Annotated in this window: 58 protein-coding genes (1 of these 58 running past the window's edge); 20 read left to right on the top strand and 38 right to left on the bottom strand. The window is 40.2% G+C overall.

Annotated elements, in window-relative coordinates; all coding sequences use genetic code 11:
- Positions 1 to 326, bottom strand: partial view of a hypothetical protein gene (locus MHO82_RS22980; protein ID WP_239188364.1) — the 5' portion only. The gene continues 280 nt to the left of window position 1, outside the view; the window shows 326 of its 606 coding nt (coding positions 1-326); the start codon lies at positions 324 to 326; the stop codon falls past the left edge of the window.
- A gap of 365 nt (positions 327 to 691) precedes the next feature.
- A complete protein-coding gene (locus MHO82_RS22975) occupies positions 692 to 1,204 on the bottom strand; it encodes a DUF2799 domain-containing protein (protein ID WP_239188361.1) in 513 nt (170 codons plus the stop codon).
- A gap of 701 nt (positions 1,205 to 1,905) precedes the next feature.
- Here MHO82_RS22975 and MHO82_RS22970 point away from each other — a divergent pair.
- Positions 1,906 to 4,368, top strand: coding sequence for a collagenase (locus MHO82_RS22970; RefSeq protein ID WP_239188357.1), 2,463 nt, complete (start codon positions 1,906 to 1,908; stop codon positions 4,366 to 4,368).
- A gap of 412 nt (positions 4,369 to 4,780) precedes the next feature.
- Positions 4,781 to 5,389 (top strand): protein phosphatase 2C domain-containing protein, encoded by a 609-nt coding sequence (locus MHO82_RS22965; RefSeq protein ID WP_239188354.1) that lies wholly within the window; start codon positions 4,781 to 4,783, stop codon positions 5,387 to 5,389.
- Between the two features lie 29 nt (positions 5,390 to 5,418).
- Here the strand turns inward: MHO82_RS22965 and MHO82_RS22960 are convergent, their stop codons facing one another.
- Positions 5,419 to 5,562 (bottom strand): hypothetical protein, encoded by a 144-nt coding sequence (locus MHO82_RS22960; RefSeq protein WP_239188351.1) that lies wholly within the window; start codon positions 5,560 to 5,562, stop codon positions 5,419 to 5,421.
- Between the two features lie 185 nt (positions 5,563 to 5,747).
- On the opposite strand from MHO82_RS22960, the gene MHO82_RS22955 reads away from it, so the two are divergent.
- Positions 5,748 to 6,245 carry a toxin-antitoxin system YwqK family antitoxin gene (locus MHO82_RS22955; protein WP_239188348.1) on the top strand — a complete coding sequence of 166 codons (498 nt, stop codon included), beginning with the start codon at positions 5,748 to 5,750 and terminating at the stop codon, positions 6,243 to 6,245.
- A gap of 563 nt (positions 6,246 to 6,808) precedes the next feature.
- Positions 6,809 to 8,182, top strand: a complete 1,374-nt coding sequence (locus MHO82_RS22950) for a YjiH family protein (RefSeq protein WP_239188345.1) — start codon at positions 6,809 to 6,811, stop codon at positions 8,180 to 8,182.
- A gap of 109 nt (positions 8,183 to 8,291) precedes the next feature.
- On the opposite strand, the gene MHO82_RS22945 is transcribed toward MHO82_RS22950, so the two are convergent.
- The 8 genes from MHO82_RS22945 to MHO82_RS22910 form a co-directional block, all read right to left on the bottom strand.
- Positions 8,292 to 9,932, bottom strand: coding sequence for a methyl-accepting chemotaxis protein (locus MHO82_RS22945; protein WP_239188343.1), 1,641 nt, complete (start codon positions 9,930 to 9,932; stop codon positions 8,292 to 8,294).
- A gap of 271 nt (positions 9,933 to 10,203) precedes the next feature.
- Positions 10,204 to 11,133, bottom strand: a complete 930-nt coding sequence (locus MHO82_RS22940) for a glycosyltransferase (protein WP_239188341.1) — start codon at positions 11,131 to 11,133, stop codon at positions 10,204 to 10,206.
- 581 nt (positions 11,134 to 11,714) lie between these two features.
- A complete protein-coding gene (locus MHO82_RS22935; RefSeq protein ID WP_239188339.1) occupies positions 11,715 to 11,981 on the bottom strand; it encodes a SemiSWEET transporter in 267 nt (88 codons plus the stop codon).
- A gap of 9 nt (positions 11,982 to 11,990) precedes the next feature.
- On the bottom strand, positions 11,991 to 13,007 hold the full coding sequence (locus tag MHO82_RS22930; protein WP_239188338.1) for a Gfo/Idh/MocA family oxidoreductase: 1,017 nt from the start codon (positions 13,005 to 13,007) through the stop codon (positions 11,991 to 11,993).
- Positions 13,007 to 13,834 (bottom strand): HAD family hydrolase, encoded by an 828-nt coding sequence (locus tag MHO82_RS22925; RefSeq protein ID WP_239188337.1) that lies wholly within the window; start codon positions 13,832 to 13,834, stop codon positions 13,007 to 13,009. Before MHO82_RS22925 ends, MHO82_RS22930 begins: the two co-directional genes overlap by 1 nt.
- The gene (locus tag MHO82_RS22920; RefSeq protein WP_239188335.1) at positions 13,818 to 15,011 is read right to left on the bottom strand and encodes an aminotransferase class V-fold PLP-dependent enzyme; all 1,194 of its coding nucleotides are present in this window, start codon (positions 15,009 to 15,011) and stop codon (positions 13,818 to 13,820) included. The genes MHO82_RS22925 and MHO82_RS22920 overlap by 17 nt, the downstream gene beginning before the upstream one ends.
- Positions 15,012 to 15,601: 590 nt before the next feature.
- On the bottom strand, positions 15,602 to 15,952 hold the full coding sequence (locus MHO82_RS22915) for a DUF1971 domain-containing protein (protein WP_239188333.1): 351 nt from the start codon (positions 15,950 to 15,952) through the stop codon (positions 15,602 to 15,604).
- 39 nt (positions 15,953 to 15,991) lie between these two features.
- Complete coding sequence (locus tag MHO82_RS22910; RefSeq protein ID WP_239188408.1) at positions 15,992 to 16,627, bottom strand: alternative oxidase; 636 nt, start codon at positions 16,625 to 16,627, stop codon at positions 15,992 to 15,994.
- Positions 16,628 to 17,014: 387 nt separating this feature from the next.
- Between MHO82_RS22910 and MHO82_RS22905 the strand changes: the two genes are divergently transcribed.
- From MHO82_RS22905 to MHO82_RS22870, 8 genes are all read left to right on the top strand, one after another.
- The gene (locus MHO82_RS22905) at positions 17,015 to 17,911 is read left to right on the top strand and encodes a LysR family transcriptional regulator (protein WP_239188331.1); all 897 of its coding nucleotides are present in this window, start codon (positions 17,015 to 17,017) and stop codon (positions 17,909 to 17,911) included.
- A gap of 362 nt (positions 17,912 to 18,273) precedes the next feature.
- A complete protein-coding gene (locus MHO82_RS22900; RefSeq protein WP_239188329.1) occupies positions 18,274 to 19,575 on the top strand; it encodes a hypothetical protein in 1,302 nt (433 codons plus the stop codon).
- Positions 19,576 to 19,593: 18 nt separating this feature from the next.
- Positions 19,594 to 20,055, top strand: coding sequence for a hypothetical protein (locus tag MHO82_RS22895; protein ID WP_239188327.1), 462 nt, complete (start codon positions 19,594 to 19,596; stop codon positions 20,053 to 20,055).
- A gap of 269 nt (positions 20,056 to 20,324) precedes the next feature.
- A complete protein-coding gene (locus MHO82_RS22890) occupies positions 20,325 to 22,196 on the top strand; it encodes a S8 family serine peptidase (RefSeq protein WP_239188324.1) in 1,872 nt (623 codons plus the stop codon).
- 17 nt (positions 22,197 to 22,213) lie between these two features.
- Positions 22,214 to 22,651: a hypothetical protein gene (locus tag MHO82_RS22885; RefSeq protein WP_239188321.1), complete on the top strand. Its 438-nt coding sequence runs from the start codon at positions 22,214 to 22,216 to the stop codon at positions 22,649 to 22,651.
- Positions 22,652 to 23,036: 385 nt separating this feature from the next.
- Complete coding sequence (locus tag MHO82_RS22880; RefSeq protein WP_239188318.1) at positions 23,037 to 23,462, top strand: hypothetical protein; 426 nt, start codon at positions 23,037 to 23,039, stop codon at positions 23,460 to 23,462.
- A gap of 225 nt (positions 23,463 to 23,687) precedes the next feature.
- Entirely contained in the window at positions 23,688 to 24,641 is a 954-nt protein-coding gene (locus MHO82_RS22875) for an aminoglycoside phosphotransferase family protein (RefSeq protein ID WP_239188315.1), read from the top strand.
- A gap of 583 nt (positions 24,642 to 25,224) precedes the next feature.
- On the top strand, positions 25,225 to 25,896 hold the full coding sequence (locus MHO82_RS22870; protein WP_239188312.1) for a penicillin-insensitive murein endopeptidase: 672 nt from the start codon (positions 25,225 to 25,227) through the stop codon (positions 25,894 to 25,896).
- Positions 25,897 to 25,998: 102 nt separating this feature from the next.
- Here MHO82_RS22870 and MHO82_RS22865 read toward each other — a convergent pair whose 3' ends face one another.
- The 13 genes from MHO82_RS22865 to MHO82_RS22805 form a co-directional block, all read right to left on the bottom strand.
- Positions 25,999 to 26,409, bottom strand: coding sequence for a hypothetical protein (locus tag MHO82_RS22865; protein WP_239188309.1), 411 nt, complete (start codon positions 26,407 to 26,409; stop codon positions 25,999 to 26,001).
- 90 nt (positions 26,410 to 26,499) lie between these two features.
- Positions 26,500 to 27,039, bottom strand: coding sequence for a DUF2628 domain-containing protein (locus MHO82_RS22860; protein WP_239188306.1), 540 nt, complete (start codon positions 27,037 to 27,039; stop codon positions 26,500 to 26,502).
- A 347-nt stretch (positions 27,040 to 27,386) separates the two neighbouring features.
- Positions 27,387 to 27,974, bottom strand: a complete 588-nt coding sequence (locus MHO82_RS22855; protein ID WP_239188303.1) for a phospholipid scramblase-related protein — start codon at positions 27,972 to 27,974, stop codon at positions 27,387 to 27,389.
- A 379-nt stretch (positions 27,975 to 28,353) separates the two neighbouring features.
- Positions 28,354 to 28,911, bottom strand: coding sequence for a YdcF family protein (locus MHO82_RS22850; RefSeq protein WP_239188300.1), 558 nt, complete (start codon positions 28,909 to 28,911; stop codon positions 28,354 to 28,356).
- Positions 28,912 to 29,201: 290 nt separating this feature from the next.
- Positions 29,202 to 29,714 carry a hypothetical protein gene (locus MHO82_RS22845; protein WP_239188297.1) on the bottom strand — a complete coding sequence of 171 codons (513 nt, stop codon included), beginning with the start codon at positions 29,712 to 29,714 and terminating at the stop codon, positions 29,202 to 29,204.
- A 415-nt stretch (positions 29,715 to 30,129) separates the two neighbouring features.
- Positions 30,130 to 30,345, bottom strand: a complete 216-nt coding sequence (locus MHO82_RS22840) for a TIGR02450 family Trp-rich protein (protein ID WP_239188295.1) — start codon at positions 30,343 to 30,345, stop codon at positions 30,130 to 30,132.
- Between the two features lie 106 nt (positions 30,346 to 30,451).
- Positions 30,452 to 30,790: a response regulator gene (locus MHO82_RS22835; protein ID WP_239188293.1), complete on the bottom strand. Its 339-nt coding sequence runs from the start codon at positions 30,788 to 30,790 to the stop codon at positions 30,452 to 30,454.
- 91 nt (positions 30,791 to 30,881) lie between these two features.
- Positions 30,882 to 31,631, bottom strand: coding sequence for an SDR family oxidoreductase (locus MHO82_RS22830; RefSeq protein WP_239188291.1), 750 nt, complete (start codon positions 31,629 to 31,631; stop codon positions 30,882 to 30,884).
- A 53-nt stretch (positions 31,632 to 31,684) separates the two neighbouring features.
- Positions 31,685 to 32,194 carry a GNAT family N-acetyltransferase gene (locus MHO82_RS22825; protein ID WP_239188289.1) on the bottom strand — a complete coding sequence of 170 codons (510 nt, stop codon included), beginning with the start codon at positions 32,192 to 32,194 and terminating at the stop codon, positions 31,685 to 31,687.
- Between the two features lie 328 nt (positions 32,195 to 32,522).
- A complete protein-coding gene (locus tag MHO82_RS22820; RefSeq protein ID WP_239188287.1) occupies positions 32,523 to 32,843 on the bottom strand; it encodes a hypothetical protein in 321 nt (106 codons plus the stop codon).
- 83 nt (positions 32,844 to 32,926) lie between these two features.
- Complete coding sequence (locus MHO82_RS22815) at positions 32,927 to 33,268, bottom strand: hypothetical protein (RefSeq protein ID WP_239188285.1); 342 nt, start codon at positions 33,266 to 33,268, stop codon at positions 32,927 to 32,929.
- 132 nt (positions 33,269 to 33,400) lie between these two features.
- Positions 33,401 to 33,769, bottom strand: a complete 369-nt coding sequence (locus MHO82_RS22810) for a hypothetical protein (protein ID WP_239188283.1) — start codon at positions 33,767 to 33,769, stop codon at positions 33,401 to 33,403.
- 271 nt (positions 33,770 to 34,040) lie between these two features.
- The gene (locus tag MHO82_RS22805) at positions 34,041 to 34,850 is read right to left on the bottom strand and encodes a sulfite exporter TauE/SafE family protein (RefSeq protein ID WP_239188281.1); all 810 of its coding nucleotides are present in this window, start codon (positions 34,848 to 34,850) and stop codon (positions 34,041 to 34,043) included.
- A gap of 324 nt (positions 34,851 to 35,174) precedes the next feature.
- On the opposite strand from MHO82_RS22805, the gene MHO82_RS22800 reads away from it, so the two are divergent.
- Together MHO82_RS22800 and MHO82_RS22795 are read left to right on the top strand one after the other, a co-directional pair.
- On the top strand, positions 35,175 to 36,149 hold the full coding sequence (locus MHO82_RS22800; RefSeq protein WP_239188279.1) for a DUF1852 domain-containing protein: 975 nt from the start codon (positions 35,175 to 35,177) through the stop codon (positions 36,147 to 36,149).
- Between the two features lie 31 nt (positions 36,150 to 36,180).
- Positions 36,181 to 37,251: a methionine synthase gene (locus tag MHO82_RS22795; protein WP_239188277.1), complete on the top strand. Its 1,071-nt coding sequence runs from the start codon at positions 36,181 to 36,183 to the stop codon at positions 37,249 to 37,251.
- 152 nt (positions 37,252 to 37,403) lie between these two features.
- Here MHO82_RS22795 and MHO82_RS22790 read toward each other — a convergent pair whose 3' ends face one another.
- The 11 genes from MHO82_RS22790 to MHO82_RS22740 all read right to left on the bottom strand — a co-directional run bounded on the left by MHO82_RS22790 (position 37,404) and on the right by MHO82_RS22740 (position 45,009).
- Positions 37,404 to 37,778, bottom strand: coding sequence for a hypothetical protein (locus MHO82_RS22790; RefSeq protein ID WP_239188274.1), 375 nt, complete (start codon positions 37,776 to 37,778; stop codon positions 37,404 to 37,406).
- A 91-nt stretch (positions 37,779 to 37,869) separates the two neighbouring features.
- On the bottom strand, positions 37,870 to 38,304 hold the full coding sequence (locus MHO82_RS22785; RefSeq protein ID WP_239188271.1) for a hypothetical protein: 435 nt from the start codon (positions 38,302 to 38,304) through the stop codon (positions 37,870 to 37,872).
- A gap of 50 nt (positions 38,305 to 38,354) precedes the next feature.
- The gene (locus MHO82_RS22780) at positions 38,355 to 38,903 is read right to left on the bottom strand and encodes a leucine-rich repeat domain-containing protein (RefSeq protein ID WP_239188269.1); all 549 of its coding nucleotides are present in this window, start codon (positions 38,901 to 38,903) and stop codon (positions 38,355 to 38,357) included.
- A gap of 375 nt (positions 38,904 to 39,278) precedes the next feature.
- Complete coding sequence (locus tag MHO82_RS22775; protein ID WP_239188267.1) at positions 39,279 to 39,959, bottom strand: DUF1826 domain-containing protein; 681 nt, start codon at positions 39,957 to 39,959, stop codon at positions 39,279 to 39,281.
- Between the two features lie 321 nt (positions 39,960 to 40,280).
- Entirely contained in the window at positions 40,281 to 40,691 is a 411-nt protein-coding gene (locus MHO82_RS22770; protein WP_239188265.1) for a cytidine deaminase, read from the bottom strand.
- A gap of 208 nt (positions 40,692 to 40,899) precedes the next feature.
- Positions 40,900 to 41,292 carry a DUF6678 family protein gene (locus tag MHO82_RS22765; RefSeq protein ID WP_239188263.1) on the bottom strand — a complete coding sequence of 131 codons (393 nt, stop codon included), beginning with the start codon at positions 41,290 to 41,292 and terminating at the stop codon, positions 40,900 to 40,902.
- A gap of 114 nt (positions 41,293 to 41,406) precedes the next feature.
- A complete protein-coding gene (locus MHO82_RS22760) occupies positions 41,407 to 42,234 on the bottom strand; it encodes a DUF1963 domain-containing protein (RefSeq protein WP_239188261.1) in 828 nt (275 codons plus the stop codon).
- A gap of 335 nt (positions 42,235 to 42,569) precedes the next feature.
- Positions 42,570 to 43,493: an EamA family transporter gene (locus MHO82_RS22755; RefSeq protein WP_239188259.1), complete on the bottom strand. Its 924-nt coding sequence runs from the start codon at positions 43,491 to 43,493 to the stop codon at positions 42,570 to 42,572.
- Between the two features lie 418 nt (positions 43,494 to 43,911).
- The gene (locus MHO82_RS22750; protein ID WP_239188257.1) at positions 43,912 to 44,313 is read right to left on the bottom strand and encodes a hypothetical protein; all 402 of its coding nucleotides are present in this window, start codon (positions 44,311 to 44,313) and stop codon (positions 43,912 to 43,914) included.
- 125 nt (positions 44,314 to 44,438) lie between these two features.
- Positions 44,439 to 44,663, bottom strand: coding sequence for a hypothetical protein (locus tag MHO82_RS22745; RefSeq protein ID WP_239188255.1), 225 nt, complete (start codon positions 44,661 to 44,663; stop codon positions 44,439 to 44,441).
- Between the two features lie 7 nt (positions 44,664 to 44,670).
- Entirely contained in the window at positions 44,671 to 45,009 is a 339-nt protein-coding gene (locus MHO82_RS22740; RefSeq protein ID WP_239188253.1) for a hypothetical protein, read from the bottom strand.
- A 415-nt stretch (positions 45,010 to 45,424) separates the two neighbouring features.
- Between MHO82_RS22740 and MHO82_RS22735 the strand changes: the two genes are divergently transcribed.
- Together MHO82_RS22735 and MHO82_RS22730 are read left to right on the top strand one after the other, a co-directional pair.
- Positions 45,425 to 46,381 (top strand): acyltransferase, encoded by a 957-nt coding sequence (locus MHO82_RS22735; protein WP_239188250.1) that lies wholly within the window; start codon positions 45,425 to 45,427, stop codon positions 46,379 to 46,381.
- 337 nt (positions 46,382 to 46,718) lie between these two features.
- Positions 46,719 to 46,898, top strand: coding sequence for a DUF3565 domain-containing protein (locus MHO82_RS22730; protein WP_239188248.1), 180 nt, complete (start codon positions 46,719 to 46,721; stop codon positions 46,896 to 46,898).
- Positions 46,899 to 46,951: 53 nt separating this feature from the next.
- Here MHO82_RS22730 and MHO82_RS22725 read toward each other — a convergent pair whose 3' ends face one another.
- Positions 46,952 to 47,482: a chorismate mutase gene (locus tag MHO82_RS22725; RefSeq protein ID WP_239188246.1), complete on the bottom strand. Its 531-nt coding sequence runs from the start codon at positions 47,480 to 47,482 to the stop codon at positions 46,952 to 46,954.
- A gap of 131 nt (positions 47,483 to 47,613) precedes the next feature.
- On the opposite strand from MHO82_RS22725, the gene MHO82_RS22720 reads away from it, so the two are divergent.
- The gene (locus MHO82_RS22720) at positions 47,614 to 48,375 is read left to right on the top strand and encodes a TSUP family transporter (RefSeq protein WP_239188244.1); all 762 of its coding nucleotides are present in this window, start codon (positions 47,614 to 47,616) and stop codon (positions 48,373 to 48,375) included.
- A 180-nt stretch (positions 48,376 to 48,555) separates the two neighbouring features.
- Positions 48,556 to 49,782, top strand: coding sequence for a sugar efflux transporter (locus MHO82_RS22715; protein WP_343299984.1), 1,227 nt, complete (start codon positions 48,556 to 48,558; stop codon positions 49,780 to 49,782).
- A 173-nt stretch (positions 49,783 to 49,955) separates the two neighbouring features.
- Here MHO82_RS22715 and MHO82_RS22710 read toward each other — a convergent pair whose 3' ends face one another.
- A complete protein-coding gene (locus MHO82_RS22710) occupies positions 49,956 to 51,104 on the bottom strand; it encodes a sirohydrochlorin chelatase (protein WP_239188240.1) in 1,149 nt (382 codons plus the stop codon).
- A 234-nt stretch (positions 51,105 to 51,338) separates the two neighbouring features.
- On the opposite strand from MHO82_RS22710, the gene cobW reads away from it, so the two are divergent.
- Both cobW and cobN read left to right on the top strand, forming a co-directional pair.
- The gene (gene cobW / locus MHO82_RS22705) at positions 51,339 to 52,418 is read left to right on the top strand and encodes a cobalamin biosynthesis protein CobW (RefSeq protein WP_239188238.1); all 1,080 of its coding nucleotides are present in this window, start codon (positions 51,339 to 51,341) and stop codon (positions 52,416 to 52,418) included.
- Positions 52,418 to 56,296 (top strand): cobaltochelatase subunit CobN, encoded by a 3,879-nt coding sequence (gene cobN, locus MHO82_RS22700; RefSeq protein WP_239188236.1) that lies wholly within the window; start codon positions 52,418 to 52,420, stop codon positions 56,294 to 56,296. Before cobW ends, cobN begins: the two co-directional genes overlap by 1 nt.
- A gap of 6 nt (positions 56,297 to 56,302) precedes the next feature.
- Here cobN and MHO82_RS22695 read toward each other — a convergent pair whose 3' ends face one another.
- Positions 56,303 to 57,286, bottom strand: coding sequence for an integron integrase (locus MHO82_RS22695; protein WP_239188234.1), 984 nt, complete (start codon positions 57,284 to 57,286; stop codon positions 56,303 to 56,305).
- Positions 57,287 to 57,671: the final 385 nt, after the last annotated feature.

Genomic DNA, 57,671 nt, shown 5'->3' with positions numbered 1-57,671 from the left:
GGTCGGCCCATTGTGCGCAGTATGTTCGTCGATTCTGCTTCCGTTAGAGTGAGGGCGGACGCAGGTCCGGTTTCAAGTTTACCGGACGTTTGCGTAAATAATTCAAATTCATTTGGGAGCTCACCTTTGAGGGAAAGTTCCGTGCCTGATGCAGACAGTATCTCATCGCTTGGCACCAGATCGCGGCTGAATGCCGCGTAGTTTTCTTGTTGTAAAGCGCGATAGTCTGTCTCATTTAAGAGTGTGATTTCATCATCGATACGACACAGCTCTGCGGCGTGTGTCAGCGATGTCATTACCGCCAGAGAGAGAATTGAAAGTCTCATTCTGATTCCTTAATTATTGTTTTTAGTGTGAAAATTCCATCCGGACCTGCCAATATGTGTTTTGATTTATAGTGGCAGTGCAAGAAGCGCGGCAGTGTATCAGCTGTTAGGTGATTTTTTTTGGGTAGCAGTTAGCGAGGGTAAATATCTTGAACAAGTGTCATAGCGCATTGGTTTTTATTGAGATATTGATTCCATGAATGACTTTAGGGCGTAGCGGTAATGACTTAGCCACTATTGAAAAAGACACACAAACAAAAGATGAAATACAATATGAGCAGCCGAATACAAGCTATCTATGAAAAGTAAGCGCCGCGATGAAGACGACACTTACGATGCTTATTTATGGTTCGGGGGCGCGAAGCTTAAAATCTGAGGTTAAAGTTGTAGGTTGGTGTTAATAAATCTGAGCGTTCCCTTACCAGCATTCTTCTTTTCTCTTCTAAATATTTCTTCGTATCTTTATCGGGTTTGTTATTTAATTGAAAGTCGATGTCAGCAATTTGCCTATCAAGCTCTTCGATTCTTTGTTTTCTTTCATATTCTTGACGTCCTAGCTGGTAGTTCTCCAAAAATAAGTTACTGCTGCATACGCCGTAATACTCTCTTCCTTCGGCACCGACTGAGTAACCATTGTCTGGTGAGCAGTAGATAATGGTTCCATGGTCAAAGCCTTGTTGCCACTCTGCTCTATCCGCAGAAATCCCCGCCTCTACGCAATCTTCAGCGTAGTTATTGATGATATTTGGATTATGCCCATTAAGGCCATCTTGGTACCCGACTTGATACCAGTTTGCTGTTTTGCACTCTTCTGGCGACATACTGGTGCAACCTGCCAATGCAGTGAGTAGCGTTAATGGGATAATTGTTCTTTTCATCAGTTCTTTCCTTACAGCAAAATAGGATTCATTATTTGAAGCAAACGTGGATTAAGATTCATACTCAATCTATAAATTTAGGTGACAATCCTATGGCTAAGCCTTCATTCATGCAAGGCATCGATGATTGATGTCATGATAGTTTGTTAACGCGAGCCCACAAGTACACCCTCTTTAGTAAACCCGGACGTATTCTTTTACGGCTATATCTAATAGGCCGTATTTGGTCATGTAAGTTTTTTGATGCTGTTGTAGGTTTTGATTTCATTGTTCGTTTTCCTGATCTGGTGTAAGTAATGTAAATCAGCAACTTGGAGAACAAATGGAGTTTATGTGGAGTTTTTATAGAGTTGATAAGATCAATGTGGTGATGGCTTGAATGCTGTATTCGTATATTCGATTTCTTCATCAATAATCTTTAACGCCTAAATATAGAGCATGTTATTTTGTATTTCGATTCAAAGGTTTATAGTTCAAGTATGCCGGACTGGCAAATGACTTTTATGCTGAAATTAGCATTAATACCGCTGGTATTAAATAGTGCTACCTGATGATAAGAATGTTAACAATTTGTTTCATCTTGCGTTTTTACGCCATAGAGTGAATTTAGCTATCACGGAGCGTGATGAGCGGTGGTGATGCCAGAGTCGTGATACGCATTGTATCGGTATCTAATACAAATCTGACATAGAAGAATTAAGATGGAATTTAAAAAAATCTCAGTTGCAGTGGCAAGTATTTTACTCAGTGCTCAGGTGCAAGCGGCAAGTCAACCAACCCCGCAGGTTATTGAGCACTCATTGCATGTTGATCATCATCTAGAGCATGGTGTGGAACATCAAACACCAGAATACTCACCAACCAAACAAACCGTTCGACAACCTCAGCCTACTGTGCGTGCATTATCGTCAACCGTGGCGGAAGAGGCTGTGGTGTGTGATGTAGAGGCATTTGCTACCTCTTCAAGTAATGCGTTGATCACAGCAATAACCACTCAGGGGGCAAGTTGCGTTAATGAACTGTTTTCAGCTGAGAGTCGAATTCAGGAAGCGGCGTTTGAGTCTGGGAACATGTTTAACGTGGCGAAGCGGGTAACCACATTAGCCAAGAGTTATGCGGGTGGCGGTAATGATGATTTAGAAGCTCTGTTTTTGTATTTACGTGCTGGTTATTACGCTGAATTTTATAATTCGAACATCGACTTTACGGCTTGGGTACAGCCTGCGGTGAAAGAAGCAGTTGATGCGTTTGTAAACAATAGCCATTTCTATGACAATAATGACAGCCACGGCACAGTATTAAATGAAGTGATCATCACTATGGACAGTGCCGGATTGCAGCATGCTTACTTTAATGAAATCACCCAGTGGCTCACTCGTTGGAATGCGGATTATGCCAAGAGCTGGAATATGCGTGGGGCTGTGAATGGGGTCTTTACGGTACTGTTTGGTGGCCAGTGGAACAGCGAATTTGTGGCCACTATTGCTAACCACCCTGAGCTTGCTAGGGCGTTAGGTAAGTTTGCACTGAATCAAACCGCGATTGGGGCGGACGATGAATTTATGGCGGCCAATGCGGGCCGTGAGTTAGGGCGATTAACCAAATACCCAAACGCCGCTTTCCAGAAAGTGGTTAAAGAAAATCTCACAAAAATCTTTAGTCAGTATGAAATGTACGGGTTTGGCGATAGCGTGTGGCTTGGCACAGCCGATACCACAGGCTATTACAGTGAATGTTCTGATTACGGCATTTGTAATTTCGAGGCTGAACTTAAAACCTTAGTGCTAGCGCAAAGCTATACCTGCAGTCCGACCATTCGTATTCTGTCTCAGAACATGACGGCCGCTCAGCACCAAGCAGCATGTGACAAAATGGGCTATGAAGAAATTCATTTTCATGGCGAGCTAGAAACAGGAAATCAGCCAGTAGCCGATGATCATAACACTCAATTACAAGTGAATATTTTTAATTCCAGCGATGATTATGGTAAATATGCGGGGCCGATTTTTGATATTAGCACCAATAATGGCGGGATGTATCTAGAAGGGGATCCTTCAACACCGGGCAATATTCCTAACTTTGTCGCTTATGAAGCCTCTTACGCAAATGCCGATCATTTTGTATGGAACCTAGAACACGAATACGTTCATTATCTGGATGGTCGATTTGATATGTATGGCGACTTTAATCACCCCACCGAAAAAGTCGTATGGTGGAGCGAAGGCGTCGCAGAATATATAGCCAATGAAAACGACAATCAAAAGGCGTTAGATACCATACTTGATGGCTCCACATACACATTGAGCGAAATCTTTGAAACGACATACGATGGTTTTGATGTCGATCGGATTTATCGCTGGGGGTATCTAGCTGTCCGATTCATGTTTGAACGCCATCAAGATGATGTGAACCTGATGCTGGTGGAAACACGAAGTGGTAATTGGGCGAACTATAAAACAATTGTGACCCAGTGGGCGGTTCAATATCAAAGTGAATTTGAACAATGGCAACAAGAGCTGGTGAGTGGTGGTTCAAACCTAAACCCAAATGCAAAAATTAGTGTCGCCAGTGAAGGGAAAGTCGATGAAAACATCTCATTTAGCAGTGCAGGAAGCCAAGACAAAGACGGACAAATCACCAGCTACTTATGGGATTTCGGTGATGGCACGACAAGTACACAAGCCAACCCGACGCATAAATTCAGCAGTGCGGGCAGCTACACGATCAGCCTAACAGTGACAGATAACGATGGCGCAACGGGCAGTACCACTACATCCATTAATATTAGCCAACCTGGTGGTAATACTGGCTTACCGACGGATTGTGCCGTAAGAAATAAAGTGGATGGTGGCAGATTAGAAGCAGGCGTTCCTGAGTGCTTGGCGACGCAATCTGAAGTTTGGTTAAGCATTCCTGCGGTTAATGAGCATCAGTCTATGTCTATTACGACAGCCAATGGGTCAGGGGATCTGAAATTGGAGTACAGTAATTTTGGTTGGCCAAATGCTGAAGGCTCAAACTTACACGGTTGGTCCGACAATACAGGTAATGGCGAATGCATTACATTGAATTATCAAAGCCAATATTGGGGCTATGTGAAAGTGTCTGGCACGTTTGAAAATGCCGCAATTGTTGTGGATTTCGATGCCCCAGGGTGCCGATAAACTAAACATCAAAAGCTGACACGTTAAGAAATAAAGCCCAGCATAAGTTGGGCTTTGTTTACTTCTCGCGTCAATTTACTTTGAAATTGCTGATAGAAAGATGGAAAAAGCTTATGTTATAAGCTCAATATCTCAGCCTACGGGTTTCATAAAGTAATATTCATATTTCACATTAGTGTTTTGGGTCGCATTTTTTCTGTAAATAAGAGATTGGTTCCATCTTTTATTTGACAGTACCCGCCTTAATAAAAATAGAAAAGGTTTTATTGGTTAATGAGCTGGGTACGTAAATGGTTTATTTGATTGTGTTGTAGCTAAATGAGTTGTAATTCCTTGGGTAGAAGCCGTATCGGATATCGAAAGCGATGAATGGATAGCTGCTGCAAAAGAGAAACTGAAGGAGTAAGTTTTAATGCTAGATTTTGCTGAAATACAAATAGGTCGAGAAGATAGAACCTTAGTTACCCATTGTGGTGATTTTCAATTATTCTTGGTGGCGGACGGCGCTGGGGGAATTGGTGGCGGTGCAGAGGCTGCTGATGATTTGCTTATTCTTGCTGCACGCTATTTTAATAATCAACCTGAAAAATTATCTCCTGACCTTCTTTGTGATTTTTTAATGTTCGCTGATAACCACATTTATAAGTCTCCTCAATCGGGTGAGACGACTGCGGTGATAGTCGCTGTTCAAGGCGACTCCGTTTTTAGTGCCAGTGTTGGGGATAGTGAAGCTTGGGTAATAGAAAGTAATGATCTATGTGAGTTGACAGAGGGGCAGGTTCGAAAACCTCTTTTAGGATCTGCTTCTTCAGTGCCGAAATCTCTAGGTTTAATGAAAACGACAGGGAAGTTAATCCTTGGTTCTGACGGATTGTTTAAGTATGCAAAAATGGCGGATATTGCATCCATTGTGCGTACCTATACACCGAAAGAATGCATTCCCCGTTTATTAGATTTGGTACAGTTTCCCTCTGGGCGTTATCCTGATGATGTAGCAATAATCGTGTGTGATATTAATTAGAATAATAGCCCCTTTAGTACGGGGCTAATTCACCTTAGATCGGCTTTAGCCATTATCATTAATCCTGCTTTTTCAACAGACGCAATATTTACTAACTTACGCATAGCTGGTTCCTTTGTGATAAATCCTTCTTGGTCGAAAGATCTGATCGCAGAACCAGCTTTTAGTTCCATTCAGTTTTTATCCCGAATTCAGGTTATCTAGTTTAAAAGTATAAAACGGAGCGATGAGCCGGTTAATATATAGATGATAATTCGATTTAGTCTCGATCGTTTTAAAGTGAGCACTGTCTGGTACTCGCAATTGATACTTAAAAAGACAGAGAATTCTAATAGTAAAGAACGAAAAGGAGAGGGGAATGCGTAAAGGTACTTTGGTTCTGGGTATGTTAGGCGCTTTATTGACAGGCTATAGTTCCGCTGGAGAGACTGTACTCTATGATGATCTTGAGCCAAGGGGAAATGTGATTTATCACAATGAAGAGCCGTATACGGGAATTTTTCTTGATAAAGATAGTCAGGGAAGAGTGAGAGCTCAAGGCCATCTTGAGGCAGGGTTGCTTCAAGGAGAAGTCATTACCTATGATATTCATGGCAAGGTGATGAAGAGTGTCAGCTATGTGAACGGTAAACCAGACGGAACCAGTACGACCTTTTATGAAGATGGCAGTATAGAAGAGAAAGGCCGTTACGAGGCGGGTGAGCCAGAAGGAAAATGGGTGAGCTATTATCCAGGCGGTGCCATAGAACGGATTTCATATTTAAAAAATGGTCATCCAGAAGGTGAGTGGACATATTTTAATGAAGATGGAAGCGTTAAAGAAAAAAGAACGTATAAAAACGGTCAAAGACAATAATCTGCACTAATTTAGGTGTACTAGTCCAGACTGGATCTGACAGTTACCCATTTTTGACATGGCGCTTGTCAGATCAATTTCACATCTTTTAATGTTTCCATTGGCGTTCTTTGACGGCGTATTAAATCAACATATTCAGCCGTTGGCTATAGTGTCATCATTGAATTTTTATTCTTTTTTGTCATACATGGAAGTTTTCCATCAATGAAGATGGCTTTTTGGTTGAAGTGCTCAGGCATATCGAGCTTTCTTCAACAGGCGGTATGACATTTTTCTTCCAAATTCCCATCATTAAGTCACTTAAATAGTTATCTAATCAGCCTTTTAATGTCAGTGTTAAAGGCTCTTTTTTCCTAAACATAAGCAGAGTAGATATTTGTTTCCTTATATTTATAAACTGTGGTTATCCTTTGTTTAAGTAGTGACTGATTTTGTTTTCTTATTTGAAAGTAGTGAATAAAATTGCAAATTGATCTTGCGTTGGATTTTTTTGTCGATATAATCGCTTTTATTGAAAAGTTATTCATAAATAGTGATGTTATAGTCATCTAGGGAGTCGTCAGATGAGCGATACACTTCTCACACAAGAGAGCCATAAAACCAATCGGAATCTGCTGATGTTTGCGATTCCTTCTTTATTAGGTCTGTTTTTTTTCCTTGCGCCATTGACTTACAATGGTAACTTTACTTTCCCACTTGCATTGATGGCGAAAGGGGTAAAAGCGGTATTGGGTGAGGCGATTTTGCCAACCGTAACCGCAGTGATCTGTTTTTCGGCGCTCGCATCCGTTGCAGCCAGTCTTATTAAGCCCTCTTTTGTCACACAATCTCCATTGCTGACCAGACTGTTTGTATTGACTCCAACCTGGCTTGTGATTCGTTCATTAGGTGCCGTATTTACATTGCTTGCGCTCCATCAAGTCGGTCCTGAGGTGATTTGGAACGGTAACACAGGCGGCTTGGTACTGAACGATTTACTGCCTTCGTTATTGGTGACTTTTTTCCTTGCGGGTTTGTTGCTGCCGTTGCTACTGAATTTCGGTTTTCTTGAGCTACTGGGGACTATGATGAGTAAGTTCATGCGCCCTGTATTTCGTCTGCCAGGCAGAGCAGCGATTGATTGCATGTCTTCATGGTTAGGTGATGGTACGGTGGGTGTTATTCTGACCAGCAAACAATACGAAGATAAAAAATACACGGCACGTGAAGCGGCGGTTGTTGCAACCATGTTCTCACCTGTGGGTATTTCGTTCTCGCTGGTGGTCTTAACTCAAGTTGGTCTTCAGAACTTCTTTGTCCCTTTTTACTTTGCTATTTGTTTGTCGGGTGTCGTGGCGGCAATGGTGATCCAGTTCTTGCCACCTCTGTCTTACAAAAAAGACCTTTATATTGATGGCACTGAGCCAAACAGAGACGATGAGTTAGTTCCAGAAGGGAAATCGACCGTTGGGTTTGGTCTTGAACTTGCGCTGCAAAGAGCGAACAAAGTAAAAAGCTTAGGCTCGGTGGCAAAAGAAGGTGTTCATAACGCACTGGATATGGTGTTTGGTGTTCTGCCTGTGGTGATGGCCATCGGTACACTGGGTCTTGTGGTTGCCGAAACAACACCGCTGTTTTCTCTGTTAGGTGCTCCGTTTGTGCCTTTGTTAGAAATGCTCAATGTAGCTGAAGCGCCAGCTGCGGCACAAACCATGTTAGTTGGTTTTACCGATATGTATGTACCGTCTATTATTGCGGCATCCACCATCGACGCTGACTTAACCAAATTCGTGGTTGCTGCACTTTCTGTGACTCAGCTGATTTTCATGTCTGAAACCGGTTCGGTGATTTTAAGCAGCAAGGTGCCAATCAACTTTTTCGAGTTAGTGGCTATCTTCTTACTAAGAACGCTGGTGACTTTACCAATTATTGTTTTAGTGGCTCACGCGATATTCTAAACACGCAAGAATCGAGTAAGAAAAAAGAACCCGATAGGCGAGTGCTTATCGGGTTCTTTTTATTGTCATGAAAGTAGTGGTTTATGCCGTTTTTAGGGCTTTATTTATCTTAGACTTTGAAATAAGAGACTTCTTGTTTTAACTGTGCAACTAACTCATTTAACGTATCGGTAGCTTGATCATTTTGCTGCATTCGAGTAATGGATTGACCGGACATCTCAGAAATATTGGTCATTGCCTGAGACACATCCCCAATAACCAGTACTTGGTTCGAGGCTGCCAAAGCGACTTCTTTCACTTTTTCTAATGAATCCCCCGCTTGCTTTTCAATGTTTTGCAGTAGCTCAGACGCGCTCTCCGTTTGGGCTTTACCGCTTTCTACTTGAGGCTGGGTTGTGTTCATTGCCACCACAGAGGCGGCGGTTTCCGTTTGGATTTCAGTGATCATGGTGCCGATTTGAGAAGTCGCGTCACTGGTGCGCTGCGCTAGGCTTCGGACTTCATCAGCAACAACAGCAAAGCCTCGGCCAGACTCGCCAGCTCGTGCTGCTTCTATCGCGGCATTCAGTGCTAGCAGATTGGTTTGATCTGAAATCTCACTGATCACATTTACGATGCTACCGATCTCTTTTGTTTTGCTTTCTAATTGTTCTATTTGTTGAACGGTAGAGTTAACGGTAATCGAGATTTTTTCCATCTCTTGCGCCGCTTCATTGACAATTTTGCGGCCTTCTTTGGCAAAATCGACGGTCATTTCTGAGTTCTCTTCAGTATGAGTCGCGATAGAGGCCACTTGATCTATGCTGTGGCGCATCTCATCCAGTTTTACCGCTGTTGTTTGGGTTAAGTTGGCCTGATGTGTTGCCGATTCTAATACGTGGGAGGAGCCTTGTGAGACTTCTTCAATTTGAACCGCAAGGCTGTTAGAGGCACCAACAATATTGCTGACGATGCTAGTTATTTTTTCACCCATGTCGGATAAGGAATCTAAAATACTGCCTTTGTAGGGGTTAGACATTCTTTCTGTTAGGTCCCCTTGTGCCATTTGTTTGATTTTAGATTGAGCGACATAAGGCTCACCACCCAGTGAATTTCGGAAGCTTTTCTCTATCAATAGGCCAACGATCACAGAGATAAGTAAAGAAGATGCACTCAGAATCATCATCAGGTTTTGGAAACCACCAGCAACCGCTATTGCTTCTGGCGTTAACGTTTGGTTTTGGGCTTCTTGGTAATCAATAAATTCATTAATGGTGTCTAACCAGGTAATGAAGGCTGGCCTGACTTGATCCAGAATGATGTCCGTGGCTGGCTCCATATTTTTCTTGGCAGCAAGTACTTCATCAATCAGAGGGAGCGTATGGCGTTGAATATCATCAATCTTTCTTAAAATATCTCGCTCTTTAGCCGAAAAGTTAACGCCACTATTGAGCATATCATTCATTTTCTGCTCTGATTCTCGATAAAAAGCTTCAAGCTCATGAATGGTTTTTTCAAAAGAGTTCACTTCTTGTAGATTTCTAGCGGCAGAAACATCTCGAATTGCAATGGCTCTGTCGTGAACACTGCCTCGGTAGTTGATGGCATATCTTTGTTTTACTGAATTAACATCGGTGATTTCAGCTAATGTTCGGTCGATAAAATTAACTTTTTGAATACCTATTATGGTGAGTAAAATCATTAGGGCCAGTATGACCCCAAAACCAAAAGTCAATCGGCTGCGAACCGTCATTGTTGATAAATAATTCAAATTATACCTCTATGCTGCTCGGCTATTGCAAGGAAACCGTTATGTTACCTAGGATGACGGCGATATAAAAGAGATGTGGGTTAACATAAACGCAACATTGATCCTAATGACATTTATATTGTTGATTTATAGAGTAAGAGTGGTTTATTAAAATTGATATCATTTAGCTGAATAAAGCGCTTAAAAGAGAAGTGACCAAAATAGATTGGCCACTATTATTAAAAGTGATCAAAATCTTCACTAAAAACATATGCAAAAAGTGGTCTTTTCTTTATGTTTCTTCTTTGATTGCTAATGACTGTTTTATTGCATAGCCATTGACATCAATCAGGCCTTGATTATCACTGTTTATGTAGTACTGAACTTCTGGGATTGGATGTCGGTTAATCATCTCAGAGAGTGTTTCTTTAATTCTGAAGTTGATTTTTGACGTGTTTTCTATTTCATGATCATGGCTTAAATGGATGGATTTGCAATCTCGGTTTAATTCCCAGTATACCGGGCTTTTATGTAATCGAATCCCTAACTCGAAATCTTCACCTCCCCATTTATTAAAGCTTTCATCAAAGCCTTTCACTTTTTCGAATAAAGATTTTTCCATAGAAACATGACATGTCCAGAAAATATCAAAAGGAACTGGCCAACTGTTAATGTCATCGCCGTAACGTAAATAGCGGCCCTCTCTTACATCAAGAATAAGGTTCATTCTCATTATATCTATTAGCTTGCTGACCTGCTGTTCCGGAAGAGTGGGGGAAGTTTCAGATAAGTTAGGGTTTATTCCCCAGCTTTTTTCTAAGTGCTCAGACATGTACCCATAGACATAGCCAATAATCACTTTATTATCTGATTTTTCATGAGATTCAATATGGTACTTTAGCGCACTTTCTTCTAATAAAACTCCAGAATCAATAAAAATAATATACTTACCAGTAGAAAGGCTAACCCCACGATTTCGCGCTGCCCCGGCTCTAAAACCGAGATCTTCTTGCCATGTATATTGGAGGTTTAACTTGTTATTGTATTTATCAATAATTGATTGATTATCGCATGTTGAACCATCGTCACTAATAATAACTTCGAAATCTTCTTTTGGAATACTTTGGTTACAAAGTGATTTAATTGACTCTTCTAATAATAACGGACAATTGTAAGTTGGAATAACTACCGAGACTTTAAACGTGGCCTTTTTTTCGTTCATAAAATATAAAATATCTAAAAATAAATAAAATGGACCTAAAATCTCTCAACCTATATAACGAAATTCAATTGCCATTTGTATTTTTTGGTGTCAGTTCAAGAAGGGAGTGAGATGAAGTGTTTAACCAACTATGATTTATTAGGTTTGTGCTCTAACTTTTATCATTGATATTATTTTCTTTCGTGAATTAAACCTGTGTAAGTGTAGGAAAGCATTACTATTAATATGGAATTAATGGAGAGCAACACGGCTAATACTTGTTATATGAGTAGCAAAAATCAACATCTATATCTCGATGCGGCAACGAGGTTGTTGTACTCAGCGGGCTCGGTAGTGAATACGCGAATGAGGTTGAAAAAAAACAATGCTTGCCCAGTGCTTTAAACAAGCTAAGTGGGCAAGCTATCTTTTAACCTAAATACTGTGACTATAAGTTAGTATGATAGGCCTCTTGTTTGATTGATCCAGCTCAGTCAGGTAGGTAAGCCGTTCTTGAGTGAAGTTGGCTAAAAGCCTAACCTTCACTTGATTAAAGTCGACTTTAGGTGCTGGTAGAACTAATGATTACGCTCCTGCTCTCATTATTTATTCCTTTTTTTATCAGAGATAACCATTATCAAAACAGGAAAAGCCAATACAAAAGTAATGATATTAGCAGAGAGAACGGCAATATCACTTTTTAAATAACCGTAAAAGACCCAAGAGATAACACCAATAATAAACATGGTATACATTAACAAAGAAATACCATCTGTATTTTTTGTTCTTAGCGTTTTTATGGTTTGTGGAACAAAGGCAAATGTCGTAAAAAATGCCGCAAAAAATCCGACATATAAATTATAGTCCATATCATTACCCTAAAACTTTTCTAAAATAGTTTGTATTTTTAGGCCATTTTTAATAAGAGGTAAGTTAAGTGAGCTATTGCCACTATTTATGGATGAACACCAGTCAGAAAGCATATGATAAAATGAGTCAGACCAAAAAGGGAGCTCATTTTTTGGATCTGAAATTAGTTTTTCACTATTAAATTTTATGACTTTCGTTCCTAGGCTATCAAATAGTGATAATTTTAAACAATCTTCTTGTCGAGTAGAGTAGAGTACCTCTCCTTTTTCATATATTAACTTTAAATGCAATCCAAGATTTTCATCGTCTTCGGATTTACTCGATTTAATTTTAAAATTAATACCAGAATTTGATTGGCCGAAAACATAGCCATTATCATCGACTTCGACTTGGCCACCCTCTTTATTACGAACCCTAGTTCCCTTCACTACTTTTACGGTATCAATACATATCTCATCAGAAGAAAGAAAACAGAATAGATCCAGTAAATGGCAAGAAAGGTCACCTAATGCGCCACTGCTGCCTTTATTCACTCCTGAGTCTCGCCAAGTTAAATGCGTTCTAGTGACGGCAGATTTTTTGTTAAACTCGGCTCTAAAATAATTCAGTTTACCCAAGTCATAACTATCTTGAGTTGCCTTGATCTCTTTGATGACTTTGTTATATCGATAATTAAAGGAAACGATACTTTTAGTGTCGACCATGTTAACCAATTTTTCTGCAGAAGAAAGATCGTTTGATAACGGCTTTTCGCATACAATTGGAATTGATGCCGTTTTTAGTAACTCTTCAACACTTTGAACATGTAAATTATTTGGGTTACAAATAATGGCGCCTTGGCAATTTAAAGCTAATTCATCTATTGTAGAATACAGTCGTACGGGGAGTAGAGATTCTTCACTCGCATCCCTCATTTGCTGTTCGTTAATATCGTATAAAGCAATGCCCTTAACGGATTTAATATGTGATAAAGCTTTTATATGTGCACGGGAAATTCCACCGCACCCGATAATTCCAATAATCATTACTTAATGCCTTTTAATACACTTAAAATTCCATGACAATACGGTTTGTCTAAATTGGTCCCATGTTGTTTTACTGCTTCAGGGTCGGCGTTTGAAACTAAATAGCCGTGACCAGACCGCTTAAACATCGGAAAGTCATTGCAACTATCTCCGAAAGCATATATTGAGTCTTTCTTAACGTTAAGTTCATCAATGATAAATGATACCGTTTCATCTTTACCGCAACATGTAGGTATGAACTCCACATCGAAACAATCTTCTGGATCTCCTGCTGCTGGGTTGCATCGGGTAAAGACAACACGGCTACTGGCCTGTTTGGCTGCTTCTTTTAGCCAAGCAAAATCTGCATCCATACTTTCATTTATTGTGTAGTAAAAGCTTTTTTTAAAATCGCCTTGGTAGTCATCCGGTTGTTTCACGAGATCAATACCATTATCTTTTGCCAATTTAACGATATTAAAAATTTTACTTTCTTCGTATCCAGATTGGATAATTCTCTTCTTCCAAGAATCTGAAGGTGTAAGTACACCACCTTTGATCCAATAAAATTCTGTGCCTAAACTACAGCAGATAAAATTCGGGCTTCTTTTAATATAATTATGAGCTTTTCTTAACGCTGATTCACGATTGGTACCCGTAATCCAACCTAATAGCATTCCTTTATGACTACCTTCGGAACATAGAAATTCTTCAAGGAGTTCTACGCCACCTTTGGGTTTATTTTTTGATTCAAAAGGAATATAGGTTTCATCCAAATCACAGCAAATGACGGTTTTGATATGATCAGGAAATGGAAATTCCAAAGGTAATTTAGCTAAAGAATTCATGAATAACCTCTATAACTTTATCTTGCTCTTCAAAGCTCATGTGATTATGCAGTGGCAAATGTAATAGTCTCATATGAATATTTTCAGATGATAGGAACTGCTCTTTATTTGGATAATTTTTTGCTAGATCATGGTTTCCTTGATGTGATAGAAATGGATAAAAAACATCCAGTTCGACACCTTTATTTTTTGCAAAATTGATTAATTCATCTCTACGAAACTCATTTAGAAGGAGAGGAAATAAATGCCAAGTATTTTCATTACTTTGTTCGGGTAAGGTTATATCTTTGAATAATGCATTGGTTTTTTTTATGTATCTCGATGCAAGTACGCCTCTACGTTTGGCATTTTCTTCAAAATGTTTTAACTTAACCGATAAAATAGCGGCTTGCATATTATCTATACGGCTATTAAATCCCCAGTCTTGTGCTTTTTCATTCTTTTTCCCTTCCGAAAAACCATGATAAGAGTATTGACGTGAAGCAATACCAATTTCTTTGGATTTTGTCAGTAATGCTCCTGATTTACCAAAAGTACCAATATTCTTAAATGGATTAAAACTAAGTGCGATGACATCACAATAATTAATTAGATCTTGTATCCCGAAGCATTGTGCTGCATCTAATACGACTGAGATATCTAGGTTTTTAGCTATTTGGTAGGTTTCACGAATATTTTGTACAGAGCCATATAAGCACACGGGCAGTACTGCTTTAGTTTTGTGGGTTTTTAATCGTTCAATTTCAGAGGGAACTAGATTAAAGGATTGATCTATGTTTGCAAAAATAGGTGTTGCACCGATGGCCATAACCGCATTTTCTGTTGCAGCAAATGAATTCAAAGGCAAAATAACTTCATCACCATATCCGATGCCAACTGATTTTAACGCTATCATTAAAGCATCAGTCCCGCTAGAGGTAGCAACACAACACTTGGCTTGATAGAAATCTTTTAATGTACTTTCAACTTCCGTTATATAAGGGCCACTAGTAAAAGCTCCAGTAGATATTACTTTTGACATTATTTCTTTAGAGTCATTGATTTCCTCTGCTGAATTCAACCTGTCAAGCGGGAGAAACGGTACTTTCTCAAGAGAGTTATTTAGAGAATTATGTGATTCTATTTTCTTAGTAACAAGAGCATACGCTTCTTGGTTTAGTAAAGTAATATCTTTCATGTAATGATCTTAATGTATAAATTTTAGGGTATATAGGCTTGCCATATATAATGGCCGTAACAATACTTTTCTATATTAAAAAGTATTTAAGCAACTTGTACTGATAAGCAATGATATTAATTGCCACTACTTGGTGTGTGGTTAATTGCTTATGGGCGAGAGTAAATATTTTGCCTTTCATTTCGTCAAGAAATAATGCAAAAAAACATAATTATTTGTTTTTTTATGCGTTATTCGTCACATTTATTGTGTGGTTATTCTGTTGTTTTTTAAAGGAAATTAACTTAAAGGTTTGATTTTAAAAAGGTTAAAATATTTTTAATTCTTATTTTGTGGTTGTTGTGCTTTTGTTGCATATGAGTGCGGTGTGATTTAAAAGTGGGAGTAGTTATGCAGGAATTTATGTTTATTTTCTAAAAGTGGTCAATTAATGAGCTTGGTTTAGTTTGTGTCCTTCGTTTATTTTAATCATTGTTATAAGCAAAAAATTAGTGTGAATTAAATAGATATGTGGCTTACAAAACAAAAAAATGAGCTGCTCCCATATTTGAAAACAGCTCGAAAAGGCAAGGAAGGTTGAAATTTAAAGGCTATTTAGTTGATGAATTGTCACGTTCGTTTAAGTGTTTTTTCGCAATGCTTCCTGCTTCATCGGCAAAGAACTTAACTTGAAATTGGCAATCATCAGTTAAAAACTCCACTTTATGCCAATATTGAGGTGGGCTGATCACATGCTCATTTTCTTTTATGATCACCTCTTGTTCGGTATTTCCTTTCATTGAGTGAAAACCATAAAATTTTAAGGTCCCTTGTAGAACACATATTTTACCGTACACACCTTCCCTAGTATTGTGACGATGTAGAAACATTTTGGGTACGTTGTCTTTATTAAATTTGGGGGTTGATTTGTAGTTAATAAAGTTGGCAGGAATGGCTGACATAGTACTATCCTCACACAATATGTTTTGATTTAGGGCGCGCTATAATTGATGGGCTGGGAGATCTTTTTTCTGATAAGCGTCTGCAAAATCATGATTTCTGTCTCTGTGATGAGCTTCATCTTCACGGATTCTTAAAATGACATCTCGAAGTAATGCCTCATTAGGCAGTTTGTAGTAGTCAATAGCAATACGAGGGGCTGACACATTTTCCACTTCACCGCTATCTATTTTTTCTAAGTATTCCGTGTAACTTTTACATGCTTCTTCCTCGAAGTACCCGACAACGCGGTGGGCTATTTTTGAAGAGAGAAGATAAATAAGGCTGTAAACCAGAATAAATGCGCCTTGTCCTAATAGCACCAGTAAACGTTCTACCCAACTTGGCTTTGCTATATCCAGAAAAATCATTAAGTGCATACGTTCATTTTCAGCTTCATCCAATAATTCTCGGATCCAACCTTCGTCGTCTCTCATTCGCCTTAATGCTTTTAGGTGGTTGAACATACCCGCCACCATACCTGGGACTGCGGCAATGGTTTCTAAAATGACAGCGCGTTTGGCGTATTTTTTACCATAAAAAATATTAAGTGTGAATTTGAGCATTTGTGTTATTCGGTAGGCAATTCGTTCCGATAAACAAGAGGTTTCTTTGTGGGTAGGGATAAATTCGTTCATGTCGGCTCTCGATTGATTATTAAGTTGCATTTAAAATACATCTTTATGTTGGTTATAACAAGCATTTTAAATGTATCTTTTAAAGAAGGAGAAAATCATTCAACGAGACTATCGTTTTAAGGATTTTTAGGGCGAGCCTATTCTGGTTGTGTACATCACAGCCAGTCATAAAATGAGTGAGAGAAACTTACACAGTCAGCTGTATTGCTTGCCGCATAGTGGGGGAGTGTAGACCGAGTAAACCGAGTTTGTCTTAGCTTTTTAGTTGGGTAAGTAATTAAATGATGGAAATAATTGTGATTCTTATTCAATTAATGGGTTTCGTGAATGAAAGGCGGCATTAAATTAGAGTAATTATTCTTATTTTGAGCAAGAGAAAATCATGTTATGGACAGGCTAAGCGCATTACAAGTTTTTATCACTATTGTTGAGCAAGGGAGTTTATCGGGTGCCGCTAAGGCATTAGATATTGAAAGAACCAAAGTTTCTCGTTATCTCGGTGAACTGGAAGATTGGGTGGGAACACGGTTGCTGCATAGAACTACTCGGAACCAAAGTTTAACAGAGGCGGGTGAACAAACATTACTGCGTGCTTACCAAATTGATTCTTTAACAGGTGATATCAATACTATTATTGATCGGCAAAATGACACGTTATCTGGTCGATTGCGGATTAGTAGTGCGTATTCGATGGTTGATGTTTTTTTATTAGACGCGGTAAATGAGTTTTGTGCGTTATGGCCGCAAGTTCAGATTGAGTTGATCGTTGCTGATCGTAACATTCACTTAATTGAAGAAGGCATAGATTTGGCTGTACGTATTAGCAATGATTTAGATCCCAACATTGTGGCGAAAAAAATTGGCGTGTGTCGCTCTGTTATTGTTGCTAGCCCACAGTATTTATTGGCACATAATACGCCGACGCACCCTAACTCTTTGCATGGCCATAATTGCCTTTCTTATAGCTATTTTGGTAAGCGTGAATGGCATTTCTATCGTGAAGGGCTGATTCAAAGTGTGGCAGTGTCTGGGCAGCTTACCTCAAACATTTCTAATATTTTACTGAAAGCTACGTTAGAGGGAGTAGGTATTAGCCAGCAGCCTTTAGCCAGTGTGTCACCTTTAATTCAATCCGGACAATTGATTCATTTATTGCCAGATTGGGAGCCTAAAAAGCTTGATGTACATTTTGTCTATTCGAGCAGGAAACAAATGACGCTATTACATCGTCGGTTTATTGATTTTGTGGTTGATAGAATGTCGAGCAATGAAATTTGGAATTAAGATCAATATTAATTTATTTAAAATAATAGGAGAAGACTTGGTTTAAAGGCATTAGTGCATTTTTTGCAATAGAGTTACGTGAAATTTAGTCTATTTCGTTCCATTCGATTTATTTAATAATGTTGGCCAAGTTGATTGAGGGTTTTCAACTTATCTTTTTGCACTTGAGGATAGGTGATGTTGTTTCTACATAGTCTTATCTTGTAATAGAAATGCTTTAAAAGCTTATAAGTTATATTTAATTAATATAAAGGTTAGCTAAGTGTTAATCATGTATTAGCTTTATTGGGCATGCAATGTGATAGTAAGCATAAAATTATAAAAATAATCTTAACTCTATTTTAATAACGAAGGCGAAGTGTATGAATAGGAAAGAAAGTAATAAGTTATATAATAAAGGAATATATAAAGATTTGATCAAGCTTAATTTGTTAGCTTCATCACTGTTGTTGTCGAGTGGTGCATTGGCAACGACATTTGTTTTTCCGCCCAATATTAGTTTTCCGAGTAACGTAACATTTCCAATCTCGGAAAATGCAAAAAACTTTGCCCCTTTAGATAGGCAACAAATTTGTGAAAATTTTAATGCGAAGGTTAATTTGATTAACCGGAGTATTGGTCATAATAATGGAGAAATGTCTACCAATCTGTGCCGCTTTTTAAGTTTGAGCAAAGGTCAACTTGAAGATGGAAATATAAAGTTCTCATACATTAATTACGATAGCGAGAACATCAAAGACACACAGTTAACCGAGTATGTGGATGTGACACGAGAAATAGAGCTGATTATTTTGTCTCAGCCTAATTTGACGCAGTATCTGTTTTATGCAGATGGTGATGCCGTGTTGCGCAGGCAAGAGCTGGATCACTATTTGACAGGAACAAAACTCCATAGTGCTACAGGCAACCAAATGTTTGCTTCATATAATTCGTGGCTTGTAGGTTCATTATCCGGTGTTTTTAACAATACTAATGTAAAAACGACCGTGACTTCAGTTCCTGAAGAGCCGGGTAAAAAAGTGAATTCTCGTTACTGGCAGTTGCAAGAATGGTTCCCTAAAACGTCCGTATCGAACAAAGGTTATGCGGTAAGTACAGGAACATCTTTAGGTTTTTCTATTGGGGCTAATGGTGAGTATGAAAAGGGTTCTCCGAGCTTAGGTGCAAGCATCGATTTTTCATACTCTGTAGATACTAGTATAAGCAGTGATGAGTCGGTGGTTAATTCTCATACTGACCAAGCGCGGGATGATCTTGGTATACATACGACCATTGATCTTAATCCAATCCCTATTTCATTGTTGAGTGGCTTCCATGCTATTCGTGGCAATCAATCCAGTTATGTAGGTGACAGTTCGGGTACCAATACTAGGTTGGGACAGGCTGCTTGGAAGGAGCTTGATTTTAGTACTTTTGCTGGTTGGAAGGAGCGATTGAATTCCGAGAACTGCACACCTGGTGTTGTTCGTTCAATGACTTTTGATAATACAGTAGAACTTGAACGTGGGCAGTATGATATTGAATATTCAGGAAACTCAGCAATATTTGACCATAGCGATAAGTCAGCCAGTTTGAAGAAATTTCCATTCAGTGTTTCTGTAAACACACAGTGCGTAAAAGGCTCTGATGGAAAATACTTTAGAGTTTTCGAATCATTACTTTAATATTAATAGGCAAAGAACATGACAAAGATTTCTGTATTCGTTATTTCTACACTTTTGACTTCTGCAAGTGTAATGGCTGACACTGTACATGTGCTTGTAGAAAATATAACTGGCTCGACACATGAGGTTGTTTCGACTCTAGAAAACATGCAAGGTATTTTGGATACTAAAACTGCACTACCAGAGCTTTATGCTAACCGTAATTTTAATGTTGCTGTTATTGATTCTAATAAATTGAAAAATGACCATGTTGTTTTATCGAAAGATCAACTTAGTGATATCGACTCTATTATTATTTTAGGGAGCCCTGAGCATAATCAAGAGGTCGCTCAACAGTTAGTGGGGTATGGGACCAGTAAAGATTATTTAGTCATCCGTGGAGTAAAGAATCCAACCAATATTGAAATGACTTATTTCGATAAAAATGAAAGTGGTACTTCAAAAAACGTTGCTAAATCTTTACTTAAAGCGGCTATGTAATCAGAGATGATTGTTAATTACTTTTTTTTAAATTGTTTAATAAGTTAAAAATAATTTGACGTGTAGATAAAATAATAAAAATAGTTTATCCAAAAAATATTTCTATCGATTTGGATACCGATTTATCAGATAGAAAATTAATAAGGAGGTCACACTTAATAGTTAAAATAAGCGTTACATTAAATATAAAAATCGAATGATGGGTGTTTTATATGGTTTATCTCCATAGGCCCATGCATGTCGGAGTAAATAATAAAAAGGATATCTTTATGTTTAAGTCAACATCAGTGGCTTTATCAATAGGCATGATACTTGGTACTTCTTCTTTTTTAGTCCAAGCAAGTGTATCAACAGACGCTCTTAATAATGTTTCGGAGCAAGGTTGTTTTGCTCTAGACGGTACTGAGCAAATAGATTTAACACGAAATAGTGTGCACCGCTGTTTAACAGGGAATGACCCACTTAAAGATCAGCAGTGGCACTTATTAAACACCAGTCAAGATGGCTTTGCATTAATTGGAGGCATCGCTGGTAATGATCTTAACTTATGGTGGGCACACCGCCGTGGTATTTATGGCGATGGGGTTAATGTGGCTGTGGTCGATGATGGCCTTGAAATCGGTCATCCTGATTTGGCGGCAAATGTAACTCCAAATGCTTCCTATGACTTTGTAAATAACGATCGAGATCCAACTCCAACTGATTGGGATGATGCTCATGGTACGTCGGTTGCAGGGATCATTGCCGCAGTCAGAGACAATGGCATTGGTGGTCAGGGGGTTGCTCCTTCAGCGAAACTGCGCGGATTCAATTACCTGAATTCTCAGGGCAACGTTCAGTGGTATGTGAGTCACGGTCGACGAGGGTTTTCAGATGATGTTCGTGTCTTTAACCAAAGTTACGGCGGGGCAGGACTAAACTCTGAAAGTTATCGAAATGATTTTAATGAAAGAGTGTACCGCCAGATGTCTGTAACTTCCCATAATGGTTTGGGTGCAGCATTTATCAAGTCTGCTGGTAATGGTTACAATTTTGTTGGTTTGGGTGGGCGAACAGGGATCTCATCGATTGATCAAGACTTGCCTTGGCAAAACAGTAACCAAAGTGGGGACAATGCGAATTACTGGAACTTAGTGGTCAGTGCGCTTAACGCTAATGGAGAGCGCGCATCGTATTCTACCGTTGGAAGTAACGTATTTTTAACGGCTTTGGGAGGAGAATATGGCGGTAATTCTCCAGCTCATATTACAACAGACCTAACAGGCTGTGATATGGGGTACAACAGTCGATTCAGAGGCGCACCTTACCGAGGGCATCTGTTGCATGGCCGTACGGATTTGGATCCGACCTGTGACTACAACAGCACGATGAATGGTACGTCTTCAGCGGCTCCAAACACATCGGGAGCGTTTGCATTAATGATGTCTGCCTTCCCTAACTTAACGCAGCGTGACATACGTCATTTATTCGCCATGACAGCGACTCAAGTGGATGAAGCCTACGGCGATATATCAGTGACTTATCGCTCGAATCAAGGACGCCAAAGAACGGTGACTGGTTTAGAAGGCTGGCAACAAAACGCAGTGGGTAATTGGTTTAGTCCGTATTATGGATTTGGTCTGATTGATGTCAGCGCGGCACTGAAAGCGGCGGAAACTCATGTTCCTTTGTCTGCATTAGAAGTCGGGCCATGGGTGTCTAGCCAGCTTGATCAACCTCTAGTGATTGCAGACGCTGGTCGTGCAGCAACGAGCAACACCATTAATCAGCAGAGCAATGCAACGGTTGAGTCGGTTCAGGTAAGGCTTAACATTGACCATCAGCGTATGTCGGACTTGTTGATTGAATTGGAATCCCCGTCTGGCACCAGAAGTATTCTGATGTCTCCGTACAACAGCATGGTGGGACACGCTATCGACAGTGGGGTATCAGGCTTCCGTGATCATGCGATGCTAACGCATAAGTTCTACGGGGAAGATGCCAACGGTGAATGGACATTACACGTTACGGATACCAGCGGAGAGTCTCGCTCATTTACTCATCGTACGAACAATGGGAGTCGTAATGTTGTAATGGCGAATAATGCTGAAAATGGGCAACTTGAAAATTGGTCGCTTCGTATCTTTGGCCATCAAGAATAATCAGAAGGTAGAATTTCATGAAAAAGCTAAATAATGCGCTGTTGTTACTCGTTATTGGATCACTGGCCTCTTTTTCTGCGAGTGCTCAAGATGTTGTTATCAATGGGCAAACATATCAGTTACTGAATAGCCAACCGCTTGTTGCTGCTTCATCAGCAATCGATGGTCAGAGTAAAGCTCCTGTGGTTTCGGTACGTGTTGGGGATGAAGTGGCAAAAAGTAATGATAGCCGTTCTTTAATGATTACAGGTGCCATTGAGGTGGAAGTTTCTGAGCAAGAAGCGAAAAACATTGCTGAGCAGTTCAACTTAGAACTCGTCGGTTATGTGGATGGCATCGCATTGCTGAACGCAGAGCAAGGAACTGACATCTTAGCGTTAGAAAAACGACTTAATACGAAGGTGAAAACGCCAGTAAGAGTGGAGTTAAACCATCAAGATCTGCTTCCGCAGTAGAGAATAAGCAGTAAATAATTGATCAAAGGCTTGCTGGTTCCAGTAAGCCTTTTTGTCTTATGTTCATGTGTCATCTCTTCTATTATCCACTCCAATAGAGTTTATAGTCCTACATGATGATTGATTTAAAGGACGATGCTCTTGTGATTGAATTTCGTCATGATAGGTAAAAAATTAGTATCAAGGTATTACACGGAGCTTCCAATACGTGGTATTTCAAGGGGAGTTTGCGTATATTGTTTTCAAGTTGCCTAGGGAAATATGAGTATTCAGTTATTGTCATTATGATAAGAGATATTAGTAAAAAACGGCGTGATGATAGCTTGAAATTCCTCCCTAACAGCGATGTGTGTGACTGTAATTGTTTATTTTTAAAGGGTTTGAAATGAAAAGGTATATCACAGCAATAATGCTTGTTACTGCTTTATCTGGTTGTGATGATGCAACCAAAGCCATTGATCAAGCACAAGAAGCGGCCAATAAAGCCGTTGACAGTGTACAAGAAAAGATGGGCTCGCTCGACTTAGGTCAGTTAAATTTAGAGCAATTTGGTGAAGCCGCTGAGTCGGCAAAGCAGCTGGCTACGTCGGTGGAAGAAGCGTTAAACGCGGACTTTAGCGATCCTGCTGCATTAACAGAAGTGAAAGATCATATTGCCAATGCTTACAGCTGTTTAGTGGATGCCTCGTCGGAAGCGTCGGCGGAGAAATTGCTTGAGAAAGTAATGGCAACAATCAATAGTGAGCAAGCCCTATCTTTAATTGAAAATGGCATAGAGAAAGCGAAAGCAGCACAAGAGTGCGTAATGTAATTTTTCGGTTATGTGATACAAGCCTGTGATGAAAAGCTCGCAGGCTTTCTTCTTTATTCATGAATATCGTGGATAAATCCCCCATCTTTTTAACTTCTTAAAGCTGCGTCCTTCGTGGTTTGATCTCATCGCGCAGCTAGGTTTCACCACAAAGTAAAAATAAATTGAGCGCATCATAAGCTCCCTTTTGCAATGGATAGCGCAAGCATGAAAGGATAATCGCAAATGAGTACGTTATTGTGTTCTGTGCCTCAGGTTGACTGGAAAAGTGACGCTGAGCATTGGATTGAGGAAACACTACAACAATTAGGTTACAGTCAGGTGGGTAAGCCCGCGGTGGTAGAAGACTGGTTTTTGGGTGATGTATGGCGTATCGCAACAGATAAAGGCGATGTGTACTTTAAAGCGACCGCATTATTGCCCTTGTTCTCTAATGAAGCACAAGTGTGTGATTGTTTAAGTGATCTTTTTAAGGAAAATGTGCCAACGGTGCTAGCGTACGAAAAAGAACGATGCTGGTTATTAACTTGTGACTTCGGGGAGCCGTTAGATGAGAGTGTCGACTTAACCGTCTGGAGTGATGCGTATCAACGTTGGGGCGCCCTTCAACGTGTATCTGTAGATCATGTAGACAAATTAGGTCAATCGGGCTGCCAATCGAGAGCCATTTCGACATTACTAGAGCAGCTGCATTGGTATTTGGAACAACCGACAATTGCCTCACTTTTAAGCTCTAACGGTAAACGGTGGGAGAGGCGTTTATCAGAAAAGTTAGAAGTAGCCATTGAGCAACTTACCGAGTTTGCTTTACCAGATTGCTTGGTTCATGGTGATCTGCATGAAGGTAACATGGCAAAAAACGCGAATTCATATCTCTTTTTTGATTGGAGTGATGCATGCATTAGTCACCCCTTCATGGAAGGGAACTTCATTTACCAGTTTTCAGAAACAAGCCTTAAACAGCAGTTGATTAAGCGATATTTGTCTAATTGGCAACACTGCCTATCTGAACAGGAGTTGTTACAAGCCTGGGATATGGCACAACCCGTTTGTTACGCTCATCACGCCGTTACCTATGCTTCTATTGTTTTAAATTCTCAACATGGCAAAAAAGAGGACATAGCAGATTTTGAAAGCTCGTTGATAAAATATGTGTCGTGTTTAATTGATTCACTTTAAGTATAAAAGTCTTACCTTCTCTTCTTGATTTAAAGGAATCGGCATTTTAAGTTTGTATTTACCTCGTAATATAGGGTATTTTCTTGATGTTTATTGGCTTTTTATGACTTTTCGGCATGTTATAGAAGAGGAGAATCATGACAAAACTCGCCCTTTTTTTAATCAGAGCCTACCAACGTTATGTGTCTCCTTATAAAGGTTTTCGGTGTGCTCATGCGGTCTATTATGGCAGCGATTCTTGCTCAGCGGCGGTGTCTAAAATCATAGAGAGGCGTGGGGTGATAAAAGGTTACGGCAGAATTAAATGCCAATTTTCTCGCTGTAGTCATGCGTTTCAGTGCATCCAAGAGCAAGTCGAGCCGCGAAAGAAACGCCGAAAAAAGGATGATAAGGAGGCTGATTGCGTCAGCGATCTCGCTTGTGAAACGATATCTTGTTTACCGAAAACAATAAACTCAAGTGGAGACAGTTGTGAATCAGCCTGCGATTGCTGGTAATGCGTATTAATGCCTTGAATTGCGACGAGGGATCAGGACTTACTATGTTGAGTCTGAGTGTTGAATGAAGAAATGTGAGGTTATCTATGAAAGCAATGCTACTAGTATTGTCGTTTGTGCCATTTAGTTTAAATGCTGCACAGAGTACGTGTTACGGAACCACATCGAATGGCCGTTTGGAGCAGGGTGTTCAGCTGCCAGTTGATGGAGAAAATTTTACCCATTATAGCTATCTTGCACGGTTTGCAGGGAGAACGTATGTCCACTCGACGGTAAAAGAAATCATGATGAATGCTTATCAGGTTTTGGAAACAGAACAACCAGATAAAGTGTATAAATACGCCGAAACAGGGTTTGAAGAAGGCGAGAGGTTCAGGCCACATAAGACACATCGAAATGGTCTTTCAGTAGATTTTATGACCCCAGTGATAAATGAATCGGGTCAATCTGTTCATCTACCTACTCATCCATTTAATAAATTTGGTTATAACATTGAGTTTGATGAAAAGGGGCAATATGACGATCTACGGATTGACTACGTCGCGATGGCGGCTCATATTGTGCAACTTCATAAGCAGTCAAAAGCAATGGGGTATGATCTTTGGCGAGTTATTTTTGATCCTAAATTACAGCCTCACTTATTTACCACAGAATACGGCGAATACCTTAAGAAAAATGTTCAGTTTTCCAAGAAACGCTCATGGGTAAGGCATGATGAACATTACCATGTCGATTTCTTGATCCCATGTGAGCCGTAATCGGTGTTTAAGAGCACTTCACACATTCAATTCGGCTCGTCTCAAGGGTAGTTTTACTCTAGAAGCTATGAGTACTAAATAAGGTTTTAACATCGACAACCTTCATCCAAAACGACTTAACCCTCGGGAGAACTGTAGCTTGAAGTTGGTGGTATCTAAAAGAATTTTTAAATCTGGGGTCACAAATAAGTATCTACTGTCCATGCAGTAAGCTTTTAAACCCGCATGATCCAACATCGAGATCATTGAAGCATTGAATGTACAATCAAAGAGCATGACACAGTAGTCATGCCATTCTTGTGCCGATGTTTTATCATAGATAATGGCAGGTTCAAATCTAATGCCTTTTACTTCATTACAAAGCAGAAAATCAGCGATATACTCTTTTACAAGAATATACTCATGCCCAAGCAAAATATCTGAAAACCTTCCTTTCCGGATGATTTGATATCTGCCATCGATGAGCTGATATAAATCATGACCAGACTTAGATTCTACGTTATATAGGGGCATATTTTCCTTTCAAATAGAGCTAATCATCAATGAATCTTTTGTTCGGACTCGGGCTTTATTGAAGAGAGTAGTCAGTTGCCTTACGGTGGACTATACCTGCGCAATCTTAGGGAGAGAAATGAATAATATGTTCAAGGCTGCAAAAATCAAAAGATTCCCCATGCTAGTTCCTCCATCACTACGTAGTGCTTCACCAAAGTAAACGTCGGGTAGCCTTGAGTTAATGTAGCTCTTTATCGCATTTTGTGTATGTTTGAAGTAAGCCCAATTTGCATAAAAACCAGCGAAAGTCATCATGGCTAACATTCCACTAGTTACCGCATAGATTGCTACAAGAGGTTGGAATTCAAAATGCTCGACTAATATAAAACCACTAGAAAGTAGTAAGAGTTCAAAGGTGAAAAGCATCAATCCAAGTTTGTTTAACTTTCTAAAAAAGCACCATCTATACGTGAACAAAAAAGCAGAAAAATTAAAGCTAATTGGTGCTTTGCTTCCTTTAATACTGAACTTCCATTGGTTTGGGTAATAATCTCCCCAAGTGTAAGCTTTATAAGCTTCAATGGATTCCTCTTTGGCAATTACTAGTTTTTCCCTTTCCTTGACAGAGTCCATTCCTGTTGGAATCATTATTCTTTCCTACGTTAGTCAGTACCGTCTTCAGAATATGGCGTAGTATCTTATGGTGCAATGAATGATTTTTGGGAGGTAAATTAGCACTCTTAATCAGTCTCAATATGTGATTCTAAATGATCAAAAATAGATGGATAGTGCGTATTTGGAATGACTTCACATGATTTTTATTAAGGGGGCAGGCTTATAGTTGTTAACCCTAAGGAAGGGGTTGATGTAGTGTACTTTGAGTGAAAGCATCACAAAGCACTTGGTTATAATATTTGAAATAAAAGTGCCAAGTGCATGAAAAAGCTATTTATCATGAATATAGTTGTGAGGGGTATGCTCTAAGATGGCGAAGCTTATTCCTTCAATACCATGTCGATACACATGACGGCAGCTAGGATTAGCTTTCGGGCATCATCATTTTCAGGCACATCTTCTGCAATTTCTAACATATAATTGTCAGCACTAGTAAACAGCTCTTTTCCTAAACCAGCCCATTTTTTTGATACATGGGCGAGTTCCGCTCCATTGTGCTTAAAATGAAAGTCCCAACCTGTCCACTTTCCTTCTAATTGGCATATCACTTGTTCATTTTTATTAACTACATCAAACTTACCGCCAATGGAGAATAATTTTTGCTCAAAGCTTCCGATAAGCTCATTGTTGTGATCACTGACGGTGACTTTAGAGAGGAAAAGTGAAACCCCGCGTTGAATACGAACAATCCTTTGTCCATCTGGAGTTCGTATTTGAATATCGAATGGTGTCATTCGTTTGTAGTCAGTAAATCGTAGTAACTTGGTGAAGAATCCTAGAGTCGGCTCTCTACATTCCATGATGACTTCACCAGTGGATGGGTCATGTATATCAAAGTTGTTAGCAGCCTTCAGCAAGCCAAGATGTTCCTTCACCAGAAACAGATTTTTATTAATGACTTCTGCCATTTGATTTTCTCCAGTGAGACAGTTTTATATGAAAATGAATACCTTAGTTATATTCAATACTTTGAGGAATCGGCTTAAACCATAACATAGTATGTACTTGCTATGATATATGTATTTGGATTTAAATATTTGTTTTATATGTAAAATAGTGAGGTCTGGGTTCGATGTGAACAATCGGTTGGCACATTGAGTTTACCGTCTTAACTTATTTTTGGGTAATCGTCTGACTTGAACTTTTATGCACAAATCAGTTTGTCATGTTATTTGTTATGACAGAGACCATTACGATAATACTCTTGAGCTGACATTTTTACATGTCCTTTATAACCTTGTGAGCTTGTCACATGACACTCATTACGAGTATTTGGTTAAAGCAAGCTTATAATTCGAAAGCCCAGTACTTCAGCCATGCAGGTGCTTCTCTGAAATACGAATACACATCTCTAAGCTCGACAAAGTGTGGAGAGTAACCATAGACATATTGAAAGCCCGCATTTCTTAAGGATAGTTTTGCACGAGATATGTGGTATTGCTGCGAAATGGCAACAACAGATGTTTTATTACTAAGTAACTTAGCAGCATTTAGAGAGGTCGAATGTGAATTGTAACCTAGGTTGTCAATCAAGATATCATCTTCGGAAACACCTTGTGAAATAAGATAGCTGGCCATAATTTGGGCTTCATCGTAGCCTTCTATGCCGATTCCTCCACTTACAATTAGTTTGCCTACCTGTTTCTTTGTGTAAAGTTCAAGTGCTGCCAATAGCCTGGCTTCTAACCGTTTAGAAGGTAACCCAGTGACTTCAACTTTATTGCCATAAACCACCCCAACGTCTGCAACAAAACCTGTGCTATTACGTGAATCAACATAAATGGCAGCAATACATAGCAAGTATATAAGACAAGCTGCTTTGACTAATTTTGAAAAGTTCATCATAAAATTGGTATATGTCCTTCTATTAACTTGTTTACTTTTCAAAGTTTGTTCGATGGTTACGTACTGAAAATTATACTGTTGATATAGCGTGCCACTTTTCTGGACTGCTTAAATTAAAAAGGCGTCTTCTAGTTCAAGTCACTTCAAATTGTGCTCAAACAAGATATTAGGTGCTTTTGTATTGATGCTAACCAACACATAACGATTATTTCTGCTGTGGACATGTGTGGTGGAACAACATGTAGAACCGCATGTTATGTGTTGGTCTTAAGGTGTGATTTGCTTTCTACTTAGCCTTTAGGGCAAGCAGAACCTCCTAGTAGTTCGAAATCTTCTACTTCGCGGTTAGTATTCAAAGAAACAACCGAGTAGTTTTTATTTGCTGAATACAATTGATACTCTTCATTAGCGCGAGGGGTAAATTTGAAATGCTGCAAAGAGTGAGAATGGCGAGTCGCCACCCCTGAAAGGCTTAATCTGATTTTAGCATATGTGGCTTTGATGATGAGAGGTTCATCTTCTTTGACCTGCACTTCAGTAAAGTTTTCTCCAGAATCAAAGATTCCTTTTGGCTCAGCATGAACTAAAAATTCTTCTACTTTTTCACCACATGGGTTTTTTACTACATAATAGGCGTGTTCAGTAGCGTATGAGGCCCAGCTGATTTTTATTTTAGGGCTACTATCGCTAAGCCCTTCTGGTGCATAATGTTTCATCATCTGACAACCAGATAATAAAGAACAAGATAAAGCAAGGAGGGACAATGCTTTTAAGGACTTACTTTTGTTTTTTAAAGTGGGCACTTTGGGGTATTCTCGTAATAGTTAAACAGCTTTAATGCAATTACATTAGGCTAATATATTAACTCGTTATTAAGAAATAAAATAGCTTAATAACAAGGTAATAAAATTTAAAATGGCATCTTGCTTTAGGTAGTCGAGTTTAATGACTTTAAAGCAAGTGATGTTTGCCTGATATTGGTAACACTGACTTGCTTTGTTCTTCCGGCATTTAAATGAGATTAGATTTCTTCTTTTGCCTTTTGATATCACGTTACTATTACTGGACTTTAGTACTCGGTACATCGCTAGACTTAGCTTTAGCATGGCTGCTCGGGCATAGGCGTTCTTCTTGAAACTAGCTCTTTGTATAATGGCTACAATATTCACCCTAAAGCAACGAGGTAGGGAACATTACCACTAAGCCGAAGCTGTTACGCTACTTCCATCCATGAAGCCATTTTGTCGGATTTTTGAGCTCAGTCCAGTCGATAGGGTATTCATGTTTAGAAATTATTGCTTCTAAAGTACATGACAATACAGAGCCGTCTTCGTCGTATTCTACTTCTGTAACTAAGAAGTGTTTTTCGCGATTTAAGGGAGTTATTGCTGTCCACTTGCTGTTTCCTAATTTCGCAGGGTTGATGCGATTCATACAAACTCCATTAATAAACAATCATCTAATTCATAATAAGCATAGTGAAGTACATTCGACTTTTCAGCATTGTATCCGAAATACAAGAGTCATTTGATAGGGGTGGTTAGTTTGTCAGTTTACGAATGCAATTTGGGAGCAAGCGAAATTCCATCTTGCTGCAGATAGAGTTAGCACCAGCCTTAACTAGCAATTTGTTTCCTTTCTCATGGGATGAGACGGCAATGATAGGGATTTTTGAATTTATCTTTCTGATGTGGGTAATTACTTCAGTTCCTTTACCATCGTCTAGGTCGTAGTCGCAGAGTACTAAATCATAAGAATCATTAAACTCTTCTTTAGCTGAACACACATTACCAACAACATGGATATTGTGATCTAACAAAAACTCTCGTTTCACTGCGGCAATAAATGCTTGATGATTCTCAACGTAAAAAATATTCATTGTATCCTTAACTTAAAAAATGCGTAACATACCCAAATATATCTTAGCGGCATTTCGTACTAAATTGGGCGTTCCTTAAGCCCTTTAATCATCACAAGCCACCAGCCAAATCTAAGTAATTCCCTGTAGAGAATGACGATTTCTCTGACGCTAACCAATAAATGGCTTCGGCCACTTCAGCCGGTTGCCCACCTCTTTGCAGTGGAATAATGCTCTTTAGTCTTTCAACGCGTTCAGGCTCTCCACCATCAGCATGCATCTCAGTATGAATTAAGCCCGGACGGACGCAGTTGACTCGAATACCTTCCGCGGCAACTTCCAACGACAAACCTTTCGTTAAGGTATCAATGGCTCCTTTCGACGCAGCATAATCAATGTACTCATTTGGGGAGCCAGAGCGAGAGGCTCCAGAAGACACATTAACAATCACCCCGCCATCACCACCATGCTGGGTAGACATACGCTTAACCGCTTCCCGACAGCATAAAAAGTAACTCGTGACATTGTTGATGAGTATTGAATTAATTCTGTCAGCGGTCATGTCTTCTAGGCGTGATTGCTTTTTTAAAATACCGGCGTTATTCACAAGTACCGATGGACGCCCCAACTCTTTATCGACAGTAGAAAACATCCGCAACACATCATTTTCAATAGATACGTCAGCTTGAACTGTGATGCATTTCCCACCATTAGCAATGATGTCTTGGGCTACTTGATTAGCGGATTCTGAATCTGATTTATAGTTGATGCAGACAGCATAGCCTTTGCGTGAAAAAAGCGTTGCGGTAGCGGCCCCAATTCCTCGGCCTGCTCCGGTGATAATCGCTACTTTTTGAGTCATTAGGGGATTACCTTTATATCGTTTGAGTTGATTGAAGACAAAAATCGTGATTGTTATGTTTTTTGCTTTATGCACGTCATAAGTAATTCATCGTATGAATTGTCTTCTACCCGTATAGCGTCAACTTCTTTACCGTACTGAACAAAACCATATTTTTCGTAGAGTGAGATGGCATGCACATTATTTGCTTCAACCGTTAGTTGTATTTGTGAAATGCCGTCGATATTAAACGCATGAAACAGTAGAAAACCGATCAATTCGGCACCAACCCCCCTAGTGCGATGTTCTGGTGTTACAAACACGCCCCATAAATAAGACTTGTGGCAAATTTTTGTTTTTTGTGCTCTGGAAAAGCCCGCGATGCCTATGAGCGTTGAATTTTCAAATGCACCCACAATAAATGCGTTGTCAGAAGGCGTTATGCGTTCCATCCATTGACTATCGCTCAGTGAAGCTTCGTCATCATGGCTGTTTTCAAAAGATTGAGGTGATTGACGCAAACTGAGCAGTCTTACGCTTTTGTATTGCTCCCAATCGCTTTGGGTTAGTTTCCTTACTTCCATGTTTCCTCCAAAATGAGGCACAACGCCTAGTACGAGGTGCGTCATGATTCGCTTAAATGTGCAGTGCGGCCGAATCCGTTATGACAGGCTTTATTTGAGTGGTGTATTATAAAGTCCATATGTTTTTCTTATGTTACAACTGGTTAGGATTTAAGTAAAATGATGTGTGCTTAACTAAAATATGGGCCGGAGAAATCTTCTTATTTTCTTTTTCTTGATATTCAAATTAGGGGCATAAAATATTTCGTCTTGAGGTCGAAATTCCTAATTTACTTCTTCTTTCAGGCACTTCAATTTATTTTTACCGCATCTTTTATCAAAACGTTTGTTATGTATTACCGCTTATGTCGACCTGCATTGCCAAAAAGCGAATGCATGGATCTTGTTCAAAGCTTCTGACTTCAATCAAAGCATGTGACCACTGTCTATCACTTATATCAATAATCTCCATCCCATTAAGGCAGCCATTAAATCCTTCTTGGATCTCGACATTGGATACGCCTTTAAAAGTGAGGGTGGTTTGATTGCCTAATCGATCTTGCACTATAAGTTCAAGGGATGAGTCCGAATAATCATAAGGATCTATATGGTAGTTGAATTCCACGAGATCGGTATTAGAGAAGCCCGCTGATATAACTTTTTCTGTCAATGGTATGTCCTATATAATGATTTCGATGAGATTCTGCTCGTTATTTGGTATTTATTCAATAAAATATACGATTAATTGCACTGTTATGTGAGTTTTTCACCGCAGTGGGTACAGTTGGCGACTTTTAGCGCAACACGCTTGTCTCTGGTTAGTGGTAGTTTGTTACACGCTGGGCATGCCGCATAAACTTTGATAGCGAAAATTAACACGATAGCGCTGACAAATGCCGATATAATAAAGCAAAAGAAAAGCCAATTAGGTACGGTTAAAAATTGAGATATCACCGAGAAAACCACCAGCCAACTTAGCGCAAAGCAGATCAGGCTATAACGTATGTATAGGCCCAGTGATTTCATGTTCTGCTGATATTTTAAAATGTGTTGAGACATACTGTGTATCGATAATGCTTGTAAAGATGAAGACATTATGTGAAATCATATCATAATATTTATGCGGCTTGAGATGTTCTCTTAGCTTCATCTTACCGTCGCAGTTTTGCAGTTTTTTATGTGACTGGGTGTCGAGGGCTGGAAGTTGTATCAATAGGTAATTTACGTTCAAATAGGAAAACTCCCGAACCTTGCTATACCTATGGCATTGAAATTCAAAAGCCAACTTTTACTGGAAGAAATTAAATAAAAGTCTGAGCCTACGAAATAGTTGTCGATATTTTTCACTAGATTATCAAACGTTATATGCTTAGTTATTGACCATGATTCTGATACCCATATTGCCTTTTCATCAGGATCAATATTTTTAGAAAGAAGCCAAAATTTTAGGTTGTTGGCATCATCTGCGGTCTCTAATGATGCCGTGACCCATTCACTAGTTGGGTTCGGGCCGGGGTGCCAAACTACGCGATGTAACTTAGGTGTCACTAACTTCCTGATATCTCTCGCGCTAAGATTTGTGTTTGATAAGTTCATTCGTCATCACCTAATGAAATACGCCGACTAGCTCTTTACGAATAAACATCCAATTGGATGCGTCGTATCGAATTCAATAATTGAATATACGTTAACATAAGCAACAGTAGCGCACCATTTATCGATTGAGATACTCATAAGGCCACTCTCTCAAGGCTTTTTTCACGCAATACTGTGGTTAGACAAGCCAGTCACAATGTGGGTTAAGTCTAAAAAACCTATATGATGATCAGGCACATATAGGTTTTATGTTACTTACTTCTTAGTTTCTTTAACTCATCGCCATTTTTACTGCCATGGCTAGCAGTAACACCGCAAAGATCTTTTTGATGGTTGAAACGGGTAAAGACTGAGTTGATTTAGCGCCCAACGGTGCCGTAAACCAAGACGTGCACACGATCCCTAATAAAGCGGGCAAATAAACGAACCCAGCAAACCCATCGGCTAAAGAAAAATGAGCACTGCCAGAGCTGATGTAACCAATTGAGCCAAATAACGCAATTACAATACCGCAAGCAGACGCACAGCCAATGGCTTTTTTCATATCAAGTGAGAAAAAAGTCAGTAAGGGGACTAATAGGGCACCGCCGCCGATGCCTATCATGGCGGACAATCCACCAGTGATCGTCGTTAGAATGGTTAATAGACCTTTGTTTGGCATTTTCCGCTCGGTCGGAGAATCATTTTTACTGCTTAAAAACATTTTTAACGCAATCAGTACCACGCTTACGGCAAACACTAAGCGAACCACTTTTTCTGGTAATAAAGCAGCCATAAAACCGCTGATAAGCGCCCCTAAGGCTACACCTGTCATAATCCAAGGTGCTAACTGCCATGGAACATTGCCATTTTTATGGTGAGCGATTGCTGAAGAGGTGGAGGTGAATAATATCGATGCCAATGATGTTGCAATTGCCGCGACGACGACGTGTTCTGATGGCAAAACCTCAAAGTGAAGTAAAATACTACTCAGTATTGGAACAATAATCAGCCCGCCTCCAATGCCTAGCAGTCCTGCCAAAAAACCAACGCCACTGCCTAGTAACGCGCAGTAGATAATTAACAACAGCCATTCACTCATTCAGTTTATCTCTTAATATAATTGGGGGTATGACATGCCATACATGCAAGTGATGTACGGAGCGAGCTAATTAATATAACGGCTTAAAATAAAATGAAACATGAATATTTCTCATGTTGAATGTGAAGTAAAACCATTGTTCTTAATATGCCGATTAACGTTATAAATAAACCACCGCTCTTCAGTACTGCTATTTTTCGTCAATAGAGATAAATAAAAATACAGTGGAAATGACTGACTGGGAAATCACGAAAACCATAAAACCCAGAAAGAGTAAGGGAATAAATTCAGCGTTTATATCAGGACATAGGATACGAGATCACCATGAATACAGACTTCAATTTTTCTATTAAGAGCCTTAGCCTTGATGAAAATTATCACCCATCAAACAGTACGCGCATTACCACGAACTTCGCAAATTTAGCGAGAGGAGAGAGTCGCCAAAATAATCTGCGCAACGCGTTAAAGATGATTGATAATAGTTTTAATGCCTTGGCACATTGGGATAACCCTAAAGGTGATCGTTATTCTGTTGAACTTGAGATCATTTCCGTTGATATGGACATTGAAGGTGGTGAGCAGGCTTTCCCGTCCATTGAAGTGTTGAAGACGTACATTGTCGATCATAAAACAAATGAACGCATTGAAGGCATTGTGGGGAACAACTTCTCCTCTTATGTTCGAGATTATGATTTTAGCGTATTACTACTGGATCATAATAAGGATCAACCTAAGTTCAGCATTCCAGACAATTTTGGCGACTTGCACGGAAAGCTCTTTAAGTATTTCGTGAATTCGAATACCTATAAGCAGCATTTCAATAAAAAACCTGTGATATGCCTTAGCGTTTCGGATAACAAAATCTACACTCGAACTGAAAACCAGCACCCTGTATTGGGCTTTGAATATCAGCCAAATGAGTCTTCGCTGACGGAGCAATATTTCAAAAAAATGGGGCTACAGGTTCGTTACTTTATGCCACCAAACAGCGTTGCACCTTTGGCTTTTTATTTCTTTGGCGATCTACTTAACGATTACACCAACCTTGAGCTTATTAGCACCATCAGCACGATGGAAACGTTCCAAAAGATTTATCGACCAGAGATTTATAATGCCAATGCGGTGGCAGGAAATTGTTATCAGCCCAATTTGAAGAATCAAGATCACTCATTGACTCAAATTGTTTATGACCGAGAAGAGCGCAGCCAGTTGGCGATTAAACAGGGTAAATTTGCGGAAGAGCACTTCATCAAACCATACCAAACTGTGCTTGAGCAATGGTCTGCAACTTACGCTTAAGAATGAATAAGAATATACGGCGGCATTTATTATGAAAACATTATTACCGACTTCGACAGCTGGCAGCTTACCTAAACCCTCTTGGCTCGCACAGCCTGAGACCTTGTGGTCTCCTTGGAAATTACAAGGCGAGGAACTCATTGATGGCAAACAAGATGCGCTACGAGTGTCATTACAAGAGCAACAACAAGCTGGAGTCGATATTGTCAGCGACGGTGAACAAACACGCCAACATTTTGTGACGACGTTTATTGAGCATCTCAGCGGCGTAGATTTTGAGAACCGTAAAACCGTAAAGATTCGGGATCGTTATGATGCCAGTGTGCCAACTGTCGTGGGTGATGTTGCTCGCCAAAAGCCCGTTTTTGTTGATGATGCCAAGTTTTTACGTCAGCAAACGACCAAACCAATAAAATGGGCTTTGCCCGGCCCTATGACTATGATCGATACCCTTTATGACGATCATTATAAAAGCCGCGAAAAGCTGGCTTGGGAATTCGCTAAAATTCTTAATCAAGAAGCCAAAGAGCTTGAGGCGGCAGGGGTTGATATTATCCAATTTGATGAGCCTGCATTTAATGTGTTTTTTGATGAGGTGAATGAGTGGGGGATTGCGTGTTTAGAAAGAGCCATTGAGGGACTTAAATGCGAAACCGCGGTTCATATTTGTTATGGTTATGGCATTAAAGCCAATACCGACTGGAAGAAAACACTGGGCTCCGAATGGCGACAATATGAAGAAGTGTTCCCTAAGCTGCAAAAATCGAACATTGATATTATCTCATTAGAGTGCCACAACTCTCGGGTTCCAATTGAGTTAATTGAACTCATTCGCGGCAAAAAAGTGATGGTGGGGGCCATTGATGTCGCTACCCATGAAATAGAAACACCTGAAGAAGTCGCTAATACTCTGCGAGAGGCACTCAAATATGTCGATGCCGACAAACTCTACCCGAGCACCAACTGTGGCTTGGCACCGTTACCTCGCTCTGTAGCAGCCGCTAAACTGAGTGCTTTAAGTGCAGGAGCTGACATCGTAAGACGTGAGCTTTCTAGTGCCCAGAAATCTAATGACGTGCCGGAGGTAGAGGCTGCACAGTAGGGTTTTAAGATGGGCTTGTTCTGTGGGGATACCTAAAGAAATAATTTAGGTATCCTAGGGATTTTTAAGATTGGAGGCGAGAATACACAATAATCTCATAAAAGTTATTGGTTTAGTGACTTAACATCATTATCTTAAGCTTTCTTATCTTGCTAAGAGTATTCAGCTGCCTCTATGTTTATGAAATGTTGAAGATCGCTAATGTTTTCAAAAATAATACTTGATGGGTATTTATCAGGATGTTGATCAATTCTTCCATGCCAAATCAAATGAACGCATGCAAATTTTCCATTATTTAGGTGTACGATGACATCATCATTGGCATCACTTTTACCGATGACAACGGGCTTTAGGCCCCAAAGAGGGTGTTTAGGACCAATTTCAGAATTAAGCTCCCTTTGTATTCCTGCTCTAATTTCTATATTTGAATCTAAATACCACCAAGGTTCGGGCCAGTCTATTTTTTCGTTTGGAAAATACAGTTTTTCTAACGTTGCTAGCCCACTGGCTTTGAACCAATCAAACATGCTAAATCCTCAATAGGCGCTGTTGTATCCCACGGAGTCCAGCTTTAGCTGAAAGTGGATGTACATAAACTCTAAGTTATACATGAATTCATTAGAAGCGATCATTATGGAGCACTCTTAGGTCGTTTATGTTTTCTTTAATTGTCTTTTCCCATTTGGTGCTCGCAATATCGTTATGATATTGGGTTCTCTCTAGAATATCCATCACTTGCTCGTAGCATTCATCTTCCAAATTTTTATTAGGTGAGATCCCATTTCCAATTTGGAATAACAATTCTAATGTATAGCCTTTGAACTTTGCTTTGATAAGCACCTCTTCTAGGTATTTTGTAACGTACCTAGTGGATTGGGAGAGATCACTTTGCAACACGACATAATTATCAATCTGCCAGTATGCTCTTTTTACCTCGTTCTCGTCATCAGACAGAAGCGCCAACAACGCATAAGGCACATGCTTGGCATTACCGACATTGGTTTTCAGGCTGGCCCAAGCTTCAGCTGTATGTATTTTATCGAGCATATCCATAGTTGTAACGTTTTCAGCAAAGTGTCTTAGAACAATCGTTTATTGCTTTGTTAGCACTCAAGCCTCAATTTTAACTCATTTCTCTCCGCTTCACTGAACTTAGTTCCCGTTAACCCTAAAAACTCTAATTTATCTAACTTCTCCAGTTCGTCAGGGATTTTTTCAATAGACGTACAATGTAAATTCAATGACTTTAAATTTTTAAGCTCGCCTATTTCTTTGGGTAAACACTGGATATTATTATTACTGAAATCGACTTCTTCCAGTTGTTGGAGTTGCCTTATCTCACAAGGTATAGATGTAATACCAGTACCCCTAAAAACCAGCCGTTTTAGAGACGTTAAGTGGTGTATTGATGGCGGTATACTTTCTATTGGCGAATTCAATACAATAAGCTCTTGCAAATTGTGTAGCTTTGTTATCTCGGTTGGCAACTGTTTTAATTCTTGCCATCCGATATGCAACGTTGTTAGCTTTTCTAATCTCTCAATATGACTCAATTTGGCATCAATGCCGGTTTTTAAAAGAAAAAGTTTTTTCGCTCTGTGTGGAGTTTCAAGAGCAGCGGTTAGTGATGAGAACTTTTTACTCCAAAACATATATTTCCTCAAAGGGTCAACACCGCCTTAAATACTTGCTTATAAAAGCTAACCTCACTATTAGAGGCCAACATATGTGTGAGGTTAACATGAATGAATGCACCATAGTATTATATTTATCAGTTTAGATTCTCACCGGATTTGATGCGCATAGGTGGTGCAAGCTACTGCTTATATTGAAGTTGTTAGGGGGAGTGTTTTTTTGTTCAGTCGCTGCGCCTAACCAAATATAAAAGCCACCAGTTTTTTGGTTTGATTCATTCGGATTGTTGCTCAATGGCTAAGAAGATTGTTCCGTTGGGGCAGTTTAGTTCTGCCCCGAAAGTGAATTTGTTGATCTTTTGGGGCGAATTTTCGTCCTAAATAACCGCCGGGTTAGCCAAAATCCAGCGTGAGTAGTAATCGAGCTTCGCCAGACTCTGTAATAGGGGAGCGATGAACGAGACTCGCATTTTCATTTCCACTCCAACGCTCTCCTTTTAGCAGAGCTACATCTCCGCAAGAGAGCTGTTGGATGTCGGACTCATGACGATAGAGGCCAGATAACGAATCAGGTTGGCCATTACTGCCATGGCCCAATTTAGAGCGGTCAAGGGCATCATTAGGTAACCATTGTGTTGCGGTGCCATGATAAGTTGTGACTAAGCGGCAAGGCACTTGATCAAAGTGAAAACGCGGACACATGGCATCACTCAAAACCGCTAAGCGTAGACCTGCTTGTTCGAGATCGAATAAATAGCAAAACATATCCACTAGCTCTGCAATATTTTCTAATAGTGCTGTAGGGGGATTGTCATCCATTGCCAGCTCTAGTTTCTTATACACGTTATCAGGGGAAACCGTGAGAGATTTACTAAAAGTCGGGTTTTCCGTAATAAACTGACTGATTTCGTTCGTTAATTCTTCACTAAAATGACGTTGCCAAATCGCGATGTTTACGTTGCTTTCATAGATGTTACTTAGCACGGTCGGTTGTTCTGCTGAACAAAAGGAACGGTGGCTATTGGCTTGGTTATTTGTGCTGGTGGCTGATGGGGCGGCTAAAGTGGTATTCATTATATTATTCCCTTTGTGCAAGCAGCTAGTTATGCGCTAACGATGATTTCATATGATCTTGCTACGCATCTTATAGTCGATGTTTACGTGGTTAACGATTTAGAGATAAAGTATAGCGCCTAATTTGATACGTTATAACATAACAAAATGATTGTGAGCAACCGTTTTACCAGAAGGAGAAAAATGGTAGGTTCTTTAAAGGTTCTGAATTTGTTTCTTCTAGGTTGGCTGAATGAAATGGAGAGCGTACTTTCTACGCTCAATATCTGAGATCGTGACTAATTGTAAGAGATGCCAGTGACGTGGTATTCGCTTTTTAACTTATAGCTTTTTTCCATTTACCAAAGACCAATGATGCGGCATCAACTCACGTATAGTTTTGAAAACTAAATTATTATTTTGAGTTGTTATCGCTGCTTTTACGTCGCCGCCCCAGTGAACTAAGCGTTCTTGGCAAATCCCACAAGGTGATAACACCAAAAACTCACTGTTTTCATCTTCACGGCATAAGCACAGTGAGTGGGTAACGGCATCGTTCAATTTATGCGCTTCTAAGTAAGCCCCCACTTCCATGCAAAGCGATAAAGCATCGTTTTCCACATCTGGCGCTATGCTGGTTAAAACTTTTCCAGATGTAGTTCTTACTGCTGCTGCACCACCCCAACCTGAGGGGTAGCGTGTTTTAATAAGTTGAATTGCCGCATCATAAAGTTCTTTTTCTATTGAGTCCATTTTAGTCATTCCATTTTTATGCGCGATAGCGTCACCATTATATGCCACACTTACCTTGTAACTCTTATCGTGTTTTGATTTGTCAATAAAGGTCGAATTGTAAGTCTTCGCTATAGATGGGCACTCATAAAGTCGATGTGTTTCTTCGGATCTGCTGATTCTCTCCAAATTTTGATCATATTCACTACACAGTAAGGGGTTGTTATGGCTATATATATCCTACGATTCGATAACCTGTTTCAGTTTTTTCCAAAGGAAACTGAGCTTTAGATTGTAAGTAATTGATCAGTTCATCTAACGTATTATTGTCTTCAAAACTAAATTCAAGCCATTCAATCTCTTTATAAATCCAAGGCTCTATGAACCAATTGTGTTCAACGAAATCTTCATTACTCTCAGTATAAGAGATCCTGACTTTATCATCGTGAACGAGTTTGAATTGAATTCTATACTTTTTTTCTTCGAAAGACGCACAATATGTCAGTAATTTGAACCATTTTGTATTACTCATAAATGACACACTGAATTTTCTTTTTATTGTTGCTTCTAGCTTTACAAAGCTTTGATCTAATTTAGTTTTGCGTATCTTATGTTTATTCATTAGAGCCTTAAATTAATCATAATGAGTGATAAGGTTTCTTGTCTCTAAAGCATTTCCGACGCGACACTTTAGTCTAGAAAAGTCTCGATTGTTTATGCCGCCAAATCGTAAGATTTAACAGCAGTCCCAATAAAAGTATGCTTTCTCAAGATTTCCAGCTTTCAAGTCATCGGGGTGAATGAATAAATGACCGACACCGCTGTCACCAAACATGATGAAGTCATCAATACCGATTTGTAGTAGTTGTACATCATTTTTACGTTTAGAGCTGTAGTCTCGTGGATCACCTTGGGTAAAGGTGGCATACCCGCCTATTTTATGGCCTGAGCACGAGAAATAATTGTAAAATTCTTTCTTTTGATTTTTGTGTAAGTCACTTTCAAAGTCTCCAAAATCTTTGGTGCCAAACATGAGTGAAAATTGGGAATCTTCACTACAGCCTGTGTCTATGGCTTTTTTGAAACTCAAATTATGAATTTTGTTGATAGGAAGTTCTTTATATACAGCATAATCAATGAAAGAGAAGTCCGAGACTGGTTGTTTTTGTAAGTCTGTGCTGCTGTGGTATAGGATTTTTTCCGAACCTATGTCCCCCCAATCATCTGCTGGAAAATAAAGTTGTAAGAGTCCGCTTGAAGGAAAGTGAGTTAATTCAGGCGTTTCTGAAAAATTAATTTGAGCAATTAAGATCATGGGCTTTCCGTTTTCATCTTTCGGGTACTCTGACCCTGATGGTATAAAAGGAAAACCAAGAAATTTACTTTTTGTAAGTTTTAAAGGGTCTTCGGATAGCTTGTTAGCCAATGGCTTTGCTTTTATCGAAATGTAATCTCGTTGTAAGTTTTTTAATTCTTTTTCATAGGTTTTTAATATCGGGGGAACGTGAGCTTTTGGTGCCATTAAATTCATTATGATGGTTTTTATCTGCTTACTTAAACTCACTACGACTGTCCTACTATGGAAAAAGTGCTAACGGGTGGTATGAACTCTGTCATTTTAGCATGAACGATGTTTTTGCAAATAATACGATCGCAGTATTTACCCCATAGGGCGAATGCCTGATCTTGCGTCATATCAGGATCGAAGATCCTGAATGATCGCTGAAAACGTTGGCCAAAATGAATTAAACTCTGATTTTGTGATTTCTTTAATTATTCCCCTTCCTTTAAGGCATGTGACTTTCTCTTCGTTTTGCCTTTGTTTATTCTCTCCCTAATTCTGTATTTTTGAACGACTACAGGGCAGGAAGGGGCAAAACAACTACAAAGCTTCTATTGTTAATTGCTCTTTACGTTTGAAGTAGAGGTGGAAGATGGCCGAAATGTATTCATATAACCAGAGCCGAATAGAACGCCCAGAAGAATAATCGCAGTTCCAATCAATTGAATGGTTTCGATTTCTTGGCCCAGAATGAAGCTTATTACTAACGTAAATAACGGGATCATGTTGGTGGTGACTGATGTTTTCTCAGGGCCAAGTACTTGGCAACCTGTTATCCAAAAATAGTACGCAAGCACAGTGCCCAGTATGCCCATATACCCGAGCAAGGCATAGGAAGATAAAGAGATGGATGTATAGTCGTAGTTAATATCGCCTTGAATTAAGCTTGTTAAAAACATAAATACAGTGCCGAATAAAACGGTCCATCGTGTTGCTTGACCTGAAGGTATATGACTGATTAACGTTTTGGTGAGTACAGCATAAAGGCCACCACAGACACAGGCGATCATGATCCATATATCACCTAAGTTGTATTCCAACGCCATGTAGTCTCCTTTAGTTATGACCAGAAAAACGCCGCAAATAGCTAGGAGCAACCCTACACGTTGATAGTGGCTAATCTTAACGTTCAAGAAGAGTTTGGAAAGAATGACACTCACCAGAGGCATACTGGCCATAATCAACGCGCCATTTACAGCAGAGGTCTCTTTCATACCTGCAAAGATGGCGTAGTTGAAACAAAAAATGCCAACAAACCCCAGCCCCAAAAGATAAGCGTAGTCTTTGACTGATAGTGTGGTTCCCCGTTCTACAAAGGGTACGACTGCAATAAGTACCATTGAGGCAATTACAAACCGAATGAGCGACGAGACTATTGGAGGAATATCGCTGTCTAAAGCTGCGATTGCGTTAAAGTTGCTGCCCCAAAAAAATACGGCAGCAATAACCATTGCCCATATATAATTATGTTGTTTAGTCATCGTGTTCTCTTCGTTAACGAGTGCCTGAATTCGCGGTGAAACATGGTTTTTATTTGGTAAATCAGAAGGCAGTGGATAGTAAGTTTCTTCAATACGGTTTGGTCAATTTTTAGGACGCCTGTATAGACATAAAAAGTGTCACATACGCACATTCGGTTTTTCGGTAAAAGGTTGTACCAAAAATGCCGGGTTTTATCTATCACTTTTACTTTGCAGTACTTAATTTAAGTGGAAGCTGAAGTAATGTCGTGTAATTTATTAGTCATTAACCCCAAGGTTGCTCCTGACATGCTTTTTTGAATGTGGGAGTCACGAACCTTGATGAACTCACTAATCAAGAATGGTGTTTCAGGTAATGGCTCTGATGGATGACCACTGCTTCCTGTATACCTAAAGAAGGTGTTGAGTGTACTGTATTTTAGGCTCTAAGTACCTGAACCAACCGCTCAAAGCAAAATGTCGTTGGCCCATATCGTTCTTGAAGAGCTATCTCAAATGACTCAACAAGAATAGTGGCTCCAACAATTACTTCATTGCTGTCCCAGTACCCCAAATGGTCGTACTCGATATGCTCATCCCCATGTACAATTTCTACGGTGCCCCATTCTTCACTAAGAAAATCCTGACGTTTGCCCACAAAAGAGACAATACCGAGTATTCTAGAACGTTGAATAAGGCCAGAATCATAACTTTTCCACCATTTCTCAGTTCCAACTTTTCCATATTTTTCTATATATTCTGGCCAGCTATTCTTTAGAGCCTCATTGACTGAATCAGCCCACGAATTTTCAACGTTTTTTAGATCAAAAATGGTAGACATAGATAGTCCGGTTATCTTTACAGGGTTGCTCTTGAAGTAAACACTATTTATAAAATGATAGGTTGATATTGGGTTTAAGCCTCTTCACCCAAGTCTTTGAGGCTATAATTTGCTATTTCTCCCTCTTAAGTGCTCATGTTTTCACCAAGTTCAAATTCATAAACTTCAGCTTCATACATAAAACTGCCATTTTGATCAACCTTATAAGCGACACAGCCAGCATTACCATCAGGAAAGGTAAACCCCTGATCTATAATCACAACATCCCCAGTTTGGGGGGCGCTTCCGTTGAAAGAACGATACCGCTCACTTGGGATTTTTGTTAAGAGCTGAGCTTTAATCGCGTCCATATTTTTCTTACTCATGTATATAAGAGGGAGTAATGGCCTGAAGCTTTTCGGATGCCATATAACCATATTCTGTATTAGCATGGTTTTCTTTAATGAAACGGTAGACACCAATGGCTCCGTTAATATCATTAATGGCCTCTAAGCTCATGGCTTTATAATACCGAATCATTGCTTTCATGCTTTCGTTATAATCGTACTGGTGCATAATTCTATCTGCAATACTGATAGCCTCGTGATAGTCTCCATCTTCATAGTTATTTTGAACTCTTATTGCACCACCATCTCTGGCTAAGGAGGAACAACCAACTAGGCTTAATAACATAAAAACAACGAAATACTTCTTCATTAGGGACTCTCAAAATTTTACGAACATGGCACTATATCAAATTATGCCGCTGTTTATGAACAATATATAAAAATTTGTGGTTTAACCATGAGGATTAAAAATCCCACTAGCTTGCATGTCTATTGTTTAAATAACAAACAGTATTTTGAACTTATAAAGTCAAGGGCTTCTGTGTGTAATATATGAGATGTCAGTGGAATTTTAATTGCTAATAAGTTAACGATTTTCTTATTTAGAGGTATTTTTTGGCTGCGCATAATTCAGGTGGGTTCATGAAAATGGACCTCAGGTTTTCTGGCCAATAATTTTCGGTAAGCAGTAGTAGTTTTTGATACAATACACAACAGGTTGCTTTATAAAAGTGCCCACTTAGTAGGCGTTACAATTAGTAGTCATCATAGGAATAGAAAAAATAATGGAAAGAAACGTTTCGTTGGACATTTTAAAGCTGATTATGGCCTTTATGGTTGTTGGCCTTCATGCTGGCTTCTTGGGTGATATTACACAGATAGGCCAACATCTTACAGTTCAAGGACTTTTTAGGATTGCGGTTCCAGTTTTCCTTCTAATTAATGGTTATTATTTTTTTCAGGTATTATCTAGAAAAAATAGCGGACTTTGGTTTAAAAGAGTTTTTATATTATATATAGTATGGATGTTGATTTATTCATTTTTCTGGTTTTATGTACCAGACTTTTCGTTGAAAAGTATTACTCTCTTCACACTGAAGATACTATTTGGTTATCATCACCTTTGGTATATATCTGGAATGATAGGGGCTGCGTTAATACTTGTTTTTTCTCATAAGCTGCCTTCTTTTTTTCTAATTATTATTTCTTTGACGTTTTTCTTTATAGGTGTATTAATACAGTATTTGGGTAACTACCATGTTTTTGAAGGTAAAGTTATAGATGAAGTGTTTAATTTAAACTGGTCCCATCGAAATTCAGTTTTTTTTGCATTTCCATTTTTATGCTTGGGATATTTGATTCATAAGCATTCAATTATTGATAAAGTTAACTTGAAGATTACTTCTATAGGCTGTTTTTTGGGGCTATTTCTATTGTTCATAGAGTCTTACTTTAATTATGTAAATATTGGGGAGTATAGTGGTTTTGACAACTACCTGTCACTTATAATTGTATGTCCTTTTATATTTTTATTTGCCTCTAAAATTAATATCAAAGGAAAAAGTAAAAACATCGCACTTTACTCATCATCAATATACTTTATACACGCACTTGTATTATTAATCTTGGCAGAGTTTTCTCAATTAGAAGAGACAAGTTTAACCTTTTGGGCTGTTTTATGCTCAGTAATCGCATCTTATTTTATTATTGAGATTAATAAAAAAGTTAAAGTTATGTTGTGAATATAAATTGAGACTACGGCACTAATAGTTAATTGTTGGTGCCTTTAATAACCCCCTTTTAGAGTATCCACCATTTTTCAGAATCTTATTTGCATACAATATAGGGTCGTGACTATAACATGGTGATTTGAACTATACTATTATTCATTTCCGAGTGAATTTTATGGCTACCATCGACGTTCCATGCCGCTACTGCTCCCAGACTAAATCGGTTTGTAAATATGGTTCTGGGGCGAATAATATCCAGCGCTTCAGTTGCTTTGATTGTAGAAAATCATTCCAACTTGATTACACTTATAATGCCTATTACCCTGGTATAAAAGAGAGAATCGTTGATATGACGATAAAAAACTGGGTTGCACAGTTAGTATGTGGTCACTTTCAGCACGTTCGACACAACCCACCTTGGGTCAGTCGCCCTTGGGTGATCAGCGAGGTTGGTCGTAAGAAAATGTTGGGGTTTGAGCTTAACTGCATTAAATGTGACGAGGTAGCCCCAAAAGATCAACAAGAGTGATATTGGGGCTCGTACACTTTTCTGCCATGAATTTTAGTGTAATTCTGAATCCATTATTTCAGTCTAACCGCAAGCAGAGCATTGAAAAGGGCTCTTTTATCCACTGTGGTTAAATAAGGTCTGTTTATTGTTGCAGAAAACGCTTCCCAATCACCTTCTGAAAACTGCCCTTGAGTTTGTAAGTAGCTCAAAATTTCTTGGTCTATTTTTTTCCCAAGTGCAATAAGCTCTGGTCGAATAACGGCTTTCAAATCCCTTGGTTTTTTATTTGTTGGCTGGTTAAGTAAGTCGGCACGGTAACGGTACTGAATCGCTTTCGCAGCTGAGATTTGAGCGGTATAAAAAGCGGCGATACTTTTTTTGTCTAGTCCGAGAGCTTCCGCTGAATAAGTGGCTTTTTCAATCACAAATTGCTCACGTTTAATATCTTCAATCGGTTTTTGATGGTTTACTTTATACAGTGCTACGTCTTCCATATAGCTAAGACGGGCATTAATGGTTGAAAACAAGTCTGTTTGCTCTGTGGCAGAAAAAGCTTGGAAAGAAAGAAACGCTAAAAGAAGTAGTGGTAACTTTTGAAACACAATGAGGTCCTTTGAATGACAACGATAAAAAGTTATTGTGGCATTTCAATATAACATATGCACTTAATTTCTATTGTTGCCAAATGGTATGCTATTTGACAGCAAGCATAGCAATTATTGAGAGATAAAATATGAATACAGAGCTTTTATTAGCGTTGTTAGCCTTAATTATGATCGGCACCTATTTTCAAACCGTAACTGGGTTCGGGCTAGGGATCATTGTTATTGGTGTAGCCACCGCGTTGGATTTAGCCAGTGTCCACATGAGTGCTGCTGTGGTGAGTTTAGTGACGTTAGTGAATTGTGCGATAGCACTACCGGGGGCCCGAAAGCACATTGACTGGCAAGCCATTAAGTTTGTGCTTATTGGTGTGGTGCCTGGCATCATCATTGGCGTTTTGTTATTGGGGCTACTAAGTGCATCTGCCACTAATATGCTGCAAGGGCTACTGGGAAGTATGATTGTTTACAGTGGCTTAAGTCTTTTTTTAAGCCCGCAAAAACAAACCACTAGATCGGGTAACATGAGCTTTTTGGTGAGTGGGTTAGGATCAGGTTTAACTGGCGGTATGTTTGGTATGTCGGGCCCACCCATTGTGTATCAATTTTATCGTCAACCTTTTGAAATTAACGTGATCAGAAACATGCTGCTGGCGGTATTTGTTTGTACTTCGGCATCGCGTAGTCTGTTTGTAGGTGTTCAGGGCGAGCTGGATCAGGACATTCTTTTGCTATCAGCATGCGCTTTGCCAGTAGTGGCACTGTCTACGGTATTGGGTCGCCGCTTTCCACCACCGCTAAGTCAGCAGGCCATGCGTCGAATGGTATTTTTTATCCTGATGCTGATTGGTCTGTACCTGATCGTAAAAGCTGTGATGGGGGCTTTGGCTTAATCTCTATTAAGCAATGAAAGTGCATCAAGGTTAACCATGTACTTTTTGGGTATCACATTAGAGTCATATATTGTTCTTGGATCATTTTTACTTTTATTTATGAATGACTTTGCGGTTTAATGTCTCTTTGATATTCATTACCTTGAATATCAAGTAAGGTGGAAGAAAAAGTGGCATAACATAAAAAATGAGGATAGGGATATCAAAAAGGCACTGGATTTTTTTCGTAGCGATGCGGGTAGTTACTTCATCATTAATGGCTTAACGGCTTTAGCATTTTCTTTTATTTTACCCATCATGAGTCTGTTTTTAGTTGAAGGGCTTGGGGTAGAGCCTATTTATATTGGCTTGTATACGATTAGCGCTGCTTTGTCCGGTATGATCATGAGCCAAAAGCTTGGTGGTTTGTCAGACCGTGGTATCGACAGTAAAACCCTATTTTTATGTGCTGTATTTGGTATTGTGTTGGCCGCTTTATCCTTTTCTTTATTAACCGAGTTTTGGCAAGCCCTTGTCGTTGGTATTGTGTTCATGGGACTTGGCAGTTCATCCATCCCATTGATTCTGGCTATGATCCGACGCTTCGCTGAAGGTTCTGGTCAAAATAGCACAAAAATCAACTCTCAAATGCGATCATCGGTCTCTCTTATTTGGATTGTTGGTCCAGCTTTGGCCTTTGCTTCTGTTGATAATTTGGGCTTTAGTGTGAATTTTTACGTGGCAGCTTTGATTGCTTTGTTTGTGATTGCTTATACATGGAAAATACTGCCTAACGCGTCTGTCGCTACGACAGAACAAACTAAAATAGGGGAGCATCATAAAGCAAGCGTTCGCTTACCTAAGGCTGTTTGGTTTTTAGGAGGCGTCGTTTTTTTTGCTAATGTGGCAAACAGCACATACATTACGGCAATGCCTTTATACGTCACTCAAGAGATGGGTTTTCCAGTCTCGTTTCCTGGTCTGTTACTTGGCATGACCGCGGCGTTTGAAATTCCGATCATGCTGCTTGCGGCCAATTGGTCACAAAAAGTAGGGAAAGTGAAGTTATTGTTATTCAGTTTTGGGTGTGCTGTGATTTTTTATATTTTGCTTCAGATGATCACAAGCATGGCAGCATTTGTTGTTATTCAACTGTTTAATGGTTTGTTTTTTGGCATTTTTGTAGGGCTTGGTGTCACGGTGTTGCAAGATGAAGCTCCCGATTTTATTGGTAAAGCCACTGCTTTTTACACAAATGCGATGGCTGTAGGGACGATGGCAGGAACAAGCGTGATGGGCTTGTTATCTCAATATTTTGGTTATAAAAGCGCGTTATTATTGTGTTTGGGCTCGATGTTGATTGCATTTGTATTATTGTTGTCATTTGAGTTAAGAACTAGCCGGAATAGTAAGCAGGCGCTGGCTTAGATAGCAGATAAATCATTAATGTTACGGTCAATTGCAAAATGCTTTAGTGCTATAATAAGTCGGGTTTTGATAATGCCGGAAATAAAGCGCTGCAGCGTTTGGAGTGGATTGAGTGCCATGAAAAAGCCAATTGAGGGTATCAACTGGCTTTCTAGTCCTACTTTTACAATCTGTTACTTTTTGCAGCTCGGAGTGCCTGGCTGCTCTGCTTTTATTTTCTTTTCTTCATCAATAATTTCTTGTGGGAACTGACCCATAAAGCAGCAACATAAGTTGTCATTGATCATAGTTCGTGGCCCAAATGGATGCCCAATGTGTTTGTACGGGGCGTGATGATGACCGTGATCGTGGTTATGATCATGAGAATGGCTGTGATGATGGCCATGACTGTGTGAGTGGTCGTGATCATGGTGATGAGAATGTGAGTGAGTTTCTTCACCTTCGGGTTTAAATTCCGCGTGATGATGATGTACTTCAACTTCACCGCGAGCCAAGCGCGCTTTAAAGTCGGCCATTAAGCCAATGTGGTGCGGTGGCACATCAATGGTCTCTTCAATACGAAGCTTAAACGTATTGATCACATGTTCTTGCTCGCGCAGGTAATCGGCTTTCATGAACTGAACATCTGGGTTGGCATCAGCAACGCTATCCACATAGGTATGAATACGGTCAATTAAGCGACCACCAAACAAAAAGTAAGGTGCTACAACGATCTTTTTAAAGCCCAGTTTTAGTGCCATTTCTAAACCGCGGCCTACTGAAGGGTAGGTTACACCCGAATAAACGGTTTCAGACCAACCAAACCCTAAGTTTTCGCTGACGATGCGAGTCAGTTTTGCAGCATCGGCGTTGGCTTCTACAACGGAAGTACCTCGGCCGACGACTACTAACATGGTATCGTAAAGCTCACCCACAGCAGGAACCTCTTTCAGGCCCATGGCATTTAATACGCGCTGCTGAAAAGCCAAGATCATCTCTTCATGAAGCCCCAGCTCTTTGCCGTATTCAATGTCTAAATGCGGATGTTTTTCTTGGTAGGTGGTTAATACCGATGGAATGTCATTTTGGGCATGAGTGGCTGCAAACAGCATTCCTGGTACCGCATGAATTTGTGTCACTCCTTGTGCGACTAATCGATCTAACGCCGTATGAATATTCGGGGCGGAGTATTCTAAAAAACCGTATTCCACTTTAAGGGTTGGATAGCGGCTTTTTAAGCTTTTTGCTAATAGGGCGAATTCGTCTTCTGCAATCTTTGCTCTGCTGCCATGACCACAAATGAGGACGCCAGCATGTTCCGGTAGTGTTTCTATTTTAGTCATTGTTTTCCCTCTCTGAGTGAATTGTACCCTCCATCCGTCTAGACTTCTATCATTGAATAAAAAATCAGGTAAACGTTTGCACTTGGTACCAATGACTCCCTATAATTCCTCGCTCATGGATCAGTAAATATTTCAATTCACTCACTATTGCACTTGGTTTAATAATCATTCTTCTTATGGTTTGGGTTATTAATTCGAGTTGTAAAGTAAGTAGTTGACTCTAGGAGTAACAAGATGCAACTGAATAAAATACCTGTCACCGTTGTCACTGGCTTTTTAGGCAGTGGGAAAACCACTCTATTATCTAATGTGCTAAAGCAAGCGGCAGGCAAGCGAATTGCTGTGATCGTAAACGAATTTGGTGAACTTGATATTGATGCGGATTTGTTACGCAGCTGTCCGCTTGACTGTGAAGAGGAAGCTAATCAGGTTACGTCTGAAGAGAATGGTATTTACGAATTGGCGAATGGTTGTATTTGCTGCACCGTAGAAGAAGAATTTCTGCCTGTGATGCAGCAGCTGGTAGAGCGTCGTGAGGACATTGATCATATTTTGATTGAGACTAGTGGCTTAGCGCTGCCAAAACCGTTAGTGCAAGCATTTAATTGGCCGGAAATTAAACAATACTGCACAGTAGATGCGGTGATCACCGTGATTGATGGCCCAGCAGTGGCGGCAGGTCGTTTTGCTGACGACGCTGACAAAGTACAAGCGCAGCGTTTGGCCGATGACAGTTTAGATCATGATCCAAGCCTTCAAGAGCTATTGGACGATCAGTTAAGCGCGGCTGATTTAATCGTGGTGAGCAAAAATGATTTATTAGACAGCCAGCAGCGCGATCAAGTAAAAACCGTAGTCAGTAAGAAAGTGCCCCAGGCAGTAAAAACCACTTATATTGATCATGGTGACGTGCAGTTAGATGTGATTATTGGCCTTGACTCGGCAGCGGAAGATCGCATTGAAGACGTTCATAACCACCACGATCATCATCATGCACATGGTGAGCATCACGATCATGCTCACGATCATTTTGACTCGCACGTGATCACCTTAGGCGAAGTGAATGGTGAACGTTTACAAACGGCGCTGAGTGAACTGCTTGCAGAACACAATATTTATCGCGCTAAAGGTTTTGCTGCGTTGCCGGGTAAGCCGATGCGTCAGGTATTGCAAGCTGTTGGTGAACGGTTGGATGTGCATTTTGATCGCTTGTGGACTACGGATGAGCCTCGCCAGACGGGCTTGGTGTTCATTGGTAAACAGCTCGATCGGGATGTATTAGAACAAGCGTTAAAACAAGCTGAGATCAGCTAATGCATTTACTTGCAGCTCAGCCCGGTGGTTTTACCGATGATGAAGGGATCATCGACTTAAACCAGAGCCCTGCTGATATGGTGGTGTTATCTGCGGCGGACAGCTCATTAGCAGCACTGGCTAATGCGGCGCACTCGTTGCCTGAGGATTTTCCCTCCATTCGGTTAGCCAATTGGATGCAACTTCTAAAACCTGCGGCGTTTGATTTGTACCAGCATAAAGTTTTGGATCACGCCAAAGTGGTGGTGGTGTCTCTACTGGGCGGGCAAAACTACTGGCAATATGGTTTTGAACGTTTGTTGGAATGGGCTGCAAGTCATCGAACATCACGCCCTCATTACCTGATTGTGGTCCCGGGGGATGATTCGCCCGATGAAGCTTTGTTCTCTGCCTCTTCAGTACCACGTGAAATGGCCGTTAATGTGTGGCGTTATTTACGTGAAGGTGGTGGGCTTAATCACCACCACCTTTACACCTATCTTGCAGATCAGCTGCTTGAAAAAAAGTATGGCTGGCACCAGCCGCAAGTGATCCCGAACTGTCAGATTTACATGCCGCCTGCTTTGACAGAGCACGCCATGGCCTCGTTGTCTGATTGGCAGCAGAGATGGGCACAACGGCAACCACAGGTTTCTGTTGCCGTGGTGCTGTTTTACCGTAGCCATTTACAAAGTGCCAATACCGCCATGTTTGATGCCTTAATTGAGTGCATTGAAGAGCAAGGGCTGAATCCGTTGCCGATAGCCATCGCATCGTTAAAAGATCTGGAATCTATCACGCTGGTAAACGCTCTATTAAAGCAAAGTCAGGCGAGTGTGGTGATTAACACGACAGGCTTTGCGAGCAATCGAGTATCAAGCCCGGAATTGAGCTCGGAGCCTAGCGAGTTCGTCTCGCCTTTTTGTCGTGATATTCCAGTATTGCAATTGGTGTTATCCAGCAGTACAGAGCAAGACTGGCAAGAGTATAATCAAGGGTTGCGTAGCCGTGACATCGCCATGCAAGTGGTGCTGCCAGAAATGGATGGCCGAGTAATCACCCGAGCGGTGAGTTTTAAAGCCGAAGCGTTTTACAATGAACGCTGCGAAATTTCTGTGGTGCATTACGCGCTTCATTATGAACGGGCTCAATTTGTCGCGCAGTTGGCAGTGAAGTATTGCCAGCTAGCAAACAAAAAGAACAGCGACAAGCGGATTGGGTTAGTACTGGCTAACTATCCAACCAAAGATGGCCGTATAGGTAATGGGGTTGGGCTGGATACGCCAGCGTCGACACTGAATATTTTACATACGCTGCAAACCGCGGGCTATCCGGTGGAAGACATTCCAAGCTCAGGCACAGAGCTGATTCAGCTGTTGCTCGACGTGATCACCAACAACCCAGATACCATTCATCAGCGGGCTTGTTGGCAGAGTCTGTCGGTTGATGAATACATGGTGCATTTTCAGCGGCTTCCGGAAGAGAGCCAACAAGCGATTTGGCAGCGCTGGGGAGCGCCAGACGAAGATCCGAAATTTCGCCAAGGCCGATTAATGCTGTCAGGCATTCGGTTAGGGGAAACCTTTGTCGGCATTCAGCCAGCACGTGGCTTTAATATGGATTTAAATGCCAACTATCATGACCCTGACTTAGTGCCGCCTCACAGTTATTTGGCGTTTTATTTCTGGCTTCGTCATTGTTACCAAGTGGATGCGCTGATCCATGTGGGCAAACATGGCAATTTAGAGTGGCTGCCGGGTAAAGGGCATGCATTATCCAATCAATGCTGGCCAGATGTGGTGTTGGGGCCAATGCCTAACTTTTACCCGTTTATTGTAAATGATCCGGGGGAAGGGGCGCAGGCAAAACGACGCATACAAGCGGTGATCATCGATCATTTAATGCCACCAATGACCCGCTCTGAAGTGTATGGAGAGTTAGCTGATCTTGAAACGCTGGTGGATGAATATTACCAAGCCATGGGGATGGATACTCGCCGTGAAGAGTGGCTTCGAGATAAAATCATTCGCTTGGTGCAAAAAGCCCATGTGATGGAAGAGCTAGGGTTAACGCAAGGGGCCGATAGTGATGAAATGTTGGCCGAGCTGGATACATACTTGTGTGATATTAAAGAAGCGCAAATTCGTAATGGCTTACACATTCTTGGGGCATTGCCGTCCAGTGATAAGTTGGCCGACACATTAGTGGCATTGCTTCGTCTTCCACGTGGTACAGGCTCAGATAGTCAAGGTATTTTGCATAACTTAGTAATAGATTTAGAGCTTACTCAAGACAGCAATGAGTTTGATCCCCTAGCCAGTAAAAATGAGGCTTGGCTTGGTCCAAAGCCCGCCGTGTTAAATGATATAACCACGAAAGTGTGGCGAACAGAGCTAGATACTCGAGATCGATTGGAGCTATTGGCCATAGAGCTAGTCGAGCGATTTATTGTTCCTCACATATCGAAAGAGCAGCTCCCTCCACAGGCCGATGTGAGCCGGTTTCAAACGGAATTTCCCGCCACAGCCCAGCAATTTGAGTATGTAAAACAGGTTCTATTAAAAGTGTTATCACAAAGTGCCACGAATGAGATCCAAGCACTTCTTGATGGTTTAGAGGGCAAATTCATTGAACCTGGGCCAAGTGGTGCCCCAACCCGAGGCCGATTAGATACCTTACCGACCGGGCGTAATTTTTTCTCATTGGATAATCGCTCGATCCCATCACCAGCAGCATGGGCACTTGGTGAGCGCTCGGCACAGGCTTTGATTGAGCGCCATCTACAAGAACACGGCGATTATCCTAAACAGTTGGGGCTTTCTGTGTGGGGAACCGCGACCATGCGCACTGGCGGTGATGATATTGCTCAGGCTTTTGCGTTAATGGGCATAAAACCGGTATGGGCACCGGGATCGCAACGGGTGATCGATTTTGAAATTATCCCATGTATGTTATTAGGCAGGCCGCGAGTGGATGTCACCTTGCGGGTTTCGGGTTTTTTCCGCGATGCGTTCCCAAACGTGATGAAGCTTTATGATGCTGCCGTGTTAGCCATTGCTCAGTTTGATGATCCGGGTGAGAGTAATACGATCAAAAATAATATTTTGGATCGAACGGCGGAGTTACTTGCTCAAGGTTACAATCAGCAAGAGGCTGAACGTCAGGCGAGTTTTCGTGTGTTTGGCAGTAAGCCTGGCTCTTACGGTGCGGGCCTACAAGGCTTGATTGATGAGCGCTGTTGGGAAGAACAGTCGGATCTGGCCGAAGCGTACGTAAACTGGGGGGGGTACGCCTATGGCAGTACACTCCAAGATGTCGATGGAGTGGAAGCAAAATCTGCTTATGAGTATCGTTTAGGTCATATTGATGTGGTGGTGCAAAATCAAGATAACCGCGAGCACGATTTACTTGATTCAGACGATTATTATCAGTTCCAAGGCGGTATGACCAATGCGGTTCACGTGTTATCTGGTGACATGCCAAAGGTGTATCATAACGATCACTCAAATCCATCTGCCCCTAAGATCAGAACCTTAAAAGAAGAGCTAAATAGGGTGATCCGCTCACGAGTATTAAACCCTAAATGGATTAAGGCCATGAAAGCGCACGGATACAAAGGGGCGTTTGAAATGGCAGCCAGTGTCGATTATATGTTTGCTTATGATGCGACTACGAATTTAATTGATGATTATCAGTATGAAAAAGTTGCGGATGCACTGGTTCTAGAGCCTGATACTCAAGCGTTTCTTCAGCAACACAACCCACAAGCGTTGGAAGAGATGAGTGAGCGTTTATTAGAAGCGGCTCAGCGAGGGTTATGGCAGGAGCCGGGAGAGTATTTGGAGAAGCTTCAAGATCTGCTTCTGGATATGGATGAGCAATTAGAGCAGCCCGATTAGTGTTTTTTAATCAAAATCCAGTGGGCTTTTGGTGCCTGAAAAGTGCAGCCCAACCACATGAGTATAAATCTGGGTGGTTTTGATGTCGGAATGACCAAGCAGCTCTTGAATGGTTCTAAGATCGCCACCTCGTTCTAAAATGCGGGTGGCGAAGCTGTGCCTGAATGTATGGCAACTGGCTTTTTTCGTTATGTTTGCTTTTTTGATGGCGTTACGGACGGCACGTTGAATGGAACTGTCGGTAACGTGGTGGCGACGCAATGTATTTGAGCGAGGATCTTGGCTAATTTGCTTTGATGGAAAGAGATATTGCCAGCCGAGACTTTTAGCCTGAGTTGGGTACTTTTTGTTTAGGGCAAACGGCATATACACTTCATCATGGCCGTTTAGAGCATCAATAGAGTGTTGCTGCTTAACAAATGCCAGTTGAGTGGCTAAATCTTCAATGACTGTATTTGGAAGTAGAGTAGTCCTGTCTTTATTTCCTTTACCTGCACGGATTGTGATGATCCGTTGTTTGATATCGACATCGTTTACTCTGAGGCGAAGAGCTTCATTAATTCTTAATCCGCTACCATACATGAGCTGCGCAATCAGCTTGGCTGGGTGTTTTAGCTCATTAATAACAGCCATTGCTTCACTATGACTAAAGACAGTAGGAAGTGGTGCCGCTTTCTTGGCTCGTTTGAAATCCAAATGATCGACGGGTTGTTGTAAATACTCTTTACAGAGAAAAACGAGGGCGTTTAAGGCGGCTTTTTGTGTATTGGGTGAAACGTTACGTTGGGTAACAAGGTGAGTCAGAAAGGTGGGAATATCTTGAGCGTTGATTTCTTCGCGGGAAGTATAATTGCGAAACCGAATAAAGTGAGTCACCCAATACAAGTACTGTTTCTCTGTATTAAAAGAGAGGCCACGGGTTCTGATAAAAATACGTAGCTGGTCGGCAAATCGCGGCGAGTCTGGTTTTAGAGATTGTGGGATATCCATAAAAATGTATTTTTTAGCTGGTGGTGCTTAATGTAGATAGAACAGGGGTGTGCTGCAAATTACTTTTGTTTATTTTCAATAGAGGTGAGAAAATAGAGAAATTAGGTTTTTAATCAATTACATATAAGGTGAGGGTTAAAGGGAGATATACGGCAGAGTTCAGTATATATCTACATCTATATTAAGTGATGTATTTGTAAGTTTATGGTATACATAGAATTATTGTTATTGAACTGTGCAAAGAATATATTCGGGATAAAAGGCGGCACGGTTTGATATAGTTAGTGTTATGCGTCCTAAGTCAGAATTCTTTCTCTCTGCTCAACGATAGAAACGAAGCATTTTTACTTGTAGAAATAAGAGGCTCTCTTTTGGGGTTTATCGA

It is taken from the genome of Vibrio sp. Of7-15, from assembly GCF_022347565.1.
Taxonomy (GTDB): Bacteria; Pseudomonadota; Gammaproteobacteria; order Enterobacterales; family Vibrionaceae; genus NORP241.
This window is presented reverse-complemented; position numbering and strand designations above follow the sequence as displayed.

What these genes read in the sequence shown, in the direction of transcription:
- MHO82_RS22770 (WP_239188265.1), bottom strand. Translation starts at nt 40,691, where the DNA reads ATGGACTCAATAGAAAAAGAACTTTATGATGCGGCAATTCAACTTATT.
- MHO82_RS22750 (WP_239188257.1), bottom strand. Translation starts at nt 44,313, where the DNA reads ATGTCTACCATTTTTGATCTAAAAAACGTTGAAAATTCGTGGGCTGAT.
- MHO82_RS22735 (WP_239188250.1), top strand. Translation starts at nt 45,425, where the DNA reads ATGGAAAGAAACGTTTCGTTGGACATTTTAAAGCTGATTATGGCCTTT.
- MHO82_RS22815 (WP_239188285.1), bottom strand. Translation starts at nt 33,268, where the DNA reads ATGTCTTCATCTTTACAAGCATTATCGATACACAGTATGTCTCAACAC.
- MHO82_RS22740 (WP_239188253.1), bottom strand. Translation starts at nt 45,009, where the DNA reads ATGAAGAAGTATTTCGTTGTTTTTATGTTATTAAGCCTAGTTGGTTGT.
- MHO82_RS22835 (WP_239188293.1), bottom strand. Translation starts at nt 30,790, where the DNA reads ATGAATATTTTTTACGTTGAGAATCATCAAGCATTTATTGCCGCAGTG.
- MHO82_RS22895 (WP_239188327.1), top strand. Translation starts at nt 19,594, where the DNA reads ATGACAAAGATTTCTGTATTCGTTATTTCTACACTTTTGACTTCTGCA.
- MHO82_RS22785 (WP_239188271.1), bottom strand. Translation starts at nt 38,304, where the DNA reads ATGGATATGCTCGATAAAATACATACAGCTGAAGCTTGGGCCAGCCTG.
- MHO82_RS22870 (WP_239188312.1), top strand. Translation starts at nt 25,225, where the DNA reads ATGAAAGCAATGCTACTAGTATTGTCGTTTGTGCCATTTAGTTTAAAT.
- cobW (WP_239188238.1), top strand. Translation starts at nt 51,339, where the DNA reads ATGCAACTGAATAAAATACCTGTCACCGTTGTCACTGGCTTTTTAGGC.
- MHO82_RS22710 (WP_239188240.1), bottom strand. Translation starts at nt 51,104, where the DNA reads ATGACTAAAATAGAAACACTACCGGAACATGCTGGCGTCCTCATTTGT.
- MHO82_RS22915 (WP_239188333.1), bottom strand. Translation starts at nt 15,952, where the DNA reads ATGTCAGCCATTCCTGCCAACTTTATTAACTACAAATCAACCCCCAAA.
- MHO82_RS22810 (WP_239188283.1), bottom strand. Translation starts at nt 33,769, where the DNA reads ATGAACTTATCAAACACAAATCTTAGCGCGAGAGATATCAGGAAGTTA.
- MHO82_RS22960 (WP_239188351.1), bottom strand. Translation starts at nt 5,562, where the DNA reads ATGGAACTAAAAGCTGGTTCTGCGATCAGATCTTTCGACCAAGAAGGA.
- MHO82_RS22775 (WP_239188267.1), bottom strand. Translation starts at nt 39,959, where the DNA reads ATGAATACCACTTTAGCCGCCCCATCAGCCACCAGCACAAATAACCAA.
- MHO82_RS22855 (WP_239188303.1), bottom strand. Translation starts at nt 27,974, where the DNA reads ATGGCAGAAGTCATTAATAAAAATCTGTTTCTGGTGAAGGAACATCTT.
- MHO82_RS22790 (WP_239188274.1), bottom strand. Translation starts at nt 37,778, where the DNA reads ATGTTTGATTGGTTCAAAGCCAGTGGGCTAGCAACGTTAGAAAAACTG.
- MHO82_RS22955 (WP_239188348.1), top strand. Translation starts at nt 5,748, where the DNA reads ATGCGTAAAGGTACTTTGGTTCTGGGTATGTTAGGCGCTTTATTGACA.
- MHO82_RS22920 (WP_239188335.1), bottom strand. Translation starts at nt 15,011, where the DNA reads ATGAAAGATATTACTTTACTAAACCAAGAAGCGTATGCTCTTGTTACT.
- MHO82_RS22795 (WP_239188277.1), top strand. Translation starts at nt 36,181, where the DNA reads ATGAAAACATTATTACCGACTTCGACAGCTGGCAGCTTACCTAAACCC.
- MHO82_RS22880 (WP_239188318.1), top strand. Translation starts at nt 23,037, where the DNA reads ATGAAAAGGTATATCACAGCAATAATGCTTGTTACTGCTTTATCTGGT.
- MHO82_RS22935 (WP_239188339.1), bottom strand. Translation starts at nt 11,981, where the DNA reads ATGGACTATAATTTATATGTCGGATTTTTTGCGGCATTTTTTACGACA.
- MHO82_RS22850 (WP_239188300.1), bottom strand. Translation starts at nt 28,911, where the DNA reads ATGATGAACTTTTCAAAATTAGTCAAAGCAGCTTGTCTTATATACTTG.
- cobN (WP_239188236.1), top strand. Translation starts at nt 52,418, where the DNA reads ATGCATTTACTTGCAGCTCAGCCCGGTGGTTTTACCGATGATGAAGGG.
- MHO82_RS22910 (WP_239188408.1), bottom strand. Translation starts at nt 16,627, where the DNA reads ATGAACGAATTTATCCCTACCCACAAAGAAACCTCTTGTTTATCGGAA.
- MHO82_RS22730 (WP_239188248.1), top strand. Translation starts at nt 46,719, where the DNA reads ATGACGATAAAAAACTGGGTTGCACAGTTAGTATGTGGTCACTTTCAG.
- MHO82_RS22890 (WP_239188324.1), top strand. Translation starts at nt 20,325, where the DNA reads ATGTTTAAGTCAACATCAGTGGCTTTATCAATAGGCATGATACTTGGT.
- MHO82_RS22745 (WP_239188255.1), bottom strand. Translation starts at nt 44,663, where the DNA reads ATGGACGCGATTAAAGCTCAGCTCTTAACAAAAATCCCAAGTGAGCGG.
- MHO82_RS22860 (WP_239188306.1), bottom strand. Translation starts at nt 27,039, where the DNA reads ATGATTCCAACAGGAATGGACTCTGTCAAGGAAAGGGAAAAACTAGTA.
- MHO82_RS22930 (WP_239188338.1), bottom strand. Translation starts at nt 13,007, where the DNA reads ATGATTATTGGAATTATCGGGTGCGGTGGAATTTCCCGTGCACATATA.
- MHO82_RS22865 (WP_239188309.1), bottom strand. Translation starts at nt 26,409, where the DNA reads ATGCCCCTATATAACGTAGAATCTAAGTCTGGTCATGATTTATATCAG.
- MHO82_RS22800 (WP_239188279.1), top strand. Translation starts at nt 35,175, where the DNA reads ATGAATACAGACTTCAATTTTTCTATTAAGAGCCTTAGCCTTGATGAA.
- MHO82_RS22900 (WP_239188329.1), top strand. Translation starts at nt 18,274, where the DNA reads ATGAATAGGAAAGAAAGTAATAAGTTATATAATAAAGGAATATATAAA.
- MHO82_RS22805 (WP_239188281.1), bottom strand. Translation starts at nt 34,850, where the DNA reads ATGAGTGAATGGCTGTTGTTAATTATCTACTGCGCGTTACTAGGCAGT.
- MHO82_RS22830 (WP_239188291.1), bottom strand. Translation starts at nt 31,631, where the DNA reads ATGACTCAAAAAGTAGCGATTATCACCGGAGCAGGCCGAGGAATTGGG.
- MHO82_RS22965 (WP_239188354.1), top strand. Translation starts at nt 4,781, where the DNA reads ATGCTAGATTTTGCTGAAATACAAATAGGTCGAGAAGATAGAACCTTA.
- MHO82_RS22950 (WP_239188345.1), top strand. Translation starts at nt 6,809, where the DNA reads ATGAGCGATACACTTCTCACACAAGAGAGCCATAAAACCAATCGGAAT.
- MHO82_RS22875 (WP_239188315.1), top strand. Translation starts at nt 23,688, where the DNA reads ATGAGTACGTTATTGTGTTCTGTGCCTCAGGTTGACTGGAAAAGTGAC.
- MHO82_RS22695 (WP_239188234.1), bottom strand. Translation starts at nt 57,286, where the DNA reads ATGGATATCCCACAATCTCTAAAACCAGACTCGCCGCGATTTGCCGAC.
- MHO82_RS22755 (WP_239188259.1), bottom strand. Translation starts at nt 43,493, where the DNA reads ATGACTAAACAACATAATTATATATGGGCAATGGTTATTGCTGCCGTA.
- MHO82_RS22840 (WP_239188295.1), bottom strand. Translation starts at nt 30,345, where the DNA reads ATGAATCGCATCAACCCTGCGAAATTAGGAAACAGCAAGTGGACAGCA.
- MHO82_RS22720 (WP_239188244.1), top strand. Translation starts at nt 47,614, where the DNA reads ATGAATACAGAGCTTTTATTAGCGTTGTTAGCCTTAATTATGATCGGC.
- MHO82_RS22825 (WP_239188289.1), bottom strand. Translation starts at nt 32,194, where the DNA reads ATGGAAGTAAGGAAACTAACCCAAAGCGATTGGGAGCAATACAAAAGC.
- MHO82_RS22975 (WP_239188361.1), bottom strand. Translation starts at nt 1,204, where the DNA reads ATGAAAAGAACAATTATCCCATTAACGCTACTCACTGCATTGGCAGGT.
- MHO82_RS22885 (WP_239188321.1), top strand. Translation starts at nt 22,214, where the DNA reads ATGAAAAAGCTAAATAATGCGCTGTTGTTACTCGTTATTGGATCACTG.
- MHO82_RS22905 (WP_239188331.1), top strand. Translation starts at nt 17,015, where the DNA reads ATGGACAGGCTAAGCGCATTACAAGTTTTTATCACTATTGTTGAGCAA.
- MHO82_RS22765 (WP_239188263.1), bottom strand. Translation starts at nt 41,292, where the DNA reads ATGAATAAACATAAGATACGCAAAACTAAATTAGATCAAAGCTTTGTA.
- MHO82_RS22925 (WP_239188337.1), bottom strand. Translation starts at nt 13,834, where the DNA reads ATGAATTCTTTAGCTAAATTACCTTTGGAATTTCCATTTCCTGATCAT.
- MHO82_RS22970 (WP_239188357.1), top strand. Translation starts at nt 1,906, where the DNA reads ATGGAATTTAAAAAAATCTCAGTTGCAGTGGCAAGTATTTTACTCAGT.
- MHO82_RS22940 (WP_239188341.1), bottom strand. Translation starts at nt 11,133, where the DNA reads ATGAACGAAAAAAAGGCCACGTTTAAAGTCTCGGTAGTTATTCCAACT.
- MHO82_RS22780 (WP_239188269.1), bottom strand. Translation starts at nt 38,903, where the DNA reads ATGTTTTGGAGTAAAAAGTTCTCATCACTAACCGCTGCTCTTGAAACT.